At 44.4% G+C, this 57,671-nt stretch carries 48 protein-coding genes and 1 other annotated feature (1 of these 49 running past the window's edge); of the genes, 30 read left to right on the top strand and 18 right to left on the bottom strand.

Annotated features, from left to right (window positions below; all coding sequences use genetic code 11):
- On the bottom strand, window positions 1-71 hold the beginning of the coding sequence (fldB, locus tag AB4154_RS22020) for a flavodoxin FldB (protein WP_017062875.1). It extends 451 nt beyond the left edge of the window; 71 of the gene's 522 nt are visible here — the first part of the coding sequence; the start codon lies at window positions 69-71; the stop codon falls past the left edge of the window.
- Between the two features lie 150 nt (window positions 72-221).
- On the opposite strand from fldB, the gene xerD reads away from it, so the two are divergent.
- The 8 genes from xerD (at window position 222) to AB4154_RS21980 (ending at window position 9,664) form a co-directional block, all read left to right on the top strand.
- Window positions 222-1,136: a site-specific tyrosine recombinase XerD gene (gene xerD / locus AB4154_RS22015; protein ID WP_004735009.1), complete on the top strand. Its 915-nt coding sequence runs from the start codon at window positions 222-224 to the stop codon at window positions 1,134-1,136.
- Between the two features lie 26 nt (window positions 1,137-1,162).
- On the top strand, window positions 1,163-1,942 hold the full coding sequence (locus tag AB4154_RS22010; RefSeq protein WP_372124114.1) for a thioredoxin fold domain-containing protein: 780 nt from the start codon (window positions 1,163-1,165) through the stop codon (window positions 1,940-1,942).
- A 79-nt stretch (window positions 1,943-2,021) separates the two neighbouring features.
- Window positions 2,022-3,758, top strand: a complete 1,737-nt coding sequence (gene recJ, locus AB4154_RS22005) for a single-stranded-DNA-specific exonuclease RecJ (protein WP_372124112.1) — start codon at window positions 2,022-2,024, stop codon at window positions 3,756-3,758.
- 235 nt (window positions 3,759-3,993) lie between these two features.
- Window positions 3,994-5,092 (top strand): peptide chain release factor 2 gene (gene prfB / locus AB4154_RS22000; RefSeq protein WP_100208942.1). Its coding sequence is split into 2 segments (ribosomal slippage): window positions 3,994-4,068 and window positions 4,070-5,092, totalling 1,098 coding nucleotides; the frame shifts between segments, so codons are not numbered across the junction.
- A gap of 98 nt (window positions 5,093-5,190) precedes the next feature.
- The gene (lysS, locus tag AB4154_RS21995) at window positions 5,191-6,723 is read left to right on the top strand and encodes a lysine--tRNA ligase (protein WP_017059330.1); all 1,533 of its coding nucleotides are present in this window, start codon (window positions 5,191-5,193) and stop codon (window positions 6,721-6,723) included.
- A gap of 271 nt (window positions 6,724-6,994) precedes the next feature.
- Window positions 6,995-8,329 (top strand): cyclic-di-GMP-binding transcriptional regulator VpsR, encoded by a 1,335-nt coding sequence (vpsR, locus tag AB4154_RS21990; protein WP_017062873.1) that lies wholly within the window; start codon window positions 6,995-6,997, stop codon window positions 8,327-8,329.
- Between the two features lie 567 nt (window positions 8,330-8,896).
- Window positions 8,897-9,148, top strand: coding sequence for a hypothetical protein (locus tag AB4154_RS21985; protein WP_008224444.1), 252 nt, complete (start codon window positions 8,897-8,899; stop codon window positions 9,146-9,148).
- Window positions 9,149-9,352: 204 nt separating this feature from the next.
- Entirely contained in the window at window positions 9,353-9,664 is a 312-nt protein-coding gene (locus AB4154_RS21980; RefSeq protein ID WP_004735016.1) for a DUF6482 family protein, read from the top strand.
- A gap of 88 nt (window positions 9,665-9,752) precedes the next feature.
- Here the strand turns inward: AB4154_RS21980 and mutH are convergent, their stop codons facing one another.
- Entirely contained in the window at window positions 9,753-10,418 is a 666-nt protein-coding gene (gene mutH, locus AB4154_RS21975) for a DNA mismatch repair endonuclease MutH (RefSeq protein ID WP_032546406.1), read from the bottom strand.
- Window positions 10,419-11,034: 616 nt separating this feature from the next.
- On the opposite strand from mutH, the gene rppH reads away from it, so the two are divergent.
- Genes rppH through AB4154_RS21950 form a run of 5 tightly spaced genes read left to right on the top strand, consistent with a single transcriptional unit; the run spans window position 11,035 to window position 16,345 of the window.
- A complete protein-coding gene (gene rppH / locus AB4154_RS21970) occupies window positions 11,035-11,553 on the top strand; it encodes an RNA pyrophosphohydrolase (protein WP_017059335.1) in 519 nt (172 codons plus the stop codon).
- Between the two features lie 2 nt (window positions 11,554-11,555).
- Window positions 11,556-13,805: a phosphoenolpyruvate--protein phosphotransferase gene (gene ptsP, locus AB4154_RS21965; RefSeq protein WP_017059336.1), complete on the top strand. Its 2,250-nt coding sequence runs from the start codon at window positions 11,556-11,558 to the stop codon at window positions 13,803-13,805.
- A gap of 8 nt (window positions 13,806-13,813) precedes the next feature.
- Window positions 13,814-14,605 carry a sulfite exporter TauE/SafE family protein gene (locus tag AB4154_RS21960; protein ID WP_017059337.1) on the top strand — a complete coding sequence of 264 codons (792 nt, stop codon included), beginning with the start codon at window positions 13,814-13,816 and terminating at the stop codon, window positions 14,603-14,605.
- Between the two features lie 57 nt (window positions 14,606-14,662).
- The gene (gene lgt, locus AB4154_RS21955) at window positions 14,663-15,484 is read left to right on the top strand and encodes a prolipoprotein diacylglyceryl transferase (RefSeq protein ID WP_017059338.1); all 822 of its coding nucleotides are present in this window, start codon (window positions 14,663-14,665) and stop codon (window positions 15,482-15,484) included.
- A 9-nt stretch (window positions 15,485-15,493) separates the two neighbouring features.
- On the top strand, window positions 15,494-16,345 hold the full coding sequence (locus AB4154_RS21950; protein WP_017059339.1) for a thymidylate synthase: 852 nt from the start codon (window positions 15,494-15,496) through the stop codon (window positions 16,343-16,345).
- 259 nt (window positions 16,346-16,604) lie between these two features.
- Here AB4154_RS21950 and AB4154_RS21945 read toward each other — a convergent pair whose 3' ends face one another.
- Window positions 16,605-17,750, bottom strand: a complete 1,146-nt coding sequence (locus tag AB4154_RS21945) for a Na/Pi symporter (RefSeq protein WP_017059340.1) — start codon at window positions 17,748-17,750, stop codon at window positions 16,605-16,607.
- 388 nt (window positions 17,751-18,138) lie between these two features.
- Here AB4154_RS21945 and nhaR point away from each other — a divergent pair, with 388 nt between their 5' ends.
- Together nhaR and AB4154_RS21935 are read left to right on the top strand one after the other, a co-directional pair.
- Window positions 18,139-19,029, top strand: coding sequence for a transcriptional activator NhaR (gene nhaR / locus AB4154_RS21940; RefSeq protein ID WP_017059341.1), 891 nt, complete (start codon window positions 18,139-18,141; stop codon window positions 19,027-19,029).
- Between the two features lie 100 nt (window positions 19,030-19,129).
- Window positions 19,130-19,423: a metalloregulator ArsR/SmtB family transcription factor gene (locus AB4154_RS21935; protein ID WP_004735028.1), complete on the top strand. Its 294-nt coding sequence runs from the start codon at window positions 19,130-19,132 to the stop codon at window positions 19,421-19,423.
- A gap of 277 nt (window positions 19,424-19,700) precedes the next feature.
- Here AB4154_RS21935 and rpsT read toward each other — a convergent pair whose 3' ends face one another.
- Window positions 19,701-19,961, bottom strand: a complete 261-nt coding sequence (rpsT, locus tag AB4154_RS21930) for a 30S ribosomal protein S20 (protein ID WP_004739529.1) — start codon at window positions 19,959-19,961, stop codon at window positions 19,701-19,703.
- A gap of 251 nt (window positions 19,962-20,212) precedes the next feature.
- Between rpsT and murJ the strand changes: the two genes are divergently transcribed.
- The 6 genes from murJ (at window position 20,213) to ispH (ending at window position 28,033) form a co-directional block, all read left to right on the top strand.
- Window positions 20,213-21,775: a murein biosynthesis integral membrane protein MurJ gene (gene murJ, locus AB4154_RS21925; RefSeq protein WP_032545655.1), complete on the top strand. Its 1,563-nt coding sequence runs from the start codon at window positions 20,213-20,215 to the stop codon at window positions 21,773-21,775.
- A gap of 70 nt (window positions 21,776-21,845) precedes the next feature.
- Window positions 21,846-22,781, top strand: coding sequence for a bifunctional riboflavin kinase/FAD synthetase (gene ribF / locus AB4154_RS21920; RefSeq protein WP_017062867.1), 936 nt, complete (start codon window positions 21,846-21,848; stop codon window positions 22,779-22,781).
- 63 nt (window positions 22,782-22,844) lie between these two features.
- On the top strand, window positions 22,845-25,721 hold the full coding sequence (gene ileS, locus AB4154_RS21915; RefSeq protein WP_372124110.1) for an isoleucine--tRNA ligase: 2,877 nt from the start codon (window positions 22,845-22,847) through the stop codon (window positions 25,719-25,721).
- A gap of 157 nt (window positions 25,722-25,878) precedes the next feature.
- The gene (lspA, locus tag AB4154_RS21910; protein ID WP_004739521.1) at window positions 25,879-26,379 is read left to right on the top strand and encodes a signal peptidase II; all 501 of its coding nucleotides are present in this window, start codon (window positions 25,879-25,881) and stop codon (window positions 26,377-26,379) included.
- 149 nt (window positions 26,380-26,528) lie between these two features.
- Complete coding sequence (gene fkpB / locus AB4154_RS21905; RefSeq protein ID WP_372124108.1) at window positions 26,529-26,960, top strand: FKBP-type peptidyl-prolyl cis-trans isomerase; 432 nt, start codon at window positions 26,529-26,531, stop codon at window positions 26,958-26,960.
- 116 nt (window positions 26,961-27,076) lie between these two features.
- Window positions 27,077-28,033, top strand: a complete 957-nt coding sequence (ispH, locus tag AB4154_RS21900; RefSeq protein WP_029235677.1) for a 4-hydroxy-3-methylbut-2-enyl diphosphate reductase — start codon at window positions 27,077-27,079, stop codon at window positions 28,031-28,033.
- Window positions 28,034-28,116: 83 nt separating this feature from the next.
- On the opposite strand, the gene btsR is transcribed toward ispH, so the two are convergent.
- The 3 genes from btsR to AB4154_RS21885 form a co-directional block, all read right to left on the bottom strand.
- Entirely contained in the window at window positions 28,117-28,848 is a 732-nt protein-coding gene (gene btsR / locus AB4154_RS21895) for a two-component system response regulator BtsR (protein ID WP_132744213.1), read from the bottom strand.
- 92 nt (window positions 28,849-28,940) lie between these two features.
- Window positions 28,941-30,611 (bottom strand): LytS/YhcK type 5TM receptor domain-containing protein, encoded by a 1,671-nt coding sequence (locus tag AB4154_RS21890; protein WP_372117836.1) that lies wholly within the window; start codon window positions 30,609-30,611, stop codon window positions 28,941-28,943.
- Window positions 30,612-30,875: 264 nt separating this feature from the next.
- The gene (locus AB4154_RS21885; RefSeq protein ID WP_017062863.1) at window positions 30,876-32,366 is read right to left on the bottom strand and encodes a carbon starvation protein A; all 1,491 of its coding nucleotides are present in this window, start codon (window positions 32,364-32,366) and stop codon (window positions 30,876-30,878) included.
- 354 nt (window positions 32,367-32,720) lie between these two features.
- Here AB4154_RS21885 and AB4154_RS21880 point away from each other — a divergent pair, with 354 nt between their 5' ends.
- A complete protein-coding gene (locus tag AB4154_RS21880) occupies window positions 32,721-33,071 on the top strand; it encodes a DUF2799 domain-containing protein (protein ID WP_017059350.1) in 351 nt (116 codons plus the stop codon).
- 117 nt (window positions 33,072-33,188) lie between these two features.
- On the opposite strand, the gene murQ is transcribed toward AB4154_RS21880, so the two are convergent.
- Together murQ and AB4154_RS21870 are read right to left on the bottom strand one after the other, a co-directional pair.
- Complete coding sequence (gene murQ, locus AB4154_RS21875) at window positions 33,189-34,109, bottom strand: N-acetylmuramic acid 6-phosphate etherase (RefSeq protein WP_372124105.1); 921 nt, start codon at window positions 34,107-34,109, stop codon at window positions 33,189-33,191.
- 45 nt (window positions 34,110-34,154) lie between these two features.
- Window positions 34,155-35,270, bottom strand: coding sequence for an anhydro-N-acetylmuramic acid kinase (locus AB4154_RS21870; RefSeq protein WP_017059352.1), 1,116 nt, complete (start codon window positions 35,268-35,270; stop codon window positions 34,155-34,157).
- A gap of 121 nt (window positions 35,271-35,391) precedes the next feature.
- Between AB4154_RS21870 and nagZ the strand changes: the two genes are divergently transcribed.
- From nagZ to tyrA, 3 genes are all read left to right on the top strand, one after another.
- On the top strand, window positions 35,392-36,381 hold the full coding sequence (gene nagZ, locus AB4154_RS21865; RefSeq protein WP_372124103.1) for a beta-N-acetylhexosaminidase: 990 nt from the start codon (window positions 35,392-35,394) through the stop codon (window positions 36,379-36,381).
- A gap of 246 nt (window positions 36,382-36,627) precedes the next feature.
- Window positions 36,628-37,701 (top strand): 3-deoxy-7-phosphoheptulonate synthase, encoded by a 1,074-nt coding sequence (locus AB4154_RS21860; RefSeq protein WP_017059354.1) that lies wholly within the window; start codon window positions 36,628-36,630, stop codon window positions 37,699-37,701.
- 118 nt (window positions 37,702-37,819) lie between these two features.
- Window positions 37,820-38,947, top strand: coding sequence for a bifunctional chorismate mutase/prephenate dehydrogenase (tyrA, locus tag AB4154_RS21855; RefSeq protein WP_017056144.1), 1,128 nt, complete (start codon window positions 37,820-37,822; stop codon window positions 38,945-38,947).
- A 129-nt stretch (window positions 38,948-39,076) separates the two neighbouring features.
- Here the strand turns inward: tyrA and AB4154_RS21850 are convergent, their stop codons facing one another.
- The 3 genes from AB4154_RS21850 to ettA form a co-directional block, all read right to left on the bottom strand.
- Window positions 39,077-40,108 carry a M23 family metallopeptidase gene (locus AB4154_RS21850; protein ID WP_029235755.1) on the bottom strand — a complete coding sequence of 344 codons (1,032 nt, stop codon included), beginning with the start codon at window positions 40,106-40,108 and terminating at the stop codon, window positions 39,077-39,079.
- Window positions 40,109-40,157: 49 nt separating this feature from the next.
- Window positions 40,158-40,526 carry a PilZ domain-containing protein gene (locus AB4154_RS21845; RefSeq protein WP_136973909.1) on the bottom strand — a complete coding sequence of 123 codons (369 nt, stop codon included), beginning with the start codon at window positions 40,524-40,526 and terminating at the stop codon, window positions 40,158-40,160.
- 90 nt (window positions 40,527-40,616) lie between these two features.
- A complete protein-coding gene (gene ettA, locus AB4154_RS21840; protein WP_372124101.1) occupies window positions 40,617-42,284 on the bottom strand; it encodes an energy-dependent translational throttle protein EttA in 1,668 nt (555 codons plus the stop codon).
- A 263-nt stretch (window positions 42,285-42,547) separates the two neighbouring features.
- Here ettA and sltY point away from each other — a divergent pair, with 263 nt between their 5' ends.
- Together sltY and trpR are read left to right on the top strand one after the other, a co-directional pair.
- Window positions 42,548-44,497 carry a murein transglycosylase gene (gene sltY, locus AB4154_RS21835; protein WP_372124099.1) on the top strand — a complete coding sequence of 650 codons (1,950 nt, stop codon included), beginning with the start codon at window positions 42,548-42,550 and terminating at the stop codon, window positions 44,495-44,497.
- Between the two features lie 172 nt (window positions 44,498-44,669).
- Entirely contained in the window at window positions 44,670-44,963 is a 294-nt protein-coding gene (gene trpR / locus AB4154_RS21830) for a trp operon repressor (RefSeq protein WP_017059358.1), read from the top strand.
- A gap of 128 nt (window positions 44,964-45,091) precedes the next feature.
- Here trpR and yjjX read toward each other — a convergent pair whose 3' ends face one another.
- The 6 genes from yjjX to AB4154_RS21800 form a co-directional block, all read right to left on the bottom strand.
- The gene (gene yjjX / locus AB4154_RS21825) at window positions 45,092-45,613 is read right to left on the bottom strand and encodes an inosine/xanthosine triphosphatase (RefSeq protein WP_017059359.1); all 522 of its coding nucleotides are present in this window, start codon (window positions 45,611-45,613) and stop codon (window positions 45,092-45,094) included.
- Complete coding sequence (locus AB4154_RS21820; RefSeq protein ID WP_017059360.1) at window positions 45,576-47,954, bottom strand: bifunctional diguanylate cyclase/phosphodiesterase; 2,379 nt, start codon at window positions 47,952-47,954, stop codon at window positions 45,576-45,578. Before AB4154_RS21820 ends, yjjX begins: the two co-directional genes overlap by 38 nt.
- Window positions 47,955-48,286: 332 nt before the next feature.
- Complete coding sequence (gene pheA / locus AB4154_RS21815) at window positions 48,287-49,462, bottom strand: prephenate dehydratase (protein WP_372124097.1); 1,176 nt, start codon at window positions 49,460-49,462, stop codon at window positions 48,287-48,289.
- Between the two features lie 12 nt (window positions 49,463-49,474).
- Window positions 49,475-49,596: a sequence feature (Phe leader region), on the bottom strand.
- Between the two features lie 110 nt (window positions 49,597-49,706).
- Window positions 49,707-50,042, bottom strand: a complete 336-nt coding sequence (hpf, locus tag AB4154_RS21810; protein ID WP_004735034.1) for a ribosome hibernation-promoting factor, HPF/YfiA family — start codon at window positions 50,040-50,042, stop codon at window positions 49,707-49,709.
- 424 nt (window positions 50,043-50,466) lie between these two features.
- Window positions 50,467-51,891 carry a lytic transglycosylase F gene (locus tag AB4154_RS21805; RefSeq protein ID WP_346393666.1) on the bottom strand — a complete coding sequence of 475 codons (1,425 nt, stop codon included), beginning with the start codon at window positions 51,889-51,891 and terminating at the stop codon, window positions 50,467-50,469.
- Window positions 51,892-52,031: 140 nt separating this feature from the next.
- Complete coding sequence (locus AB4154_RS21800) at window positions 52,032-52,760, bottom strand: outer membrane protein assembly factor BamD (RefSeq protein ID WP_017059363.1); 729 nt, start codon at window positions 52,758-52,760, stop codon at window positions 52,032-52,034.
- A 137-nt stretch (window positions 52,761-52,897) separates the two neighbouring features.
- On the opposite strand from AB4154_RS21800, the gene rluD reads away from it, so the two are divergent.
- The 3 genes from rluD to clpB all read left to right on the top strand — a co-directional run bounded on the left by rluD (window position 52,898) and on the right by clpB (window position 57,331).
- Entirely contained in the window at window positions 52,898-53,872 is a 975-nt protein-coding gene (rluD, locus tag AB4154_RS21795) for a 23S rRNA pseudouridine(1911/1915/1917) synthase RluD (protein WP_017059364.1), read from the top strand.
- Window positions 53,873-53,874: 2 nt separating this feature from the next.
- The gene (pgeF, locus tag AB4154_RS21790; RefSeq protein ID WP_065584732.1) at window positions 53,875-54,615 is read left to right on the top strand and encodes a peptidoglycan editing factor PgeF; all 741 of its coding nucleotides are present in this window, start codon (window positions 53,875-53,877) and stop codon (window positions 54,613-54,615) included.
- Between the two features lie 142 nt (window positions 54,616-54,757).
- Window positions 54,758-57,331 carry an ATP-dependent chaperone ClpB gene (clpB, locus tag AB4154_RS21785; protein WP_372106065.1) on the top strand — a complete coding sequence of 858 codons (2,574 nt, stop codon included), beginning with the start codon at window positions 54,758-54,760 and terminating at the stop codon, window positions 57,329-57,331.
- Window positions 57,332-57,671 lie beyond the last annotated feature (340 nt).

The raw sequence follows: 57,671 nt of genomic DNA, 5'->3' as shown, positions 1-57,671 counted from the left end.
ATGCCGCGAATTTTCTCTGCTGCCATTTCTGTGTAGCAGGTGGTTGAGCCGTAAAATAATCCAATTTTCATAGCAAACGTTCGATTTTAATTTCAGATGGCGAATTCTAACCATAAATCGACTTCGATTGCAGCGATTATCCGCTCAAGTCGTAATTTTTATGGCATTCATATTTGCTCTGGCATACTCTCAAAACAGTTTCCAATATTGTGAGTAACACTATGCAGTCGCCTCAAGGGCAGAGCGCAGACCACGGTCTCGTTGAGCAGTTTTTAGATGCTATGTGGATGGAGCGAGGGTTATCGGAGAATACGCTTGTCTCATATCGTACCGATTTGTCCAAGCTTCTAACGTGGATGGAAAAGAACAATTACCGCCTCGACTTTATTAGCCTTTCAGGGTTACAGGATTATCAAGGCTGGTTAGCCGACGCCGATTTTAAGCAGACTTCCCGTGCTCGCATGTTGTCGGCGATTCGTCGCTTGTTCCAATACTTGCACCGCGAGAAAGTGAGAGGCGATGACCCGAGTGCACTGTTGATCAGCCCTAAGTTGCCACAGCGCTTGCCAAAAGATTTGAGTGAAGAGCAAGTTAATGCACTGCTAGAGGCTCCTGATCCCAATGACCCTATTGAACTTCGCGATAAAGCGATGCTTGAGTTGTTATATGCAACTGGTCTTCGTGTTACCGAGTTAGTCAGTTTGACGATGGAAAATATCAGCCTAAGACAAGGCGTGGTGCGTGTTATTGGTAAAGGCGGTAAAGAGCGCTTGGTGCCAATGGGCGAAAATGCCGTGGACTGGATTGAGACTTTTATTGAGCAAGGTCGGCCACAACTGCTCGGCGAAAACAGTTCTGATGTGGTTTTTCCGAGTAAACGCGCCAAGCAAATGACCCGTCAGACGTTCTGGTATCGTATTAAGCATTACTCGGTTGTTGCTGGTATAGACACAGAGCTATTGTCACCACACGTGTTAAGACACGCTTTTGCGACTCATTTACTGAACTATGGCGCAGATCTCAGGGTCGTACAGATGTTGCTTGGGCATAGTGACTTATCGACAACCCAAATTTATACTCACGTGGCGACCGAAAGGCTGAAGCAAATTCACGCGCAGCATCACCCACGTGCTTAAATCCATTTATTTTTAAGGTGAACTTAATGAGCGTATTACGCCGTCTTCCTCTATTAGTGCTTCCTCTCATGATTACTGCATGTAATGCATCAGAAGCGAAAGTAGAACAAACATCAACAGCCGTAGAAGTTACTCCAGCTCAAGCTATTGATACAGCAGCGTTAACTAAGCGTTTTGAAAAAATCGGTATCAAGGTAGAGAAGATCGTTCCTTCAGACATCGATGGCCTATTAGAAATTCAAACTAACAGTGGCATTATCTTTTCTTCTCCAGAGGGCGATCACTTTCTAGCCGGCACTCTTTACTCTCTGGATGATAACGGCAAATTCAGTGACGTTCTGGCTGAGCGTCAAGCTCCACTTAATGCTGAAAAGGTCGCGGCGATGTCGGATACAGTTATCGAATATAAAGCCGATAACGAAAAATACGTTGTGACGGTATTTACTGACATTACCTGTGGCTACTGTGTTCGTCTGCACAGCCAAATGCAAGGCTATAACGATCTAGGTATTACCGTTCGTTACATGGCTTACCCACGCCAAGGTGCAACAGGACAAGTTGCCGATCAAATGGCGGCAATCTGGGCTTCAGATGATCCAAAAACAGCCATGCACGATGCTAAAGTAAACCGTCAAATGCCAGCGTCTGGTAAAGACCTAGCCGAGCAGAAGCAGATCATCGCCAAACAATACCAATTGGGTCGTGAGCTTGGCATCAATGGCACACCTGCTATCGTACTAGCAAGCGGGGAGTTGGTGAGTGGTTACTTACCGCCAGCACAACTTCTTCAACGTTTAGAGCAATAATATCGTTTCTGTATTGCCAATTTATCCCCCATGTTTTTGATTTAAGGAGTGGCCTGATTAATATCAGGCCCATTTTTATATGATAGAGATCCAACGCCGTCCTGAGGTCGACACTTCAGTCTTACCTGCTCACTTACCTGACTTGTTAAAGCGCATTTATGTGAGTCGCGGAATCGACAGTGCTGACCAACTAGAGACAGCAGCGAAAGGCTTGCACTCTTATCAAAAACTGGGTGGCATTGATGCTGCGGTTGAATTGTTGTTCAAAGCCATTCAGCAGCAAAAACGCATCATCATTGTTGGTGACTTTGATGCCGATGGCGCAACCAGTTCGGCGTTGTCTGTGCTTGCTCTGCGTATGTTGGGCAGCTCTAACGTCGATTATCTGGTACCCAACCGTTTTGAAGATGGTTATGGCTTGAGCCCTGAGGTTGTTGAACAGGCGATCGAACTTGGCGCTGAAGTGATCATGACGGTCGACAATGGCGTCTCTTCGATTGACGGTGTCCGTTTCGCTAAAGAGAAAGGGCTAGACGTTCTGGTTACTGATCATCACTTGCCGGGTAATGAACTGCCAATCGCCGATGCGATGGTCAATCCGAACCTAGAAAGCTGCGCATTTCCTTCAAAAGCGCTAGCGGGTGTTGGGGTTGCGTTTTATCTGATGATGGCGTTGTGTGTTCACATGCGTAAGTTGGGTTGGTTTGCAGAGCGCGGCATGACAGAACCTAAGTTGATGGAATTGATTGACCTTGTGGCGCTGGGTACGGTTGCCGACGTGGTCCCACTCGACGAAAACAACCGAATTTTAGTGCATCAAGGTTTGCAACGTATTCGTGCGGGTAAAGCTCGTCCGGGTATTCAAGCCTTGATCGAAATCGCTAAGCGAGACGCTAAGCGTTTGGTGGCGTCTGATTTTGGCTTTGCTCTTGGTCCTCGTATCAATGCAGCTGGTCGATTGGATGACATGTCTTTTGGTGTTGAGCTACTAATGAGTAACAACATCCATGCGGCGCGTCGAATGGCAAGTGAACTGGATGGTTTGAACCAAACACGTAAAGAGATCGAAGAGGGCATGAAGCAAGAAGCGATGGCTTTTTGTGAGCGCCTTGAATTTGGTAAAGACGACCTACCTTCTGGCTTGGCACTATTCCAACGTGATTGGCACCAAGGTGTGATTGGTATTTTGGCTTCGCGTATCAAAGACAAATACCACCGCCCAGTGATTGCGTTTGCAGATGGCGGCGAAGGCAGTATCAAAGGTTCATGTCGTTCAATTCCGGGTCTGCACATGCGTGATGCATTGGACCGAATTGATACTCAAAACCCTGGCTTGATTCTTAAATTTGGTGGCCACGCAATGGCGGCTGGTTTAACCATCATGGAAAAGGACTTTGAACGCTTCAGCAAGCTGTTCAATGATGTGGTGAAGAATGAACTTGGAGAAACAGCACTGAAGGGCATTATCTTGTCTGATGGTGAGCTGTTACCAGAAGAGTTCTCGATGCACACCGCTGAAACGCTGCGTTCAGGTGGCCCGTGGGGACAAGCTTTCCCTGAGCCAATCTTCGATGGTGAGTTTAAAGTGCTGCACCAAAAGCTGGTGGGTGAAAAGCACCTTAAGCTGATGCTTGAGCCGCTCTACAAAGGCCACCCAACCAATGTGATGATTGACGGTATTGCCTTTAACGTCGACCTACGTCGCTGGCCTGATGCATCAGTAAAAACCGTTCATCTTGCATTTAAGCTCGATATCAACGAATTTCGCGGCAACCAATCGTTGCAGCTGATGATTGATCATATCGAAGCCAAATAGTGATTTTGGGCTCAATAATGCTCATCATATAGTGCCAAATTCAACAAGCTCTGTTCAAAAACAGGGCTTGTTTTCCTTCCTGCCCTTACAAAATTTACGTGTTTTTTATGCCTGTCAATTTTATATCCCATTAAGTTGTTGAATCTTGGTTCACCACTCTAAAAAATTCTGTATCTCCGTCACACTTTTGAGTACAATTCTTCGGTTAAATTCTACTCATAAATGATGAGCTAAAATGTTTGAAATCAATCCTATAAAAAACCGTCTGCAGGATGTGTCTGAGCGCACAAATATCCTGAGGGGGTATCTTTGACTATGACGCTAAGAAAGAGCGTCTAGAAGAAGTAAACGCAGAATTAGAACAACCGGATGTATGGAACGAACCTGAGCGTGCTCAAGCGCTAGGTAAAGAACGTTCTGCATTGGAAGCGGTAGTAGAAACGATCGACCAACTTGACCAAGGTGTTGAGGATGTTGATGGCCTATTAGAGCTTGCGGTTGAAGAAGAAGATCAAGAAACGTTCGATGAAATTGAACCAGAACTGGCCGAGCTTGAAGCTAAGCTAGAGAAGCTGGAATTCCGTCGTATGTTCTCTGGTGATCACGATGCATCAGATTGCTACATCGATTTACAGTCAGGTTCGGGCGGTACAGAAGCTCAAGACTGGACTTCAATGATGTTGCGCATGTACTTACGTTGGGCAGATTCGAAAGGCTTCAAGACTGAAGTTATCGAAGTGTCGGATGGCGATGTTGCTGGCCTTAAAGGCGCAACGGTACGTATTTCTGGTGAGTATGCTTACGGTTGGTTACGCACAGAGACTGGTGTTCACCGTCTAGTTCGTAAGTCACCATTTGATTCAAGTGGTCGTCGTCATACTTCATTTGCATCTGCGTTTATCTATCCTGAGATTGATGACAACATTACGATCGACATTAATCCTTCTGACCTACGTATTGACGTATACCGTGCCTCTGGCGCTGGTGGTCAGCACGTAAACACCACGGAATCAGCGGTACGTATTACTCACGTTCCGACTAACACTGTGGTTCAGTGTCAGAATGACCGTTCGCAGCATAAGAACAAAGATCAAGCGATGAAGCAGCTACGTGCTAAGCTTTTTGAACTTGAGATTCAAAAACAAAATGCTGAAAAACAAGCGAGCGAAGAGACGAAATCAGACATCGGTTGGGGCAGTCAAATCCGCTCTTACGTGCTGGATGATTCTCGTATCAAAGATTTACGCACCGGCATCGAAAACCGTAATACTCAAGCGGTTCTTGACGGTGACTTAGACAAGTTTATTGAAGCTAGCCTGAAATCAGGTCTGTAAGCTTTATCAACTATTAAGCTTTACCAATAATATTGGTAAAAATGCCTATATTTGCAAAAATATAGCGGTCCAAATTTTAAAAGCAGGGTACATCTCTAATGACTGATGCTGTTCAAAACGAAAACGCACAAGAAGCTTCTTCACCTGAAGAGAACAAACTAATCGCTGAGCGCCGCAGCAAGCTGGATCACATCCGCCAAAACTGCAAAGCTAACGGTCACCCAAATGACTTCCGTCGTGAGCACCTCGCTGGCGATCTTCAAGCGGAATTCGGTGAGAAGACTAAGGAAGAGCTAGAAGAGCTTAACCACATCGTTGCGATCGCTGGTCGTGTTATGGCGAAGCGTGGTCCATTCCTTGCGATTCAAGAAACTTCTGGTCGTATCCAAGCATACGCAGCGAAAGACGTTCAAAAAGTACTGAAAGAGAAGTACCAAGGCCTAGATATCGGTGACATCATCGGTGTTAAAGGTGCGCTTCACAAATCAGGTAAAGGCGACCTTTACGTGAACATGGAAGAGTTTGAATTGCTGACTAAAGCACTTCGTCCTCTACCAGAGAAGTTCCACGGTCTAACTGACCAAGAGATGCGTTACCGTCAGCGTTACGTTGACCTAATCGTGAACGAAGATTCTCGTAATGCATTCATCGTGCGTTCTAAGCTTGTATCTTCAATCCGTAACTTCATGAGCGCGAAAGGCTACCTAGAAGTTGAAACGCCAATGATGCACGTGATCCCGGGTGGCGCAACTGCACGTCCGTTCATCACTCATCACAATGCACTAGACATCGACATGTACCTACGTGTTGCACCAGAGCTTTACCTTAAGCGTCTAGTGGTGGGTGGTTTTGACCGTGTATTCGAGATCAACCGTAACTTCCGTAACGAAGGTCTATCTCCACGTCACAACCCAGAATTCACAATGATGGAATTCTACCAAGCGTACTCTGACTACAAAGACCTTATGGATCTGACAGAAGAGATGCTAAGCACGGCAGCAATGGACGTTCTTGGTTCTACTTCTATGCCTTACGGTGACGAAACGGTTGAGTTCGGTGGCACTTACGCTCGCATGAGCATGTTCGATGCAATCAAACACTACAACCCTGAGCACGCTGAGATTCAAGCGCTAACAGAAGCAGACCTACAAGACCGTGAAAAGATGGTTGCTATCGCAAAATCTGTACACGTAGACGTAGAAACGTTCTGGACATGTGGTCAGCTTCTAGAAGAGATCTTTGGTGAAACGGCTGAGCCTCAGCTAATTCAACCAACGTTCATCACTGGCTACCCAGCGGACATCTCTCCTCTAGCTCGTCGTAGCGATGACAACCCGTTCTTCACAGACCGTTTTGAGTTCTTCATCGGTGGCCGTGAAGTTGCGAATGGTTTCTCTGAGCTTAACGATGCACAAGACCAAGACGAGCGTTTCAAAGCGCAAGTTAACGCGAAAGACGCGGGTGATGACGAAGCGATGTACTACGATGCAGACTACATTACTGCACTAGAGCACGGCCTACCGCCAACAGCGGGTCAAGGTATCGGTATCGACCGTCTAGCAATGCTATTTACAAACACGCACACAATCCGTGACGTGATCTTGTTCCCGGCAATGCGTCCACAGGCGTAATTCTCGCTTATAGGGCGTAACAGCCTATGTAATTAAAAAGCCACCTTCGGGTGGCTTTTTCTGTTTTGGGGCTTCAAAACCTAGTCTGTACCGCACTCTTGATTCGAAAAATCGTTATTTCTGACATAGTCTTACTATTGAGACATAAAATCTAAGATAGTCTCACTACTATACGTCTCTGCGCTGAATACGCTCTCGCGGCATTTTGTCGAACGATGAAGCAGTGACTCGTATTAGTCTGATTTAAATAAAAATAGAATAAGGAAGAAGGATGGGAACTCAATTTAAGATGGATTCCTTACCAGGTTCTCTTATCGTCGTTGGTGGTGCGTACGAACCCTGGTTATCAGTGTTAGAACAAGTGGGTTGGCAGTGTACCCAGTGTGCAGATTTACGAAAAGCCGACGCCTTGATTGCTGATATTGGCCCATGTATTGGTATTGTCGATCTTAGTCATGATGAGTTCAGTCTCAACGGTATTGCTAACCTTGTGAGCAATAACAAGCAGGTGAGATGGCTCGCCTTTATCCGTGAATCTCAATTAAGCTCTGATACGATCTGCCAGTTTATCGTCAACTTCTGTATCGACTTTTTCACGGCACCAATCCCAGATGCTCAATTGCTGAGTACCATTGGTCACCAACTGGGTATGCTTAAGCTTGAGCAGAAGGTATGGCCAAACTACGGCATCAATAACAACATGGGACTGCTAGGCGATTCTGTGGCCGTGAAGCGCTTGAGAGACCAAGTAAAGCGAATTGGGCCGACTGATGTCAGTATCTTGATTTATGGCGAGAGTGGGGCTGGTAAAGAGACGATTGCACGCTCGATTCATCAAAATTCGTCGCGAGCACAGAAACCATTTTTAACGGTTAACTGTCGTGCCTTGTCTGAAATGAGAATAGAGGCCGAGGTGTTTGGCATATCAGCACAGTCAGCGACTGCGCCTTGTATGTTGGAAGAAGCCGATGGCGGAACCATCTTGCTTAATGATGTTTTAGCGATGCCACGCAATCAACAACTGAACCTGTTGCGCTTTCTACAAGAAGGTAAGATTGAAACTGCGAATGGACCTAAATCTGTCGATGTGCGTATTCTGGCCGCGAACTCCTCTGATATCGAGAAGGCGTTGATCGAGGGCGACTTCAATGAAGAGCTTTATCACTATATCAATGTTCTGCGTATTCATGTTCCAAGCTTAAAAGAACGTGTGAGCGATATTTCAGTACTGGCGAATCATTTTCTGCGTGAGTACTCGAAAGAGTTTAATGCTCAAGCGAAGAGCTTCTCAGACGATGCTATCCGTTCGATGAATCGATACCATTGGCCTGGAAATGTGCGTGAGCTGATGAATCAGATTAAGCGTGTTGTGTTGATGTCTGATGCTGTGATCATTGAGGATCACCAACTGGATTTACCAAAACAGAATGATGAACGCCGAAGCTTGAAGAGTATTCGAGAGCGCTCAGAGCGCGATGCGTTACTGATTGTATTGGAATCTTACGGTGGTCAGGTTTCATTGGCGGCTAAGGAGCTCGGTGTATCACGAGCGACGATGTACCGCTTGCTGAATAAACACAGCCTAATCTCTGAAGGTGTTGTTTAGACTCTTCTCTACATGACTTTATTCAGTCACCGTAAATTAAAGGCCACGTATCTACGTGGCTTTTTTGTTTCTGAAGGGTAGTCCGTTGTTTTCTAGTTAGACCCTAAGAGAGATATGCTGTGATTTTATATAATCATAGTGAATATGTTATATGTAAATGAATATGCAACTAATATTTCAGGCGAATGCATTGTTTTAAAAATGTTAATCAATTAGCGGTTGAATAATATACTCACTTGGTTAGACTTTAACCGTTAAAGCAACGATTTAACAAAGACTTGTCTGCTTTTACTTCCCCATTTTTTTTGGATTTTTTAGTTAGCTTGGAGGCGCAAATGAAACATTTCGATTTTATACAGCATATTTGCGCGTCGTTTGATCCGTGTACTGACATGGTGACTGATATGTCACTCACATCAGCCATAGCCGATCGAAACACCCAAGATAAACCTAACTAATAGATCCGTATCCTTATTTGGCTGCGGAAAAATAGCAGCTAAGTGAGAAGCCCTCATACTATCTAACACGCTATTTTTCCTCAGTTGACTCAACAACTGGAGAGTTATTATGCGTCACTCAGTATATTTAAAATTAGCAACAGTCCTTATCCGTGCCGATCTTCGTCGTGAAGAGCGGGAATGGCAGCGAAAAGTACGTCGTAGTTCACTAGACCTACCTTGGCACAACACTCATTTGCTAAGAGATATTGGCCTTGAAGCCGATGGTCGTCCAATTGGTTTCTCTGAGCCTGAAGTTGTCACCATTGAACGTCGCGTTCGTCATCTTCGTCGTGTTCTTAGCGCGCGAATACCGACGTAATCTTTCGGGGTTGATCGCACCTTTCAACCCCCTAAATCATTGACGGTGATAGTTAGGTGTCAAAAGTGAGCGCTTTTGAACTAGAACTGGACAAAAAAGAGAAGCATTGGCTTCTCTTTTTTGTTTTTTTAATCGAGAAAAATCAACGTGCCCTAGTAAAGAAATAGAGTTCTACTAAGCTATAGAGAGCAAGGGAGGCCGGTTATGCAAAAGCATCAGTTAGACATGTGGTTACATGGAGAGCACAAAGACTCTTATCAAACACCCAAAGTGTACGTTATTGGCTGTTCTGATATTTCAGAATATCTATTGGCGGTGGAGTACAAACATAAGCTAGAACCGGTAAAGCAAGACGGCGAGCCGCTTCACTTTGGATCCTTGGATCAAGTGAAAGAGGAGTTACTCCGGCTCGGCTTTGAAAAGGCGTATCTTCGCTTACACAACGCCTATGATGAGTTTGGTAATGAGCCAAGCCAAAGCTACTGTGATATTGAACTGGCGCTCAAACCTCATTAAGAGGCGTTGGTAGCGAGATATTGATTCTAATTCCAGACTGTTTTTTAACGCACTGATAGTTTTGGCTATCGAGGCTCGATTAAACGATCTATGCGTAATGTGTTGTCAGTAATTTATGGGTGAATTGAGTTCGCAGATAGAAACCACGTGGTTTAGTTTTGATAGGTTTTCCGCTTGCACCGTAAGCTTCCGTTAACACACGACTGTTAGCAGCCTTCGGACGTAAATGCAGTGCTTCACCGTGTCTTGCTGTTATCTGTTCAACATTGCCTAAAACGATCAACTCCATCAGTTCTTCCCAATCTCGCTTCAAGAGTTCGTCTTCAGCTTGGCTAGGTGTCCATAATAATGGGGATCCTACATGCCTCTCTGCTAGCGGGATCTCTCTTTCTCCCTCGACAGGGATCCACAACACCTTAGACAGCTTGTTTCGAACGTGGCTGGTTTCCCAAGTTATGCCTTGCACACCCATCAAAGGAGCAACACACACAAAGGTGGTTTCGAGTGGCTTGCCAGAGTAGCTAATCGGAATGCTTTTTAGCTCGATACCGAGCTTGGCAAAATCTTGTTCTGGCTTACTGCCTGCAGGTGCACCCAAGTGCCATTCCAATAGCTGCCCAACCCAGCCTTTATCACGCTTAAGGTCGTTTGGCATCACCATCTCAGCTTCGTCAGCGAGCTCTTTAAAGGTCATTCCGGCGATGGCATACGCGCGCTCTAACAGCTCTTGTTGTGTTTGTGGTTCTGGTTTCATAATAAAAGGCATGATCAAAAAAATGATTTTATCAGAAGTTATCACCAAATGACGACTGGTTAAGAAATGATCTCCTTGCGAGAGAAGGGATCAAACTCAGGGTTATCCACAGGACATAAAGGTAATTAATTGAAATATTAATTTAGTGGATAAATAAACAGGGGTTTATGGTGGATAAAATGCTTGCCAAATGGGGTTCAAAATGAATCTTTCACTTAGTAGTGTGGATAAACATCGGAGTGGTTGATCTTTAACCATGTCAGGTTTCTGAAAGATCTTTTACATTTCTAATGTTTTTTAAAACTAGAATGTTATTTTAATTTACTGATTTATATAATAATAAAATTATTTTGACTGATTTGTTGTTTTTGGTGTTGATGAATCTATGGATTAAAAAAAACGATTGCGGGTAATTCTTCACATAGTTATTCACAGAAAAGGTGAATAAATGTGGTCTATGTCTCACTATTGTGTGGGTAACTAGAATTTGAGCAAAACTTATCCATATTCCTAGTTATTATTCATAAATATAGCGCTTATCACGTCACTAAGTTTGCTCCGATTGGGGATATGTGGAAAAATCAGAGTAATTAAAAATTTAGATAGAGGTTGGCCAGTGATAGATGGCGATGGTTACCGATTAAATGTTGGTATTGTAATCTGTAACAACCATGGTCAGGTCTTCTGGGCTAAACGATACGGGCAACATTCATGGCAATTCCCTCAAGGGGGAATAGATGAAGGTGAGACTCCGGAACAGGCAATGTACCGCGAGTTGTATGAAGAGGTTGGCCTTACTAAAAAGGATGTAAAGATCGTCGCGACAAGTCGTCATTGGTTACGCTACAAGCTACCCAAACGACTGGTTCGGTGGGATTCTAAACCTGTCTGTATTGGACAAAAACAGAAGTGGTTCCTTTTGCGCTTAGATTGCGATGAATCGCATATCAATATGCAGCGTGGAAGTACACCTGAGTTTGATGGTTGGCGTTGGGTGAGTTACTGGTACCCAGTTCGACAAGTTGTTTCTTTCAAGCGAGATGTTTACCGTCGAGCGATGAAAGAGTTCGCATCTTTAGCAATGCCGTTTAAAGAGCGAAAAATAAAAGGAAAGCGCAAATTGCGTAGAGGTTAAGCATGCTCAGTCAACTAAGGGAAATAGTTGAACACGTATCAAGAGTTGAAGATGTGTCGACGGCTCTTGATATTTTGGTTAAAGAGACATGCAGTGCGATGCAGACGGAATGTTGCACCGTGTATTTGGCAAATAATGATATGCAGCGCCTTGAGTTGATGGCAACTCAAGGCCTGATCTTCAAAGGCAATAGCATTCACATTGGTTTTGACGAAGGTCTGGTTGGCCTTGTTAAAAGAAGTGCTGAACCTATCAACCTTGCACAAGCGTCTGCTCACCCTGCTTATAAGTTTTTTCCAGAGCTTGGAGAAAACGTCTATCACTCTTTTCTCGGTACTCCGATTATCCACCGCAAGCAAGTGCTCGGTGTATTGGTCATTCAACAGAAGACCCCACGTTTATTTAGTGAGATGGAAGAATCCTTCCTTGTCACGCTCTCTGCACAACTTGCCGTTATTGTGGCGCACGCCCAAACTCAAGGCCATTGGCTGTTAGAGCAACAGAAGCTACCGGCTACTAAAGGTATTGCAGCTTCATCGGGCGTGGCGATTGGTGACTTATGGTGGGACAACACTCAGCCTGAACTCACCGATGTTTATCCTGCTTCGACGCTCAATATAGAGAGAGAGCATGAGTTGTTGGCGGTAGCGGTTGAAAACGCCCTCAATGACTTTAAGCGCATGCGAAAGCGCTTAGATAGCGAAATCAATAAAGATGCGTTGGCGATCTTTGACCTGTTTACTCACTTACTCAACGATCCTATGCTGCGTAAGGATCTAAAAAGCCAAATCCAGAAAGGCGATAAAGCCGATTGGGCACTAAGACAGGTTGTAGAGAGTTATTCTAATCGCTTTGCTCGTATGTCGGACGTGTATCTTCGTGAGAGAGCACAAGACATCCGAGAGCTCGGACAAAGGCTGCTCTATTTCCTCCACAACTCTGAACATGAACTTCGCACGTTAGATAAGCCGATTATCCTAGTGGTTCGTGAGTTAACCGCTTCGGTATTAGCGTCTATTCCCAAAGAAAAGCTCTTAGCGGTGATTTCCTTGGAAGGGGCGGCGAACTCGCACGCAGCGATTTTATCTCGAGCGCTTGGCATACCTTCCGTCATGGGGGTAAACCTCAACCTAGCTCAAGCTAATGGCAAGCGAGCGATTGTTGATGGGTATAGCGGTGAGATCTTTATTGAGCCGACTAAAAGCCTGCTCAAAGAGTATCGAGGGCTGATTCTAGAAGAGAGTGAGCTCTCCTCTATGGTCAATCGCGAGCTGTACCTACCGGCAAAAACGCAAGACAACAAGCAAGTCGAGATTCTGCTTAATGCGGGTTTAAGTGCAGACACTAACATCGCTATCAACCAAGGCGTTGATGGCGTAGGGCTGTATCGAACTGAAATTTCTTTCTTGTTGCAGCAAAGATTCCCGTCAGAGGATGAACAATTCAAGCAGTATCGTTCTGTACTGGCAAGCTACCCAGAGAAACAAGTGGTGATGCGTACACTCGATATCGGTGGTGATAAGGCCTTACCGTATTTTCCTATCGAAGAGGACAATCCATTCCTTGGTTGGCGTGGTATTCGGTTTACGCTCGATCATCCTGACATCTTTATTATTCAGTTACGTGCCATGCTACGTGCGAGCTGTGAAAGCCATAACTTGAGTATTTTGCTGCCGATGATCTCTGGTGCACAGGAGTTGGATGACGCGCTACAGTTGATTGAACAAGCGTATGATGAAGTGCATGAGCTTGATAACCGAGTGCGTATGCCTCGCGTTGGTATCATGATTGAAGTGCCATCCATGCTGTACATACTGCCGCTGATTGCGCATAAGGTCGACTTTGTTTCAGTCGGTACCAACGACTTAACCCAATATTTATTAGCGGTTGATCGGAACAATTCACGAGTATCCGATGTCTATGAATCAATGCACCCTGCGGTGATCATGGCATTAAAACAAATTCATGATACTTGTAAGCAATATCAATTACCTGTTTGTATTTGTGGCGAGTTAGCCGGTGACCCGATGGGCGCGCTGCTATTGATTGGATTGGGGTATGAGACGTTAAGTATGAATACCTCGAATGTCGCAAGAACCAAATATTTGATTCGTCAATCGAACTTGGCTGAATTACAGGATTTGGCAAATAAGGCACTTTCAAAACCGTATGGTAGTGACATCTATAGTATGATGCTGAACTATTTCGAAGAGCGTGAATTTACAGGCTTCATTCGAGCAGGTAAAAAATAGGATTTAACGTGTCATATGAACTGATAGGCTTGTTAGCGGGCCTTGGTGCTATTGTTGGTGTTTTAGCAGGCTTGCTAGGCATTGGTGGTGGTTTGCTGGTTGTTCCTGCCTTACTGTTTTTGCTTCCTAAAGCGGGTATCCCCCAAGAGTTTGCGATGCAAATGGCATTGGCTACTTCGCTATCAACCATCATCGTTACGTCGGGATCGTCTGCGATTAACCATCTAAAGTTGGGTAACGTAGAGATGTTTGTCGTTAAATGGTTGATGCCAGGTGTGGTGATAGGTGGCTTCCTCGGCTCTTTCGTGGCCGATGTAATTCCAGCTCAATACTTACCAAAAGTCTTTGGTGTGATTGTTTTGGTGTTGGCGTTGCAAATGCTATTGTCGATTCGCTCCAAGAGCCAAAAATCGATGCCGGGTTCAGCTAAAACCGTGTTGTGTGGCGGCGGGATTGGTTTGGTATCAAGCTTAGCGGGCATTGGCGGTGGGTCTTTATCGGTACCTTTCCTTAACCATCACGGTGTAGAAATGCGTAAAGCCGTCGGCTCATCTTCGGTATGCGGTTGTGTTATCGCGATTTCGGGAATGCTAGGTTTCATTTGGCATGGATCTTCTGTCGATGATCTTCCAGCGTATAGCTTGGGTTATGTTTATCTACCGGCTTTGATCGCGATATCTTGTACCTCAGTTTTGACCACTCGAGTGGGTGCGAAACTGGCCACTCAATTGCCAACCCCTGTGCTGAAGAAATTCTTTGCGGTATTTTTAATGTTTATAGCAGCCACAATGCTGCTGTAGTGTCTTTTCTGTTAGTCATTGAGCTAACCGTTAATCAATTTAGATAGAGAGCCAAGTATGTCTCAGGGTTTTATCGAATTCCCAAATATCGATCCTGTTCTTATTGAACTAGGACCAATCTCAGTTCGTTGGTACGGCCTAATGTACCTTGTCGGTTTTATGTTTGCTCTTTGGTTAGCAAATCGCCGAGCTGATCAACCGGGTAGTGGTTGGACTCGAGAGCAAGTATCAGACTTACTGTTTGCTGGCTTTCTAGGTGTGGTGTTGGGTGGTCGTATTGGCTACGTACTTTTCTACAACTTTGACCTTTTCCTAGCAGACCCACTGTACCTATTTAAGGTATGGACTGGCGGTATGTCTTTCCACGGTGGCTTGCTGGGTGTTATCACCGCAATGTTCTGGTATGCGAAAAAGAATGGTCGCACCTTCTTTGGCGTGGCAGACATGATTGCACCACTCGTCCCATTTGGTTTAGGTATGGGCCGTCTAGGTAACTTCATGAACAGCGAGCTTTGGGGCCGTGTGACTGATGTGCCATGGGCGATTGTGTTCCCTAACGGTGGTCCACTTCCTCGTCACCCATCTCAACTTTACGAGATGGCGCTTGAAGGTATCGTGCTGTTCTTCATCTTGAACTGGTTTATCAAAAAGCCGCGTCCTCTTGGTTCTGTATCAGGGTTATTCCTAGCTGGATATGGTACATTCCGCTTCTTAGTAGAATACGTACGTGAACCTGATGCTCACCTAGGTTTGTTCGGTGGATTTATCTCTATGGGACAAATTTTGTCACTGCCAATGGTTATCATCGGTGTGCTGATGATGGTGTGGGCATACAAGCGTGGTCACTACAAAGACGAATTACCACAACAAACGAAGTAAGGAATTGGTGTGAAACAGTATTTAGATCTCTGTCAGCGTATCGTTGATGACGGTACTTGGATTGAAAATGAACGCACGGGCAAGCGTTGCCTAACCGTGATCAATGCTGACCTTGAATATGATGTTGGTAATAACCAATTCCCACTGGTAACAACGCGTAAGAGTTTTTGGAAAGCCGCAGTTGCTGAGCTGCTTGGCTATATCCGTGGTTACGACAATGCTGAAGATTTTCGTAAGCTAGGGACTAAAACTTGGGATGCGAATTCTAACCTGAATGAAGCATGGCTGAATAACCCTTACCGCAAGGGTGAAGATGACATGGGCCGTGTTTATGGCGTTCAAGGACGTGCATGGGCAAAACCTGACGGCGGTCATATCGACCAACTGAAGAAGATTGTTGATGATCTAACTAACGGTATTGATGACCGCGGCGAGATCTTAAACTTCTACAACCCAGGTGAGTTCCACATGGGATGTTTGCGTCCGTGTATGTACAGCCATCACTTCTCACTACTTGGTGATACTCTGTACCTAAACAGCACTCAGCGCTCTTGCGATGTACCCCTAGGCCTGAACTTCAACATGGTTCAAGTGTATGTCTTCCTAGCTATCATGGCGCAAATCACGGGTAAGAAAGCTGGCGTGGCTTACCATAAGCTAGTAAATGCTCATATTTACGAAGATCAACTTGCACCTATGCGTGATATCCAGTTAAAGCGTGAGCCGTTAGCTGGCCCAACATTCCATATCAATCCTCAGATTAAGTCTCTAGAAGATTTGGAAACATGGGTAACGATGGATGACTTCTGGGTTGAAGGTTACGAATGCCACGAAGCGATTAAGTACCCATTCTCGGTTTAATCTCACTCGCTTTGTTTGATTGAAAGGCTGCCTCTGTGCAGCCTTTTTTGTATCTAAGTTACAGTGACGAGTAATCGAGATTCGAAGAGCAGAGAAATCATATGCTGTGTGATGCTTTATGTTACTCGTATACTCTCAACGCGCATTGGCTCTTTCTCTTCGATACTCGCTTATACGAATCCCGTATCTGCTCTTAAAAAGAAAAAGCCCGCAACCTAGGAGGTAGCGGGCTTTGCTATAAGCGATGTTTATTTTGCTATTAAGCGGTAAGAGCTAACACGCTACCAGGCAGTACAAGGAATACCGCAACAAGGTAACCAGCCACTACAGCTTTGTTCTTCACAGCCATGTCTGAAATCATGTCTGCCGCTTTAACTGGAAGTTCACGTAGGAACGGGATACCGAAGATGAATACCGTTGACATGATGTTGAACACCAAGTGTACTAGAGCAATTTGTAGTGCGAATACTGCGAACTCACCAGACACTGCTGTAGCTGCAAGTAGAGCCGTAATACATGTACCGATGTTTGCACCCAGAGTGAATGGGTAAACGTCACGTACTTTAAGAACACCTGAACCTACTAGTGGAACCATCAAGCTTGTTGTCGTAGAAGAAGACTGAACAAGGATAGTCACGATAGAGCCAGAAGCGATACCGTGGATTGGACCACGACCGATTGCGTTCTTTAGAATCTCACGAGCACGACCAACCATTAGGCTCTTCATCAGCTTACCCATTACAGTAATAGCTACGAAGATAGTTGCGATACCTAGAGCGATAAGCATGATGCCGCCAACAGTGTCGCCAAACGTTGATAGTGGTTCTTTAATCGCACTTACAACAGGCTTAGTGATTGGCTTGATGAAGTTAAGACCACCCATGCTCATATCACCTGTTGCTAGCATCGGTGATACTAACCAGTGAGAAATTTTCTCTAGAATTCCAAACGCCATCTCTAGTGGTAGGAAGATAGCAACGGCTAATAGGTTAAAGAAGTCGTGGATTGTCGCACTTGCGAATGCACGTTTGAACTCTTCTTTACAACGAACGTGACCAAGGCTAACTAGCGTATTGGTTACCGTAGTACCAATGTTAGCACCCATGATCATAGGAATTGCTAGCTCAACAGGTAAACCACCTGCCACAAGGCCAACGATAATTGAAGTAACTGTACTTGATGATTGAATAAGCGCTGTTGCTACTAAACCAATCATTAAGCCTGCAACTGGGTGTGAAGCAAATTCGAAAAGAACCTTTGCTTGCTCGCCTGTTGCCCATTTGAAGCCTGTACCAACCATTGAAACTGAAAGTAATAGTAGGTAAAGCATGAATGCCAAGTTAGCCCAGCGTAGCCAACGAGTAGTGCTCGAGATAGGCGCTGCTGCAGTAGTAGCTTGGTTCATAATGTTTTCTCCATTGGACCGTTTAAGTCTGTGTTTGGTCTGTTTGTTTAATCTGAGCGTGATGTTAGAGGGGAAATATTTCAGTAATATTACATTTTGGTTTAGGTGCGACTTTTTTGTGATGATTTACTCTTTAAATATTCCCATTGCTAATGTGGTTGTTTTAAGTTGTTGTTTTAAATTGCTTTTTAATGGAAATTCTATAGGTGATATAGATCTTAAAAGTTAGAAAAAATTGAAAATAATCGATGAAATATTACATTATGAAATCAGACACTTCGAAAAAATAAGTGGTAAATCTATATTTGGTTAGGTTTTTCCGAGTTTGTTGAGTGGCGGTGTCATATTTGATATAAAAGGGTATCTACTCTTTTATTACGGCACATCTATGTCGCATCTCAACTACAACCATCTGTATTACTTCTGGATGGTTTGCAAGCAAGGCTCTGTTACTAAAGCTGCAGAAGCCCTATTCCTAACACCACAAACGGTAACGGGGCAGATAAAAGCCTTAGAAGAACGCATGGATGGCAAGTTGACCAAGCGTAATGGCCGCAGTGTTGAGCCTACAGAGCTTGGGCAACTGGTCTTTAAATATGCCGATCGTATGTTTGGCCTGAGTTACGAGATGCTGGACATCGTGAATTACAGCCAGCACTCCAATATTCTGTTTGATGTTGGCGTCGCGGATGCGCTCTCTAAAAGACTCGTCAGTAAGATACTGATGTCGACCATCCCTCCAGATAACAGCATTCACTTGCGCTGTTTTGAATCGACCCATGAAATGCTACTTGAGCAACTCTCTCAACATAAGCTCGATATGATTTTGTCTGACTGTCCGGTGGACTCTAGTCAAAGCCCGGGCCTGTTCAGTAAAAAGCTGGGTGAGAGTGGAATGAGCTTTTTTAGTTCAGGTCAGGTTGAAGGGGTTAATTTCCCTGCTGTATTGGAGCAAAGAAAGCTTTTGATCCCTGGCAGCCGAACCTCAATGGGTCGTAAAGTGCTGCAATGGTTTGATAGACAAGGGCTTAAGCCAGATATTTTAGGTGAGTTTGATGATGCCGCATTGATGAAGGCTTTTGCTCGTTACCATCATGACGTAATATTTTTAGCACCGACGATTTATATGTCTGAAGTGGAAGACGACACATCACTGCAACTATTAGGCGGTATTGAAGAGTTAAAAGAGGAGTACTACGTCATATTTGCTGAGAGGATGATCCAACATCCAGCAGTAAAAAACGTATGTGACGCAGATTTTAGCAAATTGTTCGAGTGAGATGGTTTGTTAATGAATTGATATCGATTATCATAACTCCGCAATATGCCGGAAATACTGATAGCCCGTAGTTGGCGTAAAGGTTGTAGGGAGCCAAACTATGAACTTAAAAGAGATGGAGAAGAACTCAGCACAAGCTGTGATTCTACTCAAAGCCATGGCTAACGAGCGTCGCTTACAGATTTTGTGCCTATTACATGGCACTGAACTGTCGGTTGGGGAGTTGTGTGGCAAGTTGGAACTGAGTCAGTCTGCTTTATCTCAACATCTTGCTTGGTTGAGAAGAGATGGTTTGGTCGAAACTCGCAAAGAAGCTCAAACTGTGTATTACACATTGAGTAGTGAAGAAGTAAAAGCGATGATTAACCTACTGCATGGTATTTACTGCAAGTAGCTTATTGCTGGTGGGAGGGGGATTTCTTATCAGCGATAGAATGACACAAGGAAGTGTTAGCATTTCACATTGAACGTTAGTGTTTACCTATCTATCTACGTACCAATTTGCTTCTCTATTTATTTTTCTGATTGTTTGTTTTATCTATCTGCTTAAATTGTTTATCGGTCAGAAAAACGGCTGTTAGCACGTAAAATAAAAGCGTTACTCAAAATTTAGATATAAAAAAACCGGCCTAGGCCGGTTTTTTTCGTTTTGCGTTGTAATCAAATTTCTATTAAAGAGCTTTGATTGCAGCAGCGAAACGAGACTTATGACGTGCAGCTTTATTCTTATGAATAAGGCCTTTAGTCGCCATACGGTCAAGAAGTGGTGTAACTTCTACAAGAGCAGCAGTTGCAGCTTCTTTATCACCAGCTGCGATAGCTGCGATAGTCTTTTTCATGTAAGTGCGCATCATAGAACGACGGCTAGCATTGTGCTGGCGACGTTTCTCAGCTTGGATAGCGCGCTTCTTAGCAGATTTACTGTTTGCCAAGGGTCTAACTCCCAAAAACTTAGTTCGGTGACAATTTAAGGGCGAGGACTATCCCTCATTAGCGCTTAATTGTCAAATGATTTGTGCAAAAACCAATCGTAGCCAAACAAACTTTGGTATGGAAAGGTCATCGCGGTTAAGATGGCGGGGATTCTAACAGCATTTTTAGACCAATGCTAATAAATATGCTTCTTAGGACAGGATAGTATTTATCCTCGCTTGAAAGTAATCAACCAGTGTCAGAGGTTTCTGTGAGTAAACGACTATTAAAGTCAGGCCTGATTGTCAGCGCAATGACTTTTGTTTCCCGTGTATTGGGGCTAGTACGTGATGTAGTAGTAGCAAATTTGATGGGGGCAGGAGCGAGTGCCGACGTATTTTTCTTCGCTAATAAAATTCCTAATTTCTTACGTCGACTTTTTGCAGAAGGTGCGTTTTCTCAAGCGTTTGTTCCTGTATTAACGGAATATCACGCCGCAGGTGATAAAGATAAGACACGAGATTTAATTGCTAAGGTGTCGGGGACGCTCGGGGTTTTAGTTTCTATTGTCACCGTCATCGGGGTATTGGGCTCTGGCGTGATCACCGCGATGTTTGGTGCGGGTTGGTTTATCGACTGGCTAAATGATGGCCCATCAGCACCCAAATTTGAGCTAGCGAGCTTTATGCTCAAGATTACCTTTCCTTATTTATGGTTTATCACCTTCGTCGCTTTATCTGGTGCCATTCTTAATACATTAGGTAAATTTGCGGTCTCTTCTTTTACTCCTGTGTTCTTGAACGTGATGATCATAGGCGCTGCATGGTTTATCTCACCTAATTTAGAACAACCAGAAATTGGTTTGGCTATTGGTGTGTTTCTTGGTGGCTTAGTCCAATTCCTTTTCCAAATGCCTTTCTTGATCAAAGCGGGTGTGTTGGTTAAGCCGAAGTGGGGATGGAGAGACCCGGGTGTGGTTAAGATCCGCACATTAATGATCCCTGCTCTGTTCGGTGTATCGGTCAGCCAAATCAACTTATTGTTTGATACCTTTATTGCCAGCTTCCTCGCAACAGGCTCTATCAGTTGGTTGTACTACTCAGACCGACTGCTTGAATTTCCTCTCGGTTTATTCGGTATCGCGATTGCGACTGTGATTCTTCCTGCTTTGTCTCGTAAACACGTAGATGCTCAAGGGGAAGGGTTCGCGCATACCATGGATTGGGGCGTGCGCATGGTGTTGCTGCTTGGTATTCCTGCGATGTTAGGTCTTATCGTTTTAGCTAAACCCATGTTGATGGTGCTATTTATGCGTGGTGAGTTCTCTCCACACGATGTACAGCAAGCATCGATGTCATTGGTAGCTTACGCATCAGGCTTGCTTAATTTCATGCTGATTAAAGTTTTAGCTCCGGGCTATTACTCTCGCCAAGATACCAAAACACCGGTTAAGTACGGCATTATCGCTATGGTGACCAATATGGTGTTTAACGCGATCTTTGCTTATTTTTATGGCTATGTGGGTTTGGCGATTGCGACGGCACTGTCTGCCTTTGTGAATATGGCCTTGTTATATCGAGGATTGCACCTTGCGGGTGTGTATCAATTAACTAAGACAACCTTGTTGTTCAGTGCCAAATTAATTATCTCAGGTGTGGTGATGGTAGCGGCTATTTTATGGCAGCTGGATAATATGCAACATTGGCTTGAATGGAGCTTTAGCCAGAGAGCGCTGACATTAACTGGCTTGATTGGACTTGGTGGCTTTGTTTATATTGTTTCGGTACTGATTTTAGGTATCCGAGTAAAACATTTAAAAGCAGCGACAGATTAATACTGATTAGTATATAATCCGTCGGTTTCACACAATAAATGATGCAAATAACAGGTTTTAGCTGATCATAATGGAACTGATCCGAGGTATACACAATATTAAAGCGCAGCATCATGGCTGTGTATTAACCATAGGTAACTTCGATGGTGTTCATTTAGGACATCAAGAGGTTTTGAGTCAGGTTTCTAAACAAGCTGCAGCATTAGGGCTACCTTCTGTTGTTATGACGTTTGAACCGCAGCCTATGGAGCTGTTTGCCCGAGATAGAGCGCCAGCACGTTTAACTCGTTTACGAGACAAATACGTGCAACTGAGTAAGCTAGATATCAGTCGCTTATTGTGTGTTAATTTTAATCAGTATTTTGCAAGTTTATCCGCGGAAGCATTCATTAAGGATCTTTTGGTTGATAAGCTTGGTGTGAAGTTCTTGGTGGTTGGTGACGATTTTTGCTTTGGTAAAGGTCGTACCGGTAATTTCGCTATGCTCAAAGAGGCGGGCGAGAAGTACGGTTTTGAGGTGGTCAGCACCCAAAGCTATTGCTTAAACCAATTACGAGTAAGCAGTACTGAGATACGAAATGCATTAGCGGTCGATGACTTGGCTGCAAGTGCTACCATGTTAGGACGTGATTACAGTATTAGTGGTCGAGTGTCCCATGGTCGAAAACTAGGGAGAACTATCGGTTTCCCTACCGCTAATATTCCATTAAAGCGTTGTGTTTCTCCTGTATCGGGAGTGTATGTTGTTGAAGCTTTGGATATCGACGGTGTTCCTGTCGGTGGCGTTGCTAATATTGGACAACGACCAACAGTTAATGGGGTAAGGCAGCAATTGGAAGTGCATTTTTTTGACTTTAAAGCCAATTTATATGGTAAACAGTTAGAAGTACGACTTTTGCACAAACTGCGCGACGAGATAAAATTTGAATCGTTCGACGCACTAAAGAATCAAATAGAATTGGATGCTGAAGCCGCAAGGGTGTGGCTGCTTCAGCTAAAGAATTAATCGGATGATTCCACCGATTAACATAATGTCTAACTTCGCCCAATATAACGGAATTAAGAATCGATGAGTGATTATAAAGATACCCTGAACTTACCAGAAACAGGGTTCCCAATGCGCGGCAATCTGGCAAATCGTGAGCCAGAAATGCTGAAGCGTTGGTACAAAGAAGATCTTTACGGCGAAATCCGTAAGGCAAAGAAAGGTAAAAAATCTTTCGTACTGCATGATGGCCCTCCATACGCGAACGGCGATATTCACATTGGCCACGCGCTGAATAAGATTCTTAAAGACATTATTATCAAATCTAAGACCCTTTCTGGTTTTGATGCACCGTACATCCCTGGTTGGGACTGTCACGGTCTTCCAATCGAGCTAATGGTTGAGAAGAAGAAAGGTAAGCCTGGTCAGAAGATTTCGGCGGCTGAATTCCGCGAAGAGTGTCGAAAGTACGCTGCGGGTCAAGTTGAAGGTCAGAAAGAGAGCTTCAAACGTCTTGGCATCATGGGCGAGTGGGACAAACCTTATCGCACTATGGATTTTGGCACAGAAGCGAACATCATTCGTTCTCTTGGCAAAATCGCAGACAAAGGTCACCTTCTTAAAGGTTTCAAACCCGTTCACTGGTGTACTGATTGTGGTTCTGCTCTGGCTGAAGCTGAAGTTGAATACAAAGATAAAGTTTCTCCATCTATCGATGTGAAATTTACAGCAGCTGACGAAGCGGCGCTTCTAGAGAAATTTACTCTAGCTGAAGGTCATGCGGGTCAAGGCGAAATTTCTATCGTTATCTGGACAACAACACCATGGACTCTGCCTGCTAACCGCGCAGTATGTCTACGTGATGATCTTGAATACGTGCTTATCCAAGTTGAAGCGAATGGCGACCAGCCTGCTCAACGTATCGTTGTTGCTTCTGAACTAGCAAAAGACGTAATGGATCGTGCAGGTATCGAGCACTTCCACAACCTTGGTTTTGCTACAGGTGCTGATCTTGAGCTTTCTCAGTTCAACCACCCGTTCTACGACTTTACTGTTCCTGCAGTTCTTGGCGATCACGTAACAACAGATTCAGGTACTGGTGTGGTTCACACTGCGCCTGGTCACGGTCAAGAAGATTTCGTGGTTGGTAAAAAGTACAACCTAGAAATCGCTAACCCAGTTGGTTCTAACGGCGTTTACCTGCCAGATACAGAGCTATTTGCTGGTCAGCACGTATTCAAAGCGAACGACTCTGTTTTAGAAGTTCTAAAAGAGAAAGGTGCACTTCTGCATCACCACGCTTACGAGCACAGCTACCCACACTGTTGGAGACACAAAACTCCAATCATCTTCCGCGCAACACCACAATGGTTCATCTCTATGGATCAAGCTGGCCTACGTGCTAAAGCACTAGAGTCAATCAAGAGTGTTGAGTGGTTGCCTGAATGGGGTCAAAGCCGTATCGAAGGCATGGTTGAAGGTCGTCCTGAGTGGTGTATCTCTCGTCAACGTACTTGGGGTGTGCCAATTGCTTTGTTTGTTCATAAAGAAACAGCAGAACTTCACCCAGAAAGCCCAGCGCTTATTGAAAAAGTTGCGAAGCTAGTTGAAGAGAAAGGCATTCAAGCTTGGTGGGATGTAGACGCTGCTGAACTTATGGGCGCAGAAGACGCTGATAAGTACGAAAAAGTAATGGATACGCTAGACGTATGGTTCGACTCAGGTGTTACGCACTTCTCTGTTGTTGATTCTCGTGAAGAGTACAACTTCCCGAACGAAGAGCGCACTCACAGTGCTGATCTTTACCTTGAAGGTTCAGACCAACACCGTGGCTGGTTCCAGTCCTCTCTAATTTCATCTATCGCGATGAAAGACGAAGCACCATACAAGCAAGTACTAACACACGGTTTCGTGGTTGATGGTAACGGCCGTAAGATGTCTAAATCGATCGGTAACGTTGTTGCACCTAAAGATGTAACCAACAAGCTAGGTGCAGACATCCTGCGTCTATGGGTTGCTTCTACAGACTACACGGGTGAAGTTGCGGTTTCTGATGAAATCCTGAAGCGTTCAGCGGATGCTTACCGTCGTATTCGTAACACGGCTCGTTTCTTCCTAGCGAACTTGAACGGTTTCAACCCTGAAACTGACCTAGTTCCTGCTGAAGAGATGGTTGCACTTGATCGCTGGGCTGTTGGCCGTGCTCAAGCTGCACAAGAAGAGATTGTTAAAGCATACGGCGAGTACAACACTCACGGTGTGACTCAACGTCTAATGCAGTTCTGTTCTATCGAAATGGGTTCTTTCTACCTAGACGTAATCAAAGACCGTCAGTACACAGCGAAGCAGGGCAGCCATGCTCAACGTAGCTGTCAAACGGCGCTTTACTACATCGTAGAAGCTCTAGTTCGTTGGATGGCACCTATCATGTCGTTCACTGCAGATGAAATTTGGAACGAAATGCCAAGCTCTTTACCAACTGGAGAGCAGCGCGACACGTTCGTATTCACAGGTGAGTGGTTCGAAGGTCTATTTGGTCTTGCAGAAGGCGAAGAGCTAAGCAACGAATTCTGGACTGAAATCCAGTCTGTTCGTGGCGCAGTGAACAAGCTTCTTGAAGATGCTCGTAAAGAGAAAACGATCGGTGGTGCACTGCAAGCTGAAGTTACTCTATACGCTGACGATGCACTAGCGGCTAAAATCAACAAGCTAGAAGATGAGCTACGTTTCGTACTTATCACCTCTGCAGCTGTTGTTAAGCCACTGAGCGACAAGTCTGATGCAGCGCAAGCGACAGACGTTGCTGGTCTATTCGTTGAAGTTGCGGCTACTGAAGCTGAGAAGTGTGACCGTTGCTGGCACCACACTCCAGATGTAGGCACTATCGAAGGTCACGAGAAAGTTTGTGGTCGTTGTGTGTCGAACATCGACGGTGAAGGCGAAGTGCGTAAGTTCGCATAACGACTCAGAGAAAGACTGAACTTTTTGTAAAAATCATAGCCCCAGTATCAACTGGGGTTATTTTTAGTTATAGGAAATGTGTTTAACCAAGTTGGTAATCAAGGTCACGTAAGGTGACTAACAATGAATACCAACTTCGTAAATACTAGGAATAGAAATGAGTGAAGTTTCGTTAAAACAATCTGGTGTACGTTGGTTATGGCTGGCTCTATTGGTCTTCTTGGCTGATATCGGCATTAAACTCTTTGTCATGGACAATATGGGTTATGGTTGGGCAAACCGTATTGAGGTGCTGCCATTCTTTAACTTTTTGTACGTGCATAACTACGGTGCAGCGTTTAGCTTCTTGAGTGATCAAAGTGGTTGGCAGCGTTGGTTATTTACGGGTATCGCATTTGCGGTAACAGGTATGCTGACGTACTGGATGAGCAAACTACCAGCAACAGAGAAGTGGAATAACATTGCTTATGCGATCATCATTGGTGGTGCAGTAGGTAATGTGTTTGACCGAGTCGTACATGGCTTTGTTGTCGATTACTTAGACTTCTACTGGGGTACTTACCATTGGCCTGCGTTTAACTTAGCGGATATGGGAATCTGTATCGGTGCTGCGATGATCATCTTAGATGGTTTCCGTAAGAAAGACGAAAGCAAATAGCTTGCTTCAAAGTCAGTCTATGACTCACAGAATAGAATAGCCCTAAGCGCTGTCGGTTGATTCCGACGGCGCTTTTTTTTATGCTTCAGTCAACAAGGAAGCAAAGCACAGCGCATCCTCAAATAATAAAGAAGTCTAAGGAAAGTAACGTGGCAGCAATTAAAAATGATTCAGCAGTAACTCTACATTTTACGATTAAAATGAAGGATGGTTCAGTTGCCGATAGTACGGAGAACATGGGCAAACCAGCGAAGTTCGTCATGGGTGATGGCAGCCTAAGTGAGAACTTTGAAGCGTGCTTACTTGGACTTGAAGCCGGCACTGAAAAGTCTATCGAACTGAAGGCGGAAGACGCGTTTGGTATGCCAAACCCAGATCATATTCACTATATGGATCGTGCTAAGTTTGTTGGCGACTCTGAAGTTGAAGTGGGCACTATCATGGCATTTTCAGGTCCTGACGGTATGGAAATTCCAGGTATTATTACTGAGATCGCAGGTGATTCAGTGACGGTTGATTTTAATCACCCACTCGCTGGTCAAGACGTTACCTTTGACGTCAATATCTTAACGTTAGAATAAGATAGCCTTACAGCTGTGATCTCACCCAGAGCTTCACTGTCTAGACGCTTCACTGTAGAATGTGAACCTCGCTGACGGCGAACTCTATAGAAGCAACCTTAGTACCGCGGTAAATGATGAGCAATGAAATGAAAATAATGTTAGCTAACCCTCGTGGCTTTTGTGCCGGTGTCGATCGTGCGATCAGCATCGTAGAGCGTGCACTCGAAATGTATCAGCCACCGATCTATGTTCGCCATGAAGTGGTACACAACCGCTTTGTTGTTGAGGGGCTCAAGCAGCGTGGTGCTATTTTTGTCGAAGAACTGAGTGAGGTGCCAGACGACAACATCGTGATCTTTTCGGCTCACGGTGTTTCTCAAGCGGTTCGTAAAGAAGCGAAAGAGCGTGAGTTAACGGTATTTGATGCAACGTGTCCTTTGGTGACTAAAGTTCATATGGAGGTTGCTCGTGCGAGCCGCAAGCATATGGAAGTGGTACTGATTGGTCACGCAGGTCACCCTGAGGTTGAAGGGACTATGGGTCAGTACGCTAGCCAAGCCGGTGGTATGTACTTGGTTGAAAGGCCAGAAGACGTACAGAACCTAGTGGTGAATGATCCAACTAACCTACACTACGTGAGCCAAACTACACTGTCTGTTGATGAGACGGCAGATGTGATTGAAGAGCTACGCCGTGTGTTCCCTGAGATCCAAGGCCCACGTAAAGACGACATCTGCTACGCAACTCAAAACCGTCAAGACGCAGTGCGTGAGATGGCAAACGACGTCGACGTAGTGATTGTTGTTGGCTCTAAGAACTCATCGAATTCAACACGTTTGAAAGAGCTGGCTGAGAAGCTAGGCACACCTGGCTACCTAACTGATTGCCCTGAAGACATTCAGACTGAGTGGGTTGAAGGCAAGAAGAAAATCGGTGTAACCGCTGGTGCTTCTGCTCCTGAAGAGCTAGTTAACCAAATCTTAGATCGTATCCGCGAGCTAGGTGCTACCGATGTTGAAGAGATTCAAGGTCGTGAAGAGAACATGTTCTTCGAAGTACCAAAAGAGCTACAGATTAAACAAGTCGACTAATTTCTATCGATTCTTAAACAGTAAAAAGCCAACGTTGATGGGTTGGCTTTTTTGATCGTGCTATATCTAAACCTGAAATTTGTTTACTGGAGGCCGAGTTGCTCTTTTAACGTCTTGAGATAGCGACGACTCACCGGGACTTCAAAGCCCGTCAGTGTGATGATCTCGGCTAATCCATTCTCTAGTAACTTGATCTCTTGGATCGATTTTATGTTGATCAAATATTGTCGATGGCAGCGGATCAAATCGGTCTTTTCTTCCAAGATCTTCAGGGTTAGTTGCGAGGTTGCTGTTTGTGATGAGCTACGAACATGCACGCCACTGATATCAGAATAGGCGCATTCAACCGTTTGGCTTGCCATGATCACAATGCGGTTATGACCAATACACGGAATCTGCTCTAAGTGGCAGGGAGCAATCGCAGAGATGTCTTGTGCTGGCGCTTTCTGATTCTGCTTGATGACCTTATTCAGACGGCAAACACTCTTGTTTAATCGACAAGGTTCGACGGGTTTGAGTAGGTAGTCAAAGGCATTGTCTTCAAAGGCTTGAATCGCATATTGATCGTAGGCGGTCACAAACACCACATAAGGCATGGTTTCCGGGTCAAGCATGCTCAGCAATTCAATCCCAGTAACCTGAGGCATTTGAATGTCCAAATACACCACGTCAGGCTTGAGAAGGTTGATTTGCTTTAGCCCTTCAATTGCATTACTCGCTTGGCCAATGACTTCCACTTCTCCTGTTTCAGTCAGCAGCTCAATCAACTCTTCGCGAGCAAAAAGCTCATCATCGACAACTAGTGCTTTTAACATCCTACAATCTTCATCTTGATTCTATCCCTGCTTGTTTCTATATATGTCTTCTAAATATGCTTACCGAGAAGCTATCACTCACGAAAAGACCGTTATTTTAGTATAGGTATGATAAAGCTCATTCGAGTAAATTGCTGTGGTTGAGATTCTATTTTTAGTGCTGAGTCTTGTCCAAAGAAATTAGTGAGTCGTTTATCAACAATCTCCATACCTAATCCGACATGATCTTGAGATGGTTTCTGATAGTTGCCTGCATTGTCTTCGACGATCAGTTTGAATCCACCTCCGAAAGGTTCGCTGTAGATCTTTACTGTGCCACCTTCCAACATGTTCGAAATACCATGTTTGATGGCGTTCTCAACCAATGGTTGCAGAGTAAAGCTCGGCAGTTGAGATTCGTACAACTGTGGGTCGATGTCCCATTCGACTTCTAATCGGTCGGTGAAACGTGCTTTCTCAATGGTGAGGTACGCATTGACGTGTGCCAGTTCATCTTTGAGCTTCACGGTGTTGATGTTCTGCTTTAGGTTGCTTCTAAAGAAGTGAGACAGGTGTTGAATCAACTCTCGAGCTTTATCTGGGTCACGACGTGTTACTGCGCTGATAGTATTAAGCGCATTGAACAAGAAGTGCGGGTTCACTTGAGCGTGCAGCAGTTTGATTTCTGCTTGTGTCAGTAGCGTTTGCTGCTGCTGGTAGTTGCTAAATAGGATCTGGCTCGATAATAGTTGAGCGATACCTTCACCCATCGACATATTGATAGTTGAGAATAGTTTCAGCTTTGGCTCATAGAGCTTGATGGTGCCGACCACTTCGTTACCCGCGCGCAATGGAATAATCAACGCAGAACCCAATTTACAATCCTGCGACAAGGAGCATTGGTATGGGTTCTCTTTGCCATCAAGGTAGATGATGTCGTTCTGTTCCATCGAAGTGAGCGTGCTTTGCGATGAAATCGGGGTGTTCGGAATATGGTGTTCATCACCAATACCAACGAACGCGAGGATTTTCTCTCGGTCGGTAATCGCTACCGCCCCTACGTTGGTCTCTTCATAAACGATACGTACGATTTTTTGTGCGTTATCGGAATTGAACCCACCATGCAAAATACCCACCGAACGTTCGGCAATGGTCAGTGCGCGGCGTGAGAAGGTAGCCGAGTACTTTTCGAAGATGGTTTTTCTGTCTTGGATGATGCTCATGAACAGTGCTGCACCGACCGAGTTAGCGATGATCATTGGCGCCGCAATATCGGAGACCAGAGCATAGGATTGTTCGAAGGGTTTTGCGACCGCCAGCAGAATCAGCATCTGAATGATCTCTGCAAACAGGGTTACCGAGAAAACCACTAACGGATTAAACAGTTGGCTGGCTTTGTTCTTTCTCACGAGATAAACGTGTAACAGGCCGCCAATCAAGCCTTCTGCTGTGGTTGAAATCGCACAAGCCAAGTCTGTGAAGCCGCCTAATGAGTAACGGTGAATTCCACCAGTAAAGCCGACGGCAAAGCCAACGACAGGGCCGCCAAACAGACCTCCCATTACCGCACCCATCGCACGCGTGTTGGCGATGGCATCATTGATCTGCAGTCCGAAATAGGTACCCATAATGCAGAACAGGGAAAACAGAACGTAGCAGCTGATCTTATGGCTTAAGCGAGATGAGATGCTCAACAAAGGGAGAATCAGTGGGGTTTTACTCAGCATGTAAGCAATCACTAAGTAGACGCAGGTTTGTTGCAGCAGAGAGAGAATGAGTTCCATATTTTCACCTATTGAGACGCTTGTTAAGTGTAAAGCTCATTGCTTGGTAACGGTAGCTTTGCTTGTGTTTTCGTAGGTTATATTCGCTTCCCAGAGTCGAAAGCACTAACGCCTGAAAACACTAAAGCCCATCACAGTGGACGGGCTTTAGTCTTAGATTCCACGAATCACTGAGTGATTACGGGAGCAAGCGAAGTTGTGTTTGGCTGTTCTTTTGTCTCTTTCTCTGAAGATTGGTCTCTTGTTCCCAAGAGCCTTAAAGAACTAGGCTGTTTTGGTAACGCCTTTTGCTTCTTTCTCTTCTTCATCAGCTAGGTCGATATCGCCTTTGCCTTTTGAAATTTTAATAACGTAAGCCGCAACACCTAGCGCACTCACCACACCAATGATGGTTGAGATTTGCATTGGTAGACCGAAGCCCAGTTGGCTGTTGTTCAGGATGAATGTGATACACACAGACGTCATGAAGATAGCTGGAACTGTTGTTACCCAGTGCAGTTTGTTGTGGCGAAGTAGGTAAGCTGAAGCTGTCCACAGCATCATTACGGCTGTTGATTGGTTAGCAAAACCGAAGTAGCGCCAGATGATACCGAAATCAACTTGAGTCAGGATGCCACCGATAACGAACAGTGGTAACGCCATTAGTAGACGGTTACGCAGTGTTTTCTGTTCCATGTTGAAGTATTCAGCAAGGATAAGACGGCTTGAACGGAACGCTGTGTCACCAGAAGTGATTGGTAGGATAACCACGCCAAGGAAAGCAAGGATACCGCCAAATACACCCAGTAGACCAAATGAAGCGCTGTATACCACGTTACCTGGGCCGCCGTTTGCAATTGCGTCAGACAGAGACTCAACCGAACCGAAGAAAGACAGAGCAAGTGCACACCAGATTAGAGCGATGATGCCTTCACCAATCATTGCGCCGTAGAATACGAAGCGACCGTTCTTCTCGTTTTCCATACAACGCGCCATCAGAGGAGACTGAGTGGCGTGGAAGCCAGAGATAGCACCACATGCGATAGTGATGAAGAGAGCAGGCCAAAGTGGTAGGTCATTCGGGTTCATGTTGGTGAACATGTCGCTGATCTCAAAGCCCCCCATGATTTGGTGTTCGTCAGATAGACCAATCGCAGTGATTAGGCCAACAGACATAAAGATAAGCAGTGCACCGAACAGTGGGTAGAAGCGACCAATGATTTTATCGACAGGGACAATCGTTGCGATGATGTAGTAAGCAAAGATGATAACAACCATCGTAGTTGCAGACATCGCGAAATCAGTTTGGTCGTTCACTAGGTTAGTGATCATACCTGCTGGAGCAGATACGAATACCACACCAACAAGAAGCAGTAGAACAATGGCAAAGATGTTCATAAAGTGTTTTGCGCCATTGCCTAGGTAACGTCCAGTGATGGTTGGAACCGAAGCTCCGCCATTACGGATAGATAACATACCTGAGAAGTAGTCGTGTACTGCACCTGCGAAGATACAACCTAGAACGATCCAAAGCATTGCTGCTGGACCATAAAGGGCACCCATGATAGGGCCGAAGATTGGACCTACACCTGCGATGTTAAGCAGCTGAACTAGGTAAACCTTTGGTGTCGACATTGGAACGTAGTCCACGCCATCTTGCTTAGTGTGAGCAGGTGTTTGGCGTTTTTCATTGATACCGAAAATCTTCTCGATAAAGGTACCGTAAATAAAGTAGCCACCAATGAGTGCTGCGACACAGGTAAGAAACCACATCATAATTTGTTATCCCTGAATGTATTAATTAAGTCAGGGTGTATATTAAAGGAGTCGATGAGAAGAAACTTCCGCTACGAGAGTGAGTGGTCGAATAGCCAATTTAGCGGTGTTATAACTGATTTAGTGGTTTGTTCACTGTGCTGAGTGGCCGATATTTCTATCGAGAGGCCTATTAGCTCTATAGAGAGGTTGTTTGAGTTGGCTTAACGGCGACTATTGATTCTGAGTGGTCGGAATGAACCTAAAGTGGCGAACATTAGACAATAAGTGGACATCGATAGGCGTTCAGCGGAGAATCACCACAAAGGCAGCGCTTCGTCAGAAAGTGGTGAAGTAACAATATAAAGGATTGAAATGAAAAAAATAATCGTACTATTCGCCGTGGCATTTAGCCTTGCAGGATGCAGCGCCAATGTTCAAGATTTAGCAGCTGAAGGCAATTGGCAAGAGATTGGCTATCGTGATGGTATCAAAGGCCACACTCAGCGTTCGTATTCAGAGATGACTGAGCTTGGCGCAGTCGATCAAGCGAGTTACACAGAAGGTTATCACCTAGGTGTGACTGAATATTGTAATCCGAACCATGCTTATCAGATTGGTTTATCTGGTCAGGTGTATGAAGGCGTGTGTTCTGGTACGGAAGACGCTCAACGTTTCCGTATGGAATGGCAACGCGGCTGGGACGAGTTCTCAAACGACTATTAAGCCCAAGCTAGCCATAAAAAATTAAAACTAAAAAAAGACCAGTACCGCGTGTGTGCTGGTCTTTTTGTATGTCGTTGAAGTAGCTGTCTAAATGAGAAGCTACAAGCCAAATTAAGATTACTGATTATTCTCGACGGCTTTTCTCAAGAAGCCATTTTGCTTATCAAGCTGAGCCTTGGCTAACTCTAAATCTAGCCCTGTTAGAATCATCAAAATAGATAACTTCACATCGTAATCAGTCGCTTTAAGTGTCGACACCGCCAGTGCTTTATCGCACTCCGTTGCTTGGATAACGATACGAGCGGCGCGGGCAACCAACTTTTCATTGGTCGCTTTTACGTCGACCATAAGGTTTTGGTAGCTCTTACCAATGCGAATCATGCTGGCAGTGGTCAGCATATTAAGCACCAGCTTTTGTGCTGTACCTGATTTGAGTCGTGTTGAACCAGTCAATGCTTCTGGGCCAACCACCGGGCTAATTGCGATTTGAGCGATTTCAGCAATTGGAGCGTCAGGGTTACAAGATAATGCAACCGTTACTGCGCCAAGCTGATTGGCATAGTTGAGTGCACCAATCACGTAAGGTGTGCGACCGCTCGCAGCAATACCTACCACGACATCATTTTCTGAAAACTGAATCGCTTTCAGATCTTCAATGCCGAGAGTTAGCGAGTCTTCTGCACCTTCTTTGGCTTTTAAAATCGCCTCTGGTCCGCCTGCAATTAAGCCGATAACCATTTTGTCCGAAACACCGAAAGTCGGTGGGCATTCTGAGGCGTCTAACACACCTAATCGACCACTGGTGCCTGCGCCCATATAAATCAGTCGACCACCGTTTTGAAAGACATGAGCAATTTTATCGACCGCTTTCGCGATCTGTGGCAGTTCCGCTTCAATCGCCAGCGGGACTTGCTTGTCTTGTTGGTTAATCTTTTCAACCACTTCGAGAGAGGTGAGCAGATCAATATCCATAGTGTCAGGGTTTCTCCCCTCCGAAACGAGGTGCGAGAGCGCTGATATGAGAGCGTCGTTACTCATAATGATCCTTAAATGGTGATTCTAAAATGATGGTTCTAAAGTTGTTTAGTCAGCACGATAGAGAACGCCTAGAGAGGCCGCTCTGCTTGCGCCAGTCACTTCTGGTAAATTGCTTGGCAGTTGATGAATATGACGTTGAGCAAGCCACGCAAAAGCCATCGCTTCCATGTAATCGGCGTCCACGCCTTTACTGGTGGTTGAGTCAACCTCCCAACTTGGAAGCAGTTCAGACAGCCTCTTCATCAACAATGGATTTCGTGTACCACCGCCACACACATACAGTGCAGGCTGGTCACCCAAGCGATAAGTCTCCACTTCATTGGCTATCGTCAATGCGGTGTATTCACAAAGTGTGCGCTGAACATCTTCTGCTGCAAGATCTTTAAATTCTGTTAATTGTTGCTCTAGCCACGGTAGATTAAACAGTTCTCTACCAGTACTTTTCGGTGGTATTTGAGATAGATAAGATTCATTTAACAACTGTTCGAGAAAGGCTTGATTGAGCTGACCTTTAAGCGCAAATTGGGCATCACGGTCAAACTTATCGCCCGTGTGTTTATCAACCCAAGCGTCCATCAACATATTGCCCGGGCCAGTATCATAACCAAGTGTTGGCTGATTAGGGCGCAGCACTGAAATATTCGAGATACCACCAATATTCAACACCACAACTGAGCTGTCTTGTGGCTGGAAAATAGTATGGTGGAAGGCAGGGACTAATGGCGCACCTTGTCCGCCTAATGCCATGTCTTTACGCCTGAAATCGGCAACCGTTTGAATCTGTGTTTTAGCGGCAATGATGTTGGCATCACCCAACTGCATGGTAAATGGAGATTCGCCGCTTGGCTGGTGGAATACCGTTTGACCATGATTACCAATCGCAGTCACAGAAGATGCAGGTGTACCTGACTTTTCGAGAAGTTGCAAAACCGCATCGCCAAACAGATGGCCAAGCTGGTGGTCGAGTTCTCCAATGGCAATTAAATCGGTTTTCTGACCAATACAAACTTCAAGCAGACGCACTTTGAGGTCGTCAGGCATTGGGAACTCATCATGAGCAAGCAATGTGATGCGCGTATCTTCAATCGACACTAAGGCAGTATCAACACCGTCCATACTCGTCCCTGACATCACACCGATATACAGTTCTTTATGATCCATTTCTAAGCTCTTGCACTGCATTCTTAAAGTCTTCCACAGATTGGTTTAAAAACATTGTAAAGCAAATTTAAAGAGAATAATCTCGGGAAGTTTATGAAATTAGGTTTAATAAGGGATAAATATGGGACCGTTGTGGGTTGATGTTGCAGGCTACGAACTGACTGCGGAAGACAAAGAAATTTTAGATCACCCAACTGTTGGTGGTCTCATCTTATTTGCTCGAAACTACCACGATAGCAAACAGTTATCGGCGTTAAACAAAGAAATTCGCAAGGTAGCGAAACGTCCTATTTTGATTGGTGTCGATCAAGAAGGTGGCCGAGTTCAGCGCTTCCGCGATGGCTTTTCAATTATCCCAGCTGCTCAAGAATTCGCGACTAAGAATAATGGCGAACAGTTAGCAGAACAAGCGGGTTGGTTGATGGCGGCAGAATTGATTGCCCATGATATCGATCTGAGCTTTGCGCCAGTATTAGACAAAGGCCACGAGTGTAAAGCGATTGGTAGCCGAGCGTTTGGTGAAGATATTGATACCATTGTTCGTCATAGCAGCGCTTTCATCAAAGGCATGAAGTCGGTTGGCATGGCGACGACAGGCAAGCACTTCCCTGGACATGGTGGCGTGATTGCTGACTCACACTTAGAGACGCCATATGACCCTAGAGACGACATCTTCGAAACCGACATGGCAATCTTCAAGGCGCAAATTGAAGCTGGAATATTGGATGCCATGATGCCAGCTCACGTGGTTTTCTCTCACTATGATGATCAACCTGCGAGTGGTTCACAGTATTGGCTACAGAAAGTATTGAAGCAGCAGCTTGGGTTTAAAGGCTTGGTATTCTCTGACGATTTAACGATGGAAGGCGCTGCCATTATGGGCGGACCAGCCGACAGAGCGAAAGCGGCCTTGAATGCAGGTTGTGACATGGTGTTGATGTGTAATAAACGAGATGCACAAATTGAAGCTCTGGATCACTTAGCGATTCAAGAGGTGCCTTTAGCCAACTCATTGCTTAAAAAACACAGCTTTGATTTGTCGACACTTCACTCGGATGCTAGGTGGAAAAAGACCTCAGAGACGATTAAGCGAATGCTAGGCAGTGAGTGATAAATAAACACATTATAATTTTAGATAAGGCGATATGATAAATATCGCCTTTTTTGTATGTGTGATCCGTGGTTTAAACCTATTTATCTCTTAGAGTGAGTTGAATTTAATGTGTAAAATAAAATTTACAGCCAATGTTTTTTATTGTTTACACTTGCAATCGCTTTTTTAGCTGTTATTGTGTTTTTAAAGATTGTTAACCCAAACGGAAATGTTGGGTGTAAAAATAAATATACAGGTTGAGTTATGCAGAAAAGTGAATTAAGCAATGTCAATATCATCGACGAACAGGTACTGATTACTCCTGAGGAGTTAAAAGCAAAACTGCCTTTGAGTGATAATGCTCGTCGTTTCATTCAAGAGTCTCGTCAAACTATCGCAAACATCATTCATAAGAAAGATCATCGCATGCTTGTTGTATGTGGCCCATGTTCTATCCATGACATTGAAGCTGCGAAAGAGTACGCGAAACGCCTTAAAGCCTTATCTGAGCAACTTAGCGATCAACTGTATATTGTTATGCGTGTTTACTTTGAGAAACCTCGTACCACTGTAGGTTGGAAAGGTTTGATCAATGACCCGCATCTAGACGGCACTTTCGATATTGAGCATGGTCTGCATGTTGGTCGTGAGCTACTTGTTGAACTCGCTGAGATGGAAATTCCATTGGCGACTGAAGCATTAGATCCAATCAGCCCGCAATACCTAGCAGATACCTTCAGCTGGGCAGCTATCGGCGCACGTACGACTGAATCTCAAACTCACCGTGAGATGGCAAGTGGTCTTTCAATGCCAATCGGTTTTAAAAACGGTACCGATGGCAACCTAGGCACTGCAATCAATGCAATGCAGGCGGCTTCTTCTAGCCACCGTTTCATGGGTATCAGCCGCGAAGGTCAAGTTGCACTACTAACAACGCAAGGTAACCCAAATGGTCACGTGATTTTACGTGGCGGTAAGCAGACGAACTACGATTCAGTATCGGTACACGAATGTGAGCAAGAGCTGGGTAAATCTGGCTTAGAGGCAGCGCTAATGGTCGACTGTAGCCACGCGAACTCTCGTAAAGATTTCCGTCGCCAACCTTTAGTTGCAGAAGATGTGATTCACCAAATTCGTGAAGGCAACAAATCGATTATCGGCCTTATGATTGAAAGCCATATTAACGAAGGAAACCAATCTTCGGATATACCTCTCAATGAAATGAAATACGGCGTTTCTATTACCGACGCGTGTATCAATTGGGATTCAACTGAGGCACTATTGAAACATGCACATACGGAATTAGTCCCGTTCTTAGAGAACCGCTTGAAAGGTTAGTCAGAGTTTTAAATTTAAGTGCCTCATCTAATGGGGCATTTTAAGATCTGTTGCTAGCGAACCTACGTGATTGTGGGCTGATAGATTGGCACGGGCTTATAGATTAGTAAGGAATAAAATGGCCGTTGAACTGAACGAATTACGCGACCAAATCGATGCTGTCGATAAACAAATGTTGGATTTACTGGCTCAACGCCTTGCTCTAGTAGAGAAAGTAGGCGAAGTAAAAAGTGAACATGGTTTACCTATTTATGTACCAGAGCGTGAAGCTGCGATGCTGGCATCTCGTCGTCAAGAAGCTGAGAAAATAGGGGTTCCACCACAGTTAATCGAAGATATTTTGCGTCGTACTATGCGTGAGTCTTATGCCAGCGAGAAAGATTCTGGCTTTAAGTGTCTTAACCCAGAGTTACGTTCAGTGGTTATCGTTGGTGGTAATGGTCAACTTGGTGGCTTGTTTGGTCGTATGTTCAAACTGTCTGGCTACGAAGTAAAAATCCTTGGCAGCCAAGATTGGGATAAGGCCGACGAAATCTTAGATAATGCTGGGCTTGTGGTTGTCACGGTTCCAATTCACCTAACGGAAGGTGTGATTGCGAAGCTAGGTAATCTACCAAGCGATTGTATTCTATGTGATTTGACGTCAATTAAATCTAAACCTCTACAAGCAATGATGAACATGCATCAAGGCCCAGTAGTTGGATTGCACCCAATGTTTGGCCCTGATGTTCCTAGCCTTGCTAAGCAGGTGATTGTTTACAGTGATGGTCGTGGTTCTGAAAGTTACCAATGGCTACTGAATCAATTTGGTATTTGGGGCGCGAGCCTTTGCCAGATGGATGCAGCTGAACACGATCACGGCATGACCTTGATTCAAGCACTTCGTCACTTCACCTCTTTTGCTTACGGCTTGCACCTGAGTAAAGAGAACCCGAACATTGATCAACTTCTGAAACTAAGCTCGCCAATCTACCGACTTGAGATTGCGATGGTTGGTCGTCTGTTTGCTCAAGACCCGAACTTGTACGGCGATATCATTCTTTCTTCGGATGAGAATATTGAGATGATTCGACGCTTCCATAGCTGTTTCGGAGAAGCGTTAGAAATTCTAGATGGCAAAGATAAGGCTAAGTTTGTTGAGAGCTTCAACCAAGTGAGTGATTGGTTTGGTGACTACTCACAACAATTTTTACAAGAGAGCCAAAGCCTGTTAAAACAAGCACATGACTCGATTCATCGCGGTTAATAGTGTGGTTTGAAAAATAAAAAAGAGCGACCATTTGGTCGCTCTTTTTGTTTGTGTTGAATGCCGATATTGCATCTGGCCTATAGTAGGCGAAATGCATTTGGATCATCATGGGCCAAACGAACAAACCTAGTTAGTCACGATAGGCTCTTTGTTATTCTCGTTCGATACTCGGTTATCATCGCTGGATACTGTGTCGATAGTTGAACTGATGTAAGGCACGTTAGTTAGGTTGATCTGCAAGCGAACCACATTATCAATCAGCTGAACTAGTGGGCCCCACTTAACCTTTTTCTCTTTCTCGAACACGTAGTTGAAGTTTTCCGGTGTCCAATCCATCAAGTATTGAGGGTTCAATGAGCGACCAAGGAAGCGTACTTCATAATGCAGATGTGGCCCAGTTGAGTTACCTGAGTTACCACAGCTCGCAATCACATCACCTTTACTGACAAACTGACCGCTGCGAACTTTGAATTTTTGCAGATGCGCGTAAGAGCTCATGAAGCCAAATGAATGGCGCATGGTGATAAAGTTACCAAAGCCTTTCTTGCTTGGGCGTACGGTTTCAATCACACCATCTGCCGGTGCTAAGATATCTTCACCACGCTTACAAGTAAGGTCGATACCAGTATGGTTGTGGCGTTTGCCTGTAATTGGGTTAGTACGGTGACCGTATGAAGACGAGATGCGTTGATAAGCCATCGGACTATCATTAGGAATTAAGCGGAACATGGTAGCTCTTACCGCGGAATCGACGGCTGCAGCATCAATACGGTCTTCTAGTGAAACCTCATCGGTGTGTAACTCTTCATCAGCCAGGCCTAGAACGGATTCCACATCGAATACACGCTTACCCAGTAATTGAATCGTACCTTCTTTCTCAGTTAAGGCTTGAGATAGGTTGTGGTTGGTTTCAACTTGTTCCGCGTATAAGAACTCGGTCTGCTCTTTTTCAACAATCAGAGTTTCAATTAACTGTTGTGCATCACCGGCTTGTGCAGCTAGCTTGTTTTTACTCTCAAGGTGCATGTAGGTTGCACCACCAATCAACATCGGTACTGAGAGCAGGGTTGTCATGCATAAGAGTACGGCTTTTCGACCGAAGTAAAACGTCTGTTCCCCCTGACTAGAGGGAATAGTAATGGACACTTTTTTAGACATGGTTCTGTATTAACTAAATGCTTCTAATAGAAAAAGGGTAATGGAGATATTATTCCTTGCCTAAGTCGGTAAGGTGTTCAATCTCTCTATAAAGCAGGTCATCGTCACCAACATTAAGCTCAACAAGGCGCTTAAGGTGGCTGATACTATCAATATCTAAATGCTCTATGCGTAAACGCATTGAGGTATTGATGGTAGAGACTATCGTTGCTTCTAACTGAATATTGATATCACTGTTTTCGAGTTTAAAGCTCACTTGAACAGGGACATCATGGCTAAGTTGTTTTGATTCATTGCATTGAATGAGTAAACCATGGAGTGATAAGTCTTGCACTGAGCCTGATACATTTACTTGTCCTTGTGAGATCTCAGTCGGGACTTGATAAATAACTCGTGAAAATTGACGTCTTTCAACCATAAGTAATCTCTCTATATCGATGCATTACACGTAAGCCAGATATATCAAAGGCCGCTATTATCGCGGCCTTTGTTCAAAATACAAGCTTATTTACTTAGCTATACGCTTGTACTTGATACGGTGCGGCTCTGCCGCTTGTGCGCCTAGAGTCTGCTTAAGCCACTCAGTGTACTCAGTATAGTTACCTTCGTAGAAGTTAACTTGACCTTCATCACGGTAGTCTAAGATATGGGTCGCAATACGGTCAAGGAACCAACGGTCATGCGAGATAACCATTGCACAGCCCGGGAATTCAAGCAGTGCTTCTTCAAGAGCACGTAGCGTTTCAACGTCAAGGTCGTTGGTAGGCTCATCGAGTAGCAGTACGTTACCGCCCGCTTTTAGCAGTTTCGCTAAGTGAACACGGTTACGTTCACCACCAGAAAGCTCACCGATGATCTTCTGTTGGTCGTTGCCTTTAAAGTTGAAACGAGAACAGTAAGCACGCGCAGGGATTTCGAAGTTGTTGATCTTAATGATATCAGCGCCTTCAGAGATCTCTTGGAATACTGTCTTAGTGTCGTCCATGCTGTCACGGAACTGATCAACAGAAGCAAGCTTAACGGTTTCGCCTAGTTCAACTGTACCTGAATCTGGCTGTTCTGCGCCGCTTAGCATCTTGAATAGTGTTGATTTACCCGCACCGTTGGCACCTACGATACCCACGATTGCACCCTTAGGCATGCTGAACGATAGGTCATCGATAAGAACGCGGTCACCGTATGACTTAGTTAGGTTCTTAACTTCAAGAACTTTGTCACCTAGGCGCTCACCTGGCGGGATGAACAGTTCGTTGGTTTCGTTACGCTTCTGGTATTGGCCAGTCGTCAGTTCTTCAAAACGAGCCATACGAGCTTTAGACTTAGCTTGACGACCTTTAGGGTTTTGACGAACCCACTCAAGTTCTTTCTCGATGGTCTTTTGACGTGCGCTTTCGCCAGCTTTCTCTTGCTTTAGACGCTCATCTTTTTGTTCTAGCCAAGACGTGTAGTTACCTTGCCATGGGATACCTTCACCACGGTCAAGCTCTAGAATCCAACCAGCAGCGTTATCTAGGAAGTAACGGTCGTGGGTAATCGCCACAACAGTACCGTTGTAGTCCACTAGGAAGTGCTCAAGCCATGCAACTGATTCTGCATCCAGGTGGTTGGTTGGTTCATCAAGAAGCAGCATATCTGGCTTCTCAAGAAGTAGACGACAGATAGCAACACGACGACGTTCACCACCAGAAAGGTGTTCAATCTTAGCGTCCCATTCAGGAAGACGAAGTGCGTCTGCTGCGCGCTCTAGAGCTGCTTCTAGGTTGTGACCGTCTTTTGCTTGGATAAGCGCTTCTAGTTCGCCTTGCTCTTTTGCTAGTGCATCGAAATCTGCATCTGGTTCTGCGTAAGCTGCGTAAACCGCATCAATACGCTTAAGTGCGTCAGCAACGTCAGAAACCGCTTCTTCTACGATTTCACGAACCGTTTTTGATTCGTCTAGTACAGGTTCTTGCGGTAGGTAACCTACTTTAAGGCCTTGTTGTGCACGTGCTTCACCATCAATATCAGTATCAATACCAGCCATGATACGTAGTAGGGTAGATTTACCTGAACCATTTAGACCCAAAACACCGATTTTAGCGCCAGGAAAAAAGCTAAGAGAAATGTCTTTAAGAATTTGACGCTTAGGTGGAACAGTTTTGCTCACCCGAGACATGGTATATACGTATTCAGCCATTGCCGATCGATCCTAATTATTGTTCAAAATTGTCTGCTATTTTATACCAATATCCTTAAAGATGTTACTCCTAGGACAGAAAAGCCACTCTTGAACCAATCCTTACCTATTATTGTCACATTGGTCATTAAAACTATATTTAATAGGCTTCTGAGGCGAAGTGTTAAATATTAATAATATTTACACTCAAATCCTTTACATTTGATGTGATGTCGGGCGTAAATAGACTTCACGTATTCATACACGCACTAAGGAAAGAGCGAATGTTTTTCCGCATTTTTAATACGAAAATTGCTGTGGCTGCATCGGCAATTTTGTCTTCGGTTTCACTGCCTCCGGTCGCTATGGCTAGCAATGCATCCGAGCTTGAAATGCAGCGTGACGTTTATGACAAAGCGCAAGAGGTTTTAGACAGCCGTGATCTAAAAGCTTACTCCGCGCTGCGTAACAAAATTCAAACATACCCTTTAACACCTTACACCGATTATCGGGCCTTTCTGATTGGCTTAGGTGATCGCACACCTGCTGAGGTCGATGCTTTCATTGAAGAGAACAAGGCATTGCCTTTCTCCAATCGAATGCGCGCACCTTATTTGGACTCATTGGCTTCTCAAAAACAGTGGAAGACGATCCTTGAGTTTCAAACCAAAGAGCCTGTCGGTGAAAAATACCAATGTATTTATTATCGAGCGCATTACGAGCAAGGTAACCAAGAGCTTGCCTTTAAAGGAGCTAAACAACTTTGGTTGAGTGGTAGTGGTGTTGATGACGCTTGTGACCCTTTATTTAAAAGCTGGGATCAAGCTGGGCTAAGAACTGATGAGCTGATTCTGGATAGAATGCTGCTAGCGTTCGAGGGCCGTAACGGTAAGTTAATGAGCTATCTGATTAAGCAATTGGATCATGATGAGTCAATTGCTCAAGCGAAGCAGATGAAGGCGTTGTACAACAAGCCTGAAAATGTACTCGCGTTTGCTAAAAAACATCCAGCGAATGAATTCTACCAAGCTCAAACCGAGTTTGCTTTCGAGAAGCTAGCAAGGAAATCATCAAGCAGTGCTCAAAAGGTGTTTGATGATGTCATCAAGGCTCAGAAGTTTTCGAAAGAGAAATCTCAAGAGCTCGCTGATTACCTAACGTTTCGTCTGATCAACACCGACTCTGAAGAGTTAATGGTGTGGCGCGACAAAATGCTCGCGAGTTCATCAAAGCAAGTTTTGCTGGAACGACGTGCTCGCTTAGCAATTCAACATGCCGATTGGACGGGTTTGAAAGAGTGGATAGCGCGCTTGGATGATAAACATCAGGCTTCGCTTCGTTGGCAATATTGGCAGGGCAGAGCTGAAATCGCGACGGGCGATACTGACAAAGGCAATAAGCGACTGTCAGATATCTTGGGTCAGCGTAATTTCTACAGTGTGGCTGCGGCTAAGCAGTTAGGTAAGCCAGTTCAATATCCAACATCGACACTTAAATACAATGCTGAAACAGTGAAGCCATTCGACACCTCTTTGGTGCGTATTGGTGAACTGATTGACCGAGACAAAATTGCGGCAGCGAAAAGTGAATGGCGCTGGTTACTGACCAATGCAGATAAAGAGCAAAAAGAGATGCTTGCCGCTTACGCTGCGACACAGCGTTGGAATCACTTTACCGTAACAGCGAGTATCTCTGCGAAGATGTGGGATAACATTGCGCTGCGCTTCCCTGTTGCTCATAAGTGGTGGTTTAACTTCTACGCTGAAAAGCACGATCTCGATCCAATCACTTTGATGTCTTTAGCAAGACAAGAGAGTGCGATGGATTCAGAAGCTCGCTCTCCAGTTGGCGCGCGTGGCATTATGCAAATTATGCCCAAGACGGCGCAATACACAGCGAACAAACATAAGATTAAGTATCAGGGCAGCGATGATCTTTATGATGTCGGCAAAAACATTGAGATTGGCAGTCACTACTTAGATGGTTTACTCGCTCAATATGATGACAACCGTATCTTTGCGTTTGCGGCTTATAATGCTGGACCTAGCCGTGTGAAACAGTGGCGTTCACGCAGCGATGAAAAGCTCGATGCCTTTGCATTTATCGAAATGATCCCATTCAAAGAGACACGTGGCTACGTTCAGAATATCTTGATGTTTGAGACCTACTATCGAGATATCTTGGGTGAGAAAGGGACGTTTTTAGCGCCCCATGAGGCAAAAACGAAATACTAAGCCTTCGGCATTTGGCCCGAAACTGAGTAAGAATAAAGGCAGTGAGTGCGAACCATTTCCACTTACTGCCTTTTTACATTGGATCGCATCAAGTGTTTCGGTATAAAGTGTTAAACGCTTTCAATCGTTAAGCGACTCTTTAAAGTCAGAATTTAAAAGTAAGTGTAGAGATATGGCATCACAACCTGAATATGATAATTGGCAACAACTGATGGACTTGGTAAAGACGGCTGTCGAAAAAGATCAGCACGAGCTGTTGTTGACTATGATGATGACACCAGACGAGCGAGATGCTCTGGTTGCTCGAATTAATATCTTCTGTGAGCTGATGAAAGGCGATATGTCTCAACGACAGGTGAGTCAAATGCTGGGCGTAGGCGTAGCGACGATAACCAGAGGCTCAAATGAGCTAAAGGCCAAATCTGAGCAAGAGAAAGTCGTGATCGCCGACCTATTGCTAAAGTAATAATGGAATTAAGCTATCACGCGATAGTATGAATACGAATTCGATAAAAAACGCTAACTGGATGTTAGCGTTTTTTGTTTCTGAAGATTGTTCTTGGAATCTTTTGAAGTTTAAGGAAGCCTCAAATACTAAATAGGAAAGTGTTCAGGATTCACAAATGGGATCAGAGCCAAAATTAAAGCTTGATGATAGACCGAACTGCGTGACAATTGGTTATGTGTCAGTAGGCCAATGGCACCACCTTTCTGTTTGATATTGTCGGTACCAAACACTTCATCCATCACATCCCCTAACTCGTTTGCATGCTCTAGTTTCTCAAGCACGGCTGGTGGCAGCATCAGACTTGCTGAACGAGACTCGCCACGTTGGCCATTCGTTTCGATCACCATCCAGGCAAAGGTGACGTTTGTTTCTATTCCCGCTTCTAGACCAACATAGAAGTCTGCATCAGGCTGAGCTTGAGTTGCGTTGTGAACTCGATTCACGGCACCTTGATAGGTTTCATCATTGCTCATCGGTTGATCGGCGACACCACTAGGGACGCTGATGCCTTTGAAATCAAATTCAGTATCAGGAAAAGCAGATAAGAACGCACTTTTAACGGCGTTTATTTTAGCTGGGTTCAGCGATGCGATGATTACAGATTTCATGTGTCGGATTCTTTTTGTTGTCGATTAGATTGAGTTGATGTTGTCGGTACCAGTCACTCAACTCTTCTAGTGGCATGGGTTTACCAAAGTAATAGCCTTGCAGCATATCGCACTGTGCATCCTGTAACCACTGGTGCATGTCTTGAGTTTCAATCCCTTCGGCGGTGACCTTTTTCCCCTGAGCATGACACAACCCGATAACTGGTTTTACGATGTTCTGGTTATCGGTTTCAATTAAGGTATCCAAAAACGCTTTATCCAATTTAATTTTCTGAGTTGGATACTGCACCAGTTGAGTGATAGAGGTGTAACCGGAACCAAAGTCATCAATCGCCAGTCGATAACCCATGCATGACAGCTCATTCAGCAATGGGAAGCCTTCTGAGTTTGAGTAAAAGGTTTCAGTGATTTCAAAATCGATTAGGCTTGGTGGAATTCGATTTAACTCCGCGTGTTCTTTAATGAAACCCGCAAGGTGAGTGGTTTCAATGCCAGCAGAAGATAAGTTGATCGACAATTGAATCGAGTGATCAAATTGAGTCTGAAGTCGATGGAATGAAGCAAACGCATTCTGTATTACCCAGCGGTCAACATGTTCGAACAGCCCGGTTTGTTCGGCTATTGGAATGAACTCATCCGGTGGAACCAAACCAAGTTGCTTTGAATTCCAACGTAATAACACCTCAACGCCAATAACATCAGTCCCGGTAGAATCCATGTAGGGCATGTAAACGAGCCTGAATTCATCATCAAAATTCTTACCTCTGAGCGCACGTTCAATGTCTGCTTGGCGCTGAATGGCTTTGTCTAAATCCCGTGAATAGTCAGCAAATTGGTTTTTACCGGCACGCTTGGCTTGGTACATCGCAGTATCCGCGTTGGACAGTAGCTTCTCGATTGAGTTGCCATCATTAGGGTAGGTCGCAATACCAATACTGACCGTGATCGGAAAGCTGCCTGATTCGGTGACAAAACCTTTTTGCAGTGGAGTCAGTAAATCATTCGAGAATCGATGCGCGACATTTCCTCGGTGACTAGGAGCGTTAATGTAGACAACGAACTCGTCTCCAGAAAGTCGGGCTGGCATACAATGAGCGTCGAACTCCTCTTTATAGTGACGACAAATATCTGAAATACGCTGAGCAAAAGAGACCAGAATCGAGTCGCCGATTTGATGCCCGTATTTGTCGTTCACAAACTTGAAGTTGTCCAAGTCAAAATAGAGAACCCAGGTTTCGGTATTCGAACTCGGTTTTGGCAACGATTGCTGAACGAAGGTTTGAAACTGATGCCTATTGGCTATTTGAGTTAACTGATCATTTTCGGCCAAGAGCTTGGTTTGCTGGTAGGTGTTGTCTAGCTCTTGATACATGTCATAAAAACGCTGTGATAGGCGGCCAAGCTCGTCACGAGTGCCTAAGCGTTCAATGTTCTTACGTTGTTTTTTTTCGACTTGCTGTAGCTGTCGATCGAGCCGTGTTATTGGAGTAATCACAGTGCGAGACAGAAGCATGAGTAGCAGAGCGACAGTTACAAACGCAGACAGTGCAAACGACAAACTCAGCTTGTTCCAAATTGAATCGAGCTTGTTTTCCAACAGGAATTGCGCCGGATCGACCGTGGCGTACAGTTCTGGTGCAAGCTTGACTGAGTGAGTAACATCATTTTCCAAAGAAACCGCTATGGATGTGAAGAACAAGCTGGTTTGGTAGTCGAACTCTATCTGTTTTCTCAGCGCATTAAATTTGTCGAGAGAGACAGAGACAACAACAAAGAACACATCGTCGGGTTGATTGTTAACGGTTGGGAAAATCGCTTTTCTATCTACCTTGTCATAGTGAACCAACATCCCTTCGCCTTGGGAGTTTTGAATATAGTTGGTACTCGATGTTGCTAAGGTGTCTTGATAGTGCAGGTCAACATACTCCAATATCTTACTGTCAATCTGAGTGCGTGAGTCATTGCTATTATCCGCGTAATAACGCAGTTTTCGATCACCATTAAGAAGCGCTAAACCTGTATAGCTTTCATCGTCATCTTGCAGGAAATGAATGGCTTCTCGAAGATTACTGACCAGTTCAAGATCGCGAGATAGATTTTGATCAGTGAGAAAATAACGCTTCACCATATCACTCTGGGTCAAGGTGTAAGAGTAGCTATTGAGGAACGAACGAGATTGGCGAAAGTATCCGGCTAGTTTTTCCATGTTCAGTTGAAGTGCGTTGTCTTCGCGTTTGATGAAACTGCTTTTTTGCGTCGAATAAATAATATAGCTAGAAGCCGCGGTACTGATCAGTATCACAGGGGCTATTAGTAGTAAGATTTTAGTACTTAGCTTCATAGTAATGACAACACTATTTATAAATTAAGCGCATAAGTTTATGTTACTTAATGCTTACTCGCTATTAATTATACGTAGTTCGATGATTTCCTGTGAAGGGGGTAAGGTTTTGTCTTTATTGATAAAAAAAGCCACTAATGAGTTTTTGTTAGAAAGGCTCAAGCAGTGGAGGGAGTAAGCGTGCCGAATGTGCGAAACAAGTGAATTGTGTTTCAGGCTTGCTAGGGTGAGTTTTCTTAGCGAGAATAGTACTCGACTAGAGGGTGATTTAAGTATTTGGCCTGCTGTAGGCCAAATACTTATGTTAGCTAAAAGCTGATACTCACTTTCAGCTATGACAACTTAACTTGAGTCGCTTTGATGTTCTCACTTGGGTAGCAACCCAACACCTTAAGGTGGCGAGTAATGGCTGTTAGTTCCGTTATCGCTTGTTGCATATTATCTGAATCCAGATGCGCCTCTAAATCGACATAGAACATCTCTTCCCAAGGGTTACCCATGATAGGACGAGATTCTAGCTTAGTCATGTTGATGCCTAAGCGTTGCAGGATCAGTAGTGTTTCTACCAAAGAACCCGCCTCTTGAGATGTCGACATGATGAGCGTTGTTTTCGCTGGTATTTGAGTCGATACTTCAACAGGCTTACGCGCCACAACGATGAAACGAGTGTGGTTCTCTGTTTGGTTTGCAATATTGCTCTGGATTGGCTGTAGTCCATAAAGCTTACCGCTCGATGCATTACCAATAGCAGCTACGTCATTACCACCCAATTCTTTAACTTTTTTCATTGCATCAGCGGTGCTTGCGCAAGACTCAAGGTTGACACCCTGAAGGCGGCTCAAGAACTCACTGCATTGTTGATGAGGTTGTGGGTGCGAGTAGAGTGTTTTGATGTCTTCTAAACGGATATCACTTTTAGCAACAAGGCAGTGCTCAATCGGTTGAGAAAGTTCGCCAACAATGTATAGAGTCGTATGCTGTAACAGGTCGTAGACCTCGTTAATTGACCCTGAACTGGTGTTCTCAATCGGCAGGACACCGTAGTCGGCATGGCCAGACTCTACTGTTGATGCGACTTCTTTGAAGTGATTACAGTTCAGCTCAATCAATTCCATATTCTTGCGGCTGAAGTATTCGCGGCTCGCAAGGTGAGAATACGATCCCTTAGAACCTAAGAATGCAACGCGAGCCAATGGTTTACGGCTTTGCGGGTTCGCTAGGTTTTGTAAGTATGACTGTTGTAGTAAAACGGAATCTTCGATGATGGTGTGAAACAGCTTGGTAATGTACTGCGCATCAAGTTCGTATTTATCTTTGCCGTTGTTGATCAGCTTAACTAATAGTTGTTGTTCTCGTACTGCATCACGAACTGGTTTTGATGTCTCTACTTTGCTTTTAGCGACTTCGATACTTAGCTTGCGACGCTCTGAAAGTAACTTCAGGAGTTCGTCGTCTAAATCATTAAGACGAAGGCGGATATCATCCAGTGAAATTGAGCGGTCAGTCATAAATGTGTCCTTATAAAAAAGCCTCCCTAGTGTGGGAGGCTTCTTGTTCGTTTTTGACTTGTTTTTCTAAAACGACTTAGCCTCCGATTTACGGAAGAAAAAAGAAGTCAAAAATAAACAAAGATTGAGTGTGCATAAAAAGTGATTGTTTTATGAATGTTTAAACACAATAAGCAAGCGAGCTACGAGCGTCAAGCAAAAAAATAGCGCCCTGAGGCGCTATTTTTTAATCTGTTCTCTTTCCTTATTCTACTTCAGCTTCTAGCTCTTCGATTTCAGGCTTTTCAGCGCGGCGCGCTTCTGGTTTATGGCGTAGCTTGTTGAGTTGACGCTCTAGTTTTTGTTCTACTTCGTTGATCGCTACGTAGAGGTCGTCATGGATTGATGAAGCAACAAGTTGGCCTTTTGGTACGGTTAGTACCGCTTCAAATTTCTTCTTCTTGTTTGGTTCTTCGCTAAAGCTCGCTTGGCAGCCAATGATGTCTACTTGCCATTTATCTAGCTTTTTAAATTTGCTTTCTATGTGATCACGGATTGCAGAGGTAATGTCGATGTTTTTACCAGTGATGTTCATTTTCATAGAAGTTTTCCTCTGTTGTATCCCTCATGGGTTAACTTCAGATTACGACTTTTAGGAATAAAGAATGTGATCTAGATCTTGTTTTGGTTGGGTGGGATAAGCATTAAAATCAAATGTGATCTTACGCAAGTCTTAGTATCTTTTTGGCGAAAAATGCTTGTTATCCTTATGAAAAACGATAACTTGGAGGCAAGGCTTCGCTAAAAATTAAATCAGTTTTTAGGGGCGTCCTACAGCCTATGGAAAGTGCTTGATTGAAATTTACTCAATAGTGTTTTGTGATATAGGTCTTGTAATATAGGTCGCTACATAAGCTTCTTCAGAATTAGATAAACAAAAGCCGCATAAGTATTCTTATGCGGCTTTTGTGTTTTTTAGCTTTACCTAATACCTTTGGCTCCCCAGCTCTGGGATGGAGGCGATCCTAGTCGTTAGTGTTCAGTAATCTCGCTGTGCCGTCCTCTCGGATAGCATTGATAGCTTGTAATTGTTTATAGATTACGAAGTAACGATTGATGTTGGCAACATAGGTTACGGGTTCTTTACTCACGTATTTGCGAGTGATGATTTCTACGTTTTTAAACCAGATGTTTGGGTTGTAACCTTTCTGCTTGGCAATGCTCCTCATCTTTCTGATCTTAGCAGGACCAGCGTTGTAAGAAGCCAAGGTAAAGTAGATTTGATTGTCGGGTGATATTGCCGGGTCGTCAAAATATCGGTCTTTGATAAAGCGCATATACTTCACACCCGCATGGATGTTGTTATCCACCTTATGGATGTTCTTGATGTTGACGTTTTTATCTTTGGCGGTACTCGGTAATACCTGCATCACACCAATAGCCCCGCGATGAGAAATCCGGCTCTGATCCAGTCCTGATTCTTGGAAACCTTGAGCTGACATCATTAAAGGATCAAATTCATACTTGCTCGAATACTTTTCAAAGACATCTGAGAGTTTAGCTACTCGGTCTACTTTATTGGGGTTGAGTGCTCGGCCTAACCAGCGAGTATTGTCGATGTATTTCTGGTAGATGACATTCCCAAGCAGGGTGCCTGTTCGTGCGGTCTTGACGTATTTGTTTATCTCTTTCTTCAGTTGAGGGCTGTCTTTTCTTAAAGCCCAAGCAATACGACCATTTTCTCGTAAAGGTAAGTCGTTATGGACTTGAATGTTTTCCATTACATCGATCCAGAGCTTGGCTTTATGGTTATCCAGAATTGTGCCTTGTATATAACCTTGGTTAACCAGTTCTATCAGCTCGTAGTCTTGTAATGACTCCTCGATAAAGTGGACATGCAGTGGTGGTAAACCTAGCTCGTTAAGCTCCTTATTAACTCTTTGTACACTCTCGAAGTAACTCGAGCTTGCTCGTATCCACACCTCTTTGCCACTCAATTGCTTGATTTCGGTGATAGGTTCGGCCTTTTTCCCTGTGATAATGAGTTCTTTACCATCTTTAATCATCGGATCCGAAAAATCGATGGTTCGTAATCGTTTATCGGTGATCGTTAGGTTAGCGACAGCGACATCACCATAGCCAGACTCTAAAGAGGGAAGTAGATCATCTCGTTGCACGGGGATGATTTGAACATTGAGATAGGGATGTTTCTTACGAAGGCTTTTCTCAAAGTGGTAGAGCATTTCTGCCACGATGCCTTTTGGCTTGCCATCCTCGATGTAATAGAAACCAAGATCGGCAGACACTAGCACTCTAACCGTTCCTTTGGTTTTGAGCACATCCAAGTCACCCATGTAAGGCTTATTGCTTAATGGAGACAGTTCTAATGCGTAGGATAAGTGGCTAAATAGCGATATCCAGATAAATAATAACAACCTACTCACATCCACACTCCATGTTGATGTTTTGTTAAAAGTTATCTTTTGAAGATACCGTGTATTATGCGATCCATCAAGTTTGCGATATGTAGATGAAAAAAAGCGCGCTAGTAAATTAGCGCGCTTTTAGGATTGAGATGTAAGAGGTTTGATTAAGGTAGTGGGTTTAACTCAATCAACTTTTCTGTTCTTAACACAGCGTCATCTAGGCCGAGTTGTTGATAAGCTTTTAGCTGGATATCTAAAGACTTACGCGCAGCAATGGTGTCTGGGTAAGTTTTTTGCAGCTCTTGCGTTCTGTTGATCGCAGCAATCCAAGCTTCGCGGCGTAGGTAGAAATCAGCGGTTGCTAAGTCATACTCTGCTAGGCGGTTCTTAAGTGCGAACATGCGTTTTTGTGCATCTTCAGCATAAGGGCTACTAGGGAAACGTTCGAGTAGTCGCTTGAAGTCAGCAAACGCAAGTTTCACTGGTTCAGGATCTCGGTCACTACGGTCGATATTAAAAATATCGTGCATGAAGTTTCGGTCTTGCGCCATGTGCGTTAAGCCGCGCATGTAAAGAACCCAGTCTTGTTTCTCATGCGTTGGGTTCAAACGTAGGAAACGTGAAATGGTAGCGAGGCCAAGTGCCAAGTCATCATTTTTGTAGTAAGCGTAAATCAGATCGAGCTGTACTTGCTCAGAATAGGCGCCGAATGGGTAACGTGAGTCTAGGGCTTCTAGCTTTTCTATTGCTGAAAGCCAGCTACCGCTCTGCAGTGATTCTTGAGCGTCAGAGTAGAGAACCGATGGTGGTACATCTGGCACTATCTCTTCACTACTTGAACAACCAACCAAGAGTGATACGGCTAATAGACCCGATAAAGTAAGGTGTTTCATGTCAGGCGTCGATTCCTTGAATTAAATATTTCGTAAGCTTCCGTTACTTTCTAACCAGTAACAGATACAATGATGCAATTATTCTATTTTATCCATACTAATGGGTATTAGTCTCACGGTTTTTAAAAAAGTTCGATATGGCTCAGCAGATCACATTAACAGACACAGTAAAAAGCAGCCAGTTAGGTCAACGTTTAGACCAAGCTGTCGCTGAACTATTTACCGATTTTTCTCGCTCTCGCATTAAAGAGTGGCTTCTTGACGGCAAAATCCAAGTGGATGGCGAAGTTATTACAAAGCCGCGCGTTAAGGTTTTGGGCGGTGAAGAGATCATCTTGCAAGCTGAACTTGCAGATGAAGAGCGCTGGGAAGCACAAGATATTCCTCTAAACATTGTCTACGAAGATGATGACTTATTGGTTATCAATAAGCCTCGCGATCTGGTTGTACACCCAGGCGCAGGCACACCGGATGGAACCATACTAAACGCATTGCTTTTCCATTACCCACAGATTGCAGAAGTGCCTCGTGCAGGTATTGTGCACCGTCTTGATAAAGACACAACAGGTCTTATGGTTGTGGCTAAAACGGTTCCAGCTCAAACTCGTCTTGTGCGTGCTCTTGCTAAGCGTCGTATTACTCGTGAATATGAAGCAATTGCAATTGGCAAAATGACCGCTGGTGGTGTGGTAGAGAAAGGCATTAGCCGTCATGCAACTAAGCGTACCTTGATGGATGTAAATGAATTAGGAAAGCCAGCGGTAACTCACTACCGTGTTGCTGAGCACTTCCGCGAGCATACTCGTATTCGTCTACGCCTAGAAACGGGTCGTACTCACCAAATTCGTGTTCACATGTCATACCTTCAGCATCCGCTGCTAGGTGACGTTGCATACGGTGGTCGTGCTCGTATTCCAAAAGGTGCATCTGAAGAACTAACAACAATGATTCGTTCTTTTGATCGCCAAGCACTGCACGCCGTTATGCTTAAATTTGTTCACCCAATTACAGGTGAAGAAGTTGAGTTCCACGCTCCTGTGCCAAATGACATGGTCGTGATGGCTGAAGCGTTACGTGTTGATGCGCGCGAAAACTTGGAAGACGACATTTAATCATGTCGATGATCATCCCTAACTGGAATGCACCAAAAAACGTGAAAGCATTTGCTTCGACACGTTTTGATGGTTTTTCTACTGGTGCGTATCAAGGATTAAACCTAGGTACGCATGTTGGGGATGATGCTTCGCTTGTTGAAAACAACAGAGCCTGGCTCAAGCAACACGCTAATATGCCTGCCGCTCCGGTATGGCTACATCAAACTCACTCAACAGATGTCGTTACGGTTTTACACCCTACGGCAGATATTCTTGATGCTGACGGTGCATTTACCACAGCTAAAGATGTTGTTTGTTCTGCGATGACAGCCGATTGCTTACCTGTAATCCTTACTGATACCAAAGGCACTCAAGTTGCTGCAGTTCATGCTGGTTGGCGTGGTCTTGCTGGTGGCATTCTTGAAAATGCCGTCGCAAAGTTTTCAAACTTAGGTTCAGAGAATAAGATCATTGCTTGGCTTGGTCCTGCAATAGGCAAACAAGCTTTTGAAGTAGGCGATGATGTGTTGGAAGCTTTCGTTAGTTTTGACTCTCAAGCTAAGCTCGCATTTGAAGCCAAAGCTGAACCAGGCAAATGGCTAGCGAATATGTCTCAGCTTGCAACGCAACGACTGAACAAAGTTGGTGTAACTTCTGTGACAGACTCTAATCTATGTACCTTCGCTGATGCCGATGCGTTCTATTCTTATCGTCGTGATGGTATTACTGGACGCCAAGCTACTTTTATTTGGTTAGAGTAACCTTTAACTAGTGCAACCAGTCATCCAGCTCATTTATATTTTTATAACAGCTCTATTCTTCATTCTTATCCCTTGAAAATCCGCGTTACCGTATCCATCTTCTAACCATAAGATAAACATATCTAAGAGTAGGAAGGTTGGCATGCGTCTCGATCGATTCACTAGTAAATTCCAAATTGCGATATCTGATGCTCAGTCGCTCGCATTAGGTCGTGATCACCAATATATAGAGCCTGTGCACCTAATGGTGTCTTTGCTTAATCAAGATGGTAGTGCAATTCGTCCATTGCTCACCATGCTGAATATTGATGTGGTTCAATTGCGTTCAAAGCTAAGCGAAATATTAGACCGTGTACCGAAAGTAAGTGGTATCGGTGGTGATGTTCAACTGTCGAATGCAATGGGTACTTTGTTCAACCTATGTGACAAGGTCGCACAAAAGCGTCAAGACACATACATTTCTTCGGAAGTCTTCCTACTTGCCGCAATTGAAGATAAAGGCCCTTTAGGTAACCTGCTTAAAGAGCTAGGTCTTACTGAGCAAAAATTATCTCAAGCTATCGAGCAGGTTCGTGGCGGTCAAAAAGTTGATGACCCAAATGCCGAAGACCGACGCCAAGCGTTAGAGAAGTTCACCATCGATCTGACTGAAAGAGCGGAGCAAGGCAAGCTGGATCCGGTAATTGGCCGAGATGACGAAATCCGCCGTACTATCCAAGTACTTCAGCGTCGTACTAAGAACAACCCAGTCATTATCGGTGAACCTGGTGTTGGTAAGACAGCTATCGTTGAAGGTTTGGCTCAGCGCATTATTAACAATGAAGTGCCAGAAGGTTTAAGAGGCCGACGCGTACTTTCATTAGACATGGGTGCTTTGGTAGCTGGCGCTAAATATCGTGGTGAGTTTGAAGAGCGTTTGAAGTCAGTCCTCAATGAATTGTCTAAAGAAGAGGGCAATATCATTCTCTTCATCGATGAAATTCATACTATGGTCGGCGCTGGTAAAGGTGAAGGCTCTATGGATGCCGGTAACATGCTAAAACCAGCGTTGGCTCGTGGTGAACTCCACTGTGTTGGCGCAACGACTCTTGATGAATACCGTCAATACATAGAGAAAGATCCAGCGTTAGAGCGCCGCTTCCAAAAAGTGCTTGTCGATGAACCAACGGTTGAAGACACGGTGGCGATTCTTCGTGGTTTGAAAGAGCGCTATGAACTTCATCATCATGTAGAAATTACCGACCCAGCAATCGTGGCTGCAGCAACACTATCTCATCGATACGTTTCTGATCGTCAACTGCCGGATAAAGCGATTGATCTGATTGATGAAGCGGCTTCGAGTATCCGTATGCAGATCGACTCAAAACCTGAGTCGCTAGATAAGCTCGAGCGTAAAATCATTCAATTGAAGATCGAGCAGCAAGCTCTTACCAATGAAAATGATGAAGCCAGTGAAAAACGCCTTCGAACATTACAAGAAGAGCTTTCTGACAAAGAACGAGATTTCGCAGAGCTTGAAGAAGTGTGGAATGCAGAGAAAGCCGCGCTTTCTGGCACGCAACACATCAAGTCAGAGCTAGAACAAGCTCGTATGGATATGGATTTTGCGAGACGTGCTGGTGATCTTAACCGAATGTCTGAATTGCAATACGGTCGAATCCCAGAATTAGAGAAGCAGTTAGATCTTGCGACTCAAGCTGAAATGCAAGAAATGACGCTGCTGCGTAATAAGGTCACTGATGCAGAAATTGCAGACGTGCTATCGAAGCAAACAGGCATACCTGTTTCTAAAATGCTAGAAGCCGAGAAAGAGAAGCTTCTTAAAATGGAAGGTGTTCTACATAAGCGAGTTATTGGCCAAGCGGAAGCAGTCGAAGTGGTATCGAATGCGATTCGTCGTAGCCGTGCAGGTTTATCTGATCCAAACAAGCCGATTGGATCTTTCTTATTCCTTGGTCCAACTGGCGTTGGTAAAACGGAGTTGTGTAAAACACTCGCGAACTTCATGTTTGATAGTGACGATGCAATGGTGCGTATCGACATGTCTGAGTTTATGGAGAAACACTCTGTTGCTCGTTTGGTTGGTGCTCCTCCGGGTTACGTTGGATATGAAGAAGGTGGTTACTTAACAGAAGCAGTGCGTCGCAAGCCTTATTCAGTGATTTTGCTAGATGAAGTAGAGAAAGCGCATCCTGATGTTTTCAATATCTTATTGCAGGTGCTTGATGATGGACGCTTAACTGATGGACAAGGTCGTACAGTCGATTTTAGAAACACGGTAGTGATCATGACATCCAACCTTGGCTCTTCGAGAATTCAAGAGAACTTCAATACGCTCGACTACCAAGGAATAAAGAATGAAGTGATGGAAGTGGTAGGTAAACATTTCCGTCCTGAGTTTTTGAACCGAGTTGATGAAAGCGTGGTGTTCCATCCATTGGGTCAAGAGCACATTCAGTCGATAGCCGCTATTCAGCTTAAGCACCTTAAGAAGAGAATGGAAGACAATGGTTATGAGCTTGAAGTTTCGGATAAAGCACTCAAGTTAATTTCTCAAGTTGGTTTTGATCCAGTATATGGTGCACGACCTTTGAAAAGAGCGATTCAACAAAGTGTCGAGAACCCGTTAGCGAAAGCGATACTGGCAGGAAAAATTAATCCAGATAAGAAAGTGCAGCTATTAGTAAACAACGACCGCATTATTGCTCACCAATAGTTGAAGTAAGAACGGTAGGTACGATTGGCCGAAATTAAGGCTTAATCGTACCTATTTTAAACGCTTTGTGTGAATAGTGTTCGAACGGTCGCCGGTGGCGGCTTTTTTTCGTTTTTAGCCTTGTACAAAGGATTATTCTCTCTATAATGCGCCTCCGTTGCCAAGGATAACCAAGCGGTTTGAACTGAGTAACAAGACGGTGATAAGCATTTAAGATGCTTTGAAAAATTAGCTGGAAAAAGTGTTTGACACTGGAATCTAATCCGCTAGAATGGCCGTCCACTTCGAGAGGCTCCTTACTAAAAGGAAGGCTCAACAAGTAAAGCTCTTTAACAATTTA

Origin of the sequence: Vibrio sp. 10N.286.51.B11, from assembly GCF_041469245.1 — a bacterium.
Classification (GTDB): Bacteria; Pseudomonadota; Gammaproteobacteria; order Enterobacterales; family Vibrionaceae; genus Vibrio; species Vibrio crassostreae_C.
Note: the sequence above shows the minus strand (reverse complement) of the source record. Positions and strands in the feature narration are given on the sequence as shown.

Coding starts and splice junctions, on each gene's coding strand:
- xerD (WP_004735009.1), top strand. CDS start 222: ATGCAGTCGCCTCAAGGGCAGAGCGCAGACCACGGTCTCGTTGAGCAG.
- AB4154_RS22010 (WP_372124114.1), top strand. CDS start 1,163: ATGAGCGTATTACGCCGTCTTCCTCTATTAGTGCTTCCTCTCATGATT.
- recJ (WP_372124112.1), top strand. CDS start 2,022: ATGATAGAGATCCAACGCCGTCCTGAGGTCGACACTTCAGTCTTACCT.
- lysS (WP_017059330.1), top strand. CDS start 5,191: ATGACTGATGCTGTTCAAAACGAAAACGCACAAGAAGCTTCTTCACCT.
- vpsR (WP_017062873.1), top strand. CDS start 6,995: ATGGGAACTCAATTTAAGATGGATTCCTTACCAGGTTCTCTTATCGTC.
- AB4154_RS21985 (WP_008224444.1), top strand. CDS start 8,897: ATGCGTCACTCAGTATATTTAAAATTAGCAACAGTCCTTATCCGTGCC.
- AB4154_RS21980 (WP_004735016.1), top strand. CDS start 9,353: ATGCAAAAGCATCAGTTAGACATGTGGTTACATGGAGAGCACAAAGAC.
- mutH (WP_032546406.1), bottom strand. CDS start 10,418: ATGAAACCAGAACCACAAACACAACAAGAGCTGTTAGAGCGCGCGTAT.
- ptsP (WP_017059336.1), top strand. CDS start 11,556: ATGCTCAGTCAACTAAGGGAAATAGTTGAACACGTATCAAGAGTTGAA.
- lgt (WP_017059338.1), top strand. CDS start 14,663: ATGTCTCAGGGTTTTATCGAATTCCCAAATATCGATCCTGTTCTTATT.
- AB4154_RS21945 (WP_017059340.1), bottom strand. CDS start 17,750: ATGAACCAAGCTACTACTGCAGCAGCGCCTATCTCGAGCACTACTCGT.
- nhaR (WP_017059341.1), top strand. CDS start 18,139: ATGTCGCATCTCAACTACAACCATCTGTATTACTTCTGGATGGTTTGC.
- AB4154_RS21935 (WP_004735028.1), top strand. CDS start 19,130: ATGAACTTAAAAGAGATGGAGAAGAACTCAGCACAAGCTGTGATTCTA.
- ribF (WP_017062867.1), top strand. CDS start 21,846: ATGGAACTGATCCGAGGTATACACAATATTAAAGCGCAGCATCATGGC.
- ileS (WP_372124110.1), top strand. CDS start 22,845: ATGAGTGATTATAAAGATACCCTGAACTTACCAGAAACAGGGTTCCCA.
- lspA (WP_004739521.1), top strand. CDS start 25,879: ATGAGTGAAGTTTCGTTAAAACAATCTGGTGTACGTTGGTTATGGCTG.
- ispH (WP_029235677.1), top strand. CDS start 27,077: ATGAGCAATGAAATGAAAATAATGTTAGCTAACCCTCGTGGCTTTTGT.
- btsR (WP_132744213.1), bottom strand. CDS start 28,848: ATGTTAAAAGCACTAGTTGTCGATGATGAGCTTTTTGCTCGCGAAGAG.
- AB4154_RS21890 (WP_372117836.1), bottom strand. CDS start 30,611: ATGGAACTCATTCTCTCTCTGCTGCAACAAACCTGCGTCTACTTAGTG.
- AB4154_RS21885 (WP_017062863.1), bottom strand. CDS start 32,366: ATGATGTGGTTTCTTACCTGTGTCGCAGCACTCATTGGTGGCTACTTT.
- AB4154_RS21880 (WP_017059350.1), top strand. CDS start 32,721: ATGAAAAAAATAATCGTACTATTCGCCGTGGCATTTAGCCTTGCAGGA.
- murQ (WP_372124105.1), bottom strand. CDS start 34,109: ATGAGTAACGACGCTCTCATATCAGCGCTCTCGCACCTCGTTTCGGAG.
- AB4154_RS21870 (WP_017059352.1), bottom strand. CDS start 35,270: ATGGATCATAAAGAACTGTATATCGGTGTGATGTCAGGGACGAGTATG.
- nagZ (WP_372124103.1), top strand. CDS start 35,392: ATGGGACCGTTGTGGGTTGATGTTGCAGGCTACGAACTGACTGCGGAA.
- AB4154_RS21860 (WP_017059354.1), top strand. CDS start 36,628: ATGCAGAAAAGTGAATTAAGCAATGTCAATATCATCGACGAACAGGTA.
- tyrA (WP_017056144.1), top strand. CDS start 37,820: ATGGCCGTTGAACTGAACGAATTACGCGACCAAATCGATGCTGTCGAT.
- AB4154_RS21850 (WP_029235755.1), bottom strand. CDS start 40,108: ATGTCTAAAAAAGTGTCCATTACTATTCCCTCTAGTCAGGGGGAACAG.
- AB4154_RS21845 (WP_136973909.1), bottom strand. CDS start 40,526: ATGGTTGAAAGACGTCAATTTTCACGAGTTATTTATCAAGTCCCGACT.
- ettA (WP_372124101.1), bottom strand. CDS start 42,284: ATGGCTGAATACGTATATACCATGTCTCGGGTGAGCAAAACTGTTCCA.
- sltY (WP_372124099.1), top strand. CDS start 42,548: ATGTTTTTCCGCATTTTTAATACGAAAATTGCTGTGGCTGCATCGGCA.
- trpR (WP_017059358.1), top strand. CDS start 44,670: ATGGCATCACAACCTGAATATGATAATTGGCAACAACTGATGGACTTG.
- yjjX (WP_017059359.1), bottom strand. CDS start 45,613: ATGAAATCTGTAATCATCGCATCGCTGAACCCAGCTAAAATAAACGCC.
- AB4154_RS21820 (WP_017059360.1), bottom strand. CDS start 47,954: ATGAAGCTAAGTACTAAAATCTTACTACTAATAGCCCCTGTGATACTG.
- pheA (WP_372124097.1), bottom strand. CDS start 49,462: ATGACTGACCGCTCAATTTCACTGGATGATATCCGCCTTCGTCTTAAT.
- hpf (WP_004735034.1), bottom strand. CDS start 50,042: ATGAAAATGAACATCACTGGTAAAAACATCGACATTACCTCTGCAATC.
- AB4154_RS21800 (WP_017059363.1), bottom strand. CDS start 52,760: ATGAAACACCTTACTTTATCGGGTCTATTAGCCGTATCACTCTTGGTT.
- rluD (WP_017059364.1), top strand. CDS start 52,898: ATGGCTCAGCAGATCACATTAACAGACACAGTAAAAAGCAGCCAGTTA.
- pgeF (WP_065584732.1), top strand. CDS start 53,875: ATGTCGATGATCATCCCTAACTGGAATGCACCAAAAAACGTGAAAGCA.
- clpB (WP_372106065.1), top strand. CDS start 54,758: ATGCGTCTCGATCGATTCACTAGTAAATTCCAAATTGCGATATCTGAT.